This window comes from Nocardia sp. NPDC050630 (assembly GCF_044457245.1).
Lineage (GTDB): Bacteria > Actinomycetota > Actinomycetes > Mycobacteriales > Mycobacteriaceae > Nocardia.
Map to the genome: position 1 here is coordinate 312,967 of NZ_JBITGN010000008.1, position 57,671 is coordinate 370,637.

At 65.8% G+C, this 57,671-nt stretch carries 29 protein-coding genes (2 of these 29 only partly in view); 20 read left to right on the plus strand and 9 right to left on the minus strand.

What is annotated here, in order from left to right; translation table 11 throughout:
- Nucleotides 1-824 carry the 3' portion of a class A beta-lactamase gene (bla, locus tag ACIBG0_RS22535; protein WP_397034960.1) on the plus strand. The gene continues 79 nt to the left of window position 1, outside the view, so only the last 824 of its 903 coding nucleotides appear in the window; its start codon lies beyond the left edge, outside the window; its stop codon occupies nt 822-824.
- A 50-nt stretch (nt 825-874) separates the two neighbouring features.
- On the opposite strand, the gene ACIBG0_RS22540 is transcribed toward bla, so the two are convergent.
- A complete protein-coding gene (locus ACIBG0_RS22540; RefSeq protein ID WP_397034907.1) occupies nt 875-1,594 on the minus strand; it encodes a peptidylprolyl isomerase in 720 nt (239 codons plus the stop codon).
- A gap of 404 nt (nt 1,595-1,998) precedes the next feature.
- On the opposite strand from ACIBG0_RS22540, the gene ACIBG0_RS22545 reads away from it, so the two are divergent.
- Nucleotides 1,999-3,741: a CocE/NonD family hydrolase gene (locus ACIBG0_RS22545; protein WP_397034961.1), complete on the plus strand. Its 1,743-nt coding sequence runs from the start codon at nt 1,999-2,001 to the stop codon at nt 3,739-3,741.
- Here ACIBG0_RS22545 and ACIBG0_RS22550 read toward each other — a convergent pair.
- Nucleotides 3,738-5,189 (minus strand): aminotransferase class I/II-fold pyridoxal phosphate-dependent enzyme, encoded by a 1,452-nt coding sequence (locus ACIBG0_RS22550; protein ID WP_397034908.1) that lies wholly within the window; start codon nt 5,187-5,189, stop codon nt 3,738-3,740. The genes ACIBG0_RS22545 and ACIBG0_RS22550 overlap by 4 nt on opposite strands.
- 122 nt (nt 5,190-5,311) lie before the next feature.
- Here ACIBG0_RS22550 and ACIBG0_RS22555 point away from each other — a divergent pair, with 122 nt between their 5' ends.
- From ACIBG0_RS22555 to ACIBG0_RS22585, 7 genes are all read left to right on the plus strand, one after another.
- Nucleotides 5,312-6,148, plus strand: coding sequence for a nitrilase-related carbon-nitrogen hydrolase (locus ACIBG0_RS22555; protein ID WP_397034909.1), 837 nt, complete (start codon nt 5,312-5,314; stop codon nt 6,146-6,148).
- A 16-nt stretch (nt 6,149-6,164) separates the two neighbouring features.
- Nucleotides 6,165-7,586 (plus strand): dihydropyrimidinase, encoded by a 1,422-nt coding sequence (gene hydA / locus ACIBG0_RS22560; protein WP_397034910.1) that lies wholly within the window; start codon nt 6,165-6,167, stop codon nt 7,584-7,586.
- Between the two features lie 19 nt (nt 7,587-7,605).
- On the plus strand, nt 7,606-8,643 hold the full coding sequence (locus ACIBG0_RS22565) for a TIGR03842 family LLM class F420-dependent oxidoreductase (RefSeq protein WP_397034911.1): 1,038 nt from the start codon (nt 7,606-7,608) through the stop codon (nt 8,641-8,643).
- Nucleotides 8,644-8,734: 91 nt separating this feature from the next.
- Nucleotides 8,735-9,625: an ABC transporter permease gene (locus ACIBG0_RS22570; RefSeq protein WP_397034912.1), complete on the plus strand. Its 891-nt coding sequence runs from the start codon at nt 8,735-8,737 to the stop codon at nt 9,623-9,625.
- Nucleotides 9,622-10,530: an ABC transporter ATP-binding protein gene (locus tag ACIBG0_RS22575; protein ID WP_397034913.1), complete on the plus strand. Its 909-nt coding sequence runs from the start codon at nt 9,622-9,624 to the stop codon at nt 10,528-10,530. The genes ACIBG0_RS22570 and ACIBG0_RS22575 overlap by 4 nt, the downstream gene beginning before the upstream one ends.
- Nucleotides 10,527-11,303: an ABC transporter permease gene (locus ACIBG0_RS22580; RefSeq protein ID WP_397034914.1), complete on the plus strand. Its 777-nt coding sequence runs from the start codon at nt 10,527-10,529 to the stop codon at nt 11,301-11,303. Before ACIBG0_RS22575 ends, ACIBG0_RS22580 begins: the two co-directional genes overlap by 4 nt.
- Nucleotides 11,300-12,442 (plus strand): ABC transporter substrate-binding protein, encoded by a 1,143-nt coding sequence (locus ACIBG0_RS22585; RefSeq protein ID WP_397034915.1) that lies wholly within the window; start codon nt 11,300-11,302, stop codon nt 12,440-12,442. Before ACIBG0_RS22580 ends, ACIBG0_RS22585 begins: the two co-directional genes overlap by 4 nt.
- Nucleotides 12,443-12,585: 143 nt before the next feature.
- Here ACIBG0_RS22585 and ACIBG0_RS22590 read toward each other — a convergent pair whose 3' ends face one another.
- Nucleotides 12,586-12,882 carry a DUF6506 family protein gene (locus ACIBG0_RS22590; protein ID WP_397034916.1) on the minus strand — a complete coding sequence of 99 codons (297 nt, stop codon included), beginning with the start codon at nt 12,880-12,882 and terminating at the stop codon, nt 12,586-12,588.
- The gene (locus ACIBG0_RS22595) at nt 12,839-13,858 is read right to left on the minus strand and encodes a LysR family transcriptional regulator (protein WP_397034917.1); all 1,020 of its coding nucleotides are present in this window, start codon (nt 13,856-13,858) and stop codon (nt 12,839-12,841) included. The genes ACIBG0_RS22590 and ACIBG0_RS22595 overlap by 44 nt, the downstream gene beginning before the upstream one ends.
- A gap of 426 nt (nt 13,859-14,284) precedes the next feature.
- Here ACIBG0_RS22595 and ACIBG0_RS22600 point away from each other — a divergent pair, with 426 nt between their 5' ends.
- From ACIBG0_RS22600 to ACIBG0_RS22610, 3 genes are all read left to right on the plus strand, one after another.
- Nucleotides 14,285-15,598, plus strand: a complete 1,314-nt coding sequence (locus tag ACIBG0_RS22600; RefSeq protein WP_397034918.1) for an aspartate aminotransferase family protein — start codon at nt 14,285-14,287, stop codon at nt 15,596-15,598.
- Nucleotides 15,599-15,771: 173 nt separating this feature from the next.
- Complete coding sequence (locus ACIBG0_RS22605; protein WP_397034919.1) at nt 15,772-16,146, plus strand: arsenate reductase family protein; 375 nt, start codon at nt 15,772-15,774, stop codon at nt 16,144-16,146.
- Nucleotides 16,147-16,173: 27 nt separating this feature from the next.
- Nucleotides 16,174-16,854: a TIGR00266 family protein gene (locus tag ACIBG0_RS22610; protein ID WP_397034920.1), complete on the plus strand. Its 681-nt coding sequence runs from the start codon at nt 16,174-16,176 to the stop codon at nt 16,852-16,854.
- Nucleotides 16,855-17,068: 214 nt separating this feature from the next.
- Here the strand turns inward: ACIBG0_RS22610 and ACIBG0_RS22615 are convergent, their stop codons facing one another.
- Nucleotides 17,069-17,578, minus strand: coding sequence for an NUDIX domain-containing protein (locus ACIBG0_RS22615; protein WP_397034962.1), 510 nt, complete (start codon nt 17,576-17,578; stop codon nt 17,069-17,071).
- A 77-nt stretch (nt 17,579-17,655) separates the two neighbouring features.
- Between ACIBG0_RS22615 and ACIBG0_RS22620 the strand changes: the two genes are divergently transcribed.
- Both ACIBG0_RS22620 and ACIBG0_RS22625 read left to right on the plus strand, forming a co-directional pair.
- A complete protein-coding gene (locus ACIBG0_RS22620; RefSeq protein WP_397034921.1) occupies nt 17,656-18,033 on the plus strand; it encodes a nitroreductase family deazaflavin-dependent oxidoreductase in 378 nt (125 codons plus the stop codon).
- Nucleotides 18,034-18,743: 710 nt separating this feature from the next.
- Nucleotides 18,744-22,016: a protein kinase gene (locus ACIBG0_RS22625; RefSeq protein WP_397034922.1), complete on the plus strand. Its 3,273-nt coding sequence runs from the start codon at nt 18,744-18,746 to the stop codon at nt 22,014-22,016.
- Between the two features lie 42 nt (nt 22,017-22,058).
- On the opposite strand, the gene ACIBG0_RS22630 is transcribed toward ACIBG0_RS22625, so the two are convergent.
- Entirely contained in the window at nt 22,059-23,255 is a 1,197-nt protein-coding gene (locus ACIBG0_RS22630; protein WP_397034923.1) for an epoxide hydrolase family protein, read from the minus strand.
- A gap of 102 nt (nt 23,256-23,357) precedes the next feature.
- On the opposite strand from ACIBG0_RS22630, the gene ACIBG0_RS22635 reads away from it, so the two are divergent.
- From ACIBG0_RS22635 to ACIBG0_RS22660, 6 genes are all read left to right on the plus strand, one after another.
- The gene (locus ACIBG0_RS22635) at nt 23,358-23,933 is read left to right on the plus strand and encodes a CGNR zinc finger domain-containing protein (RefSeq protein WP_397034924.1); all 576 of its coding nucleotides are present in this window, start codon (nt 23,358-23,360) and stop codon (nt 23,931-23,933) included.
- Nucleotides 23,934-24,100: 167 nt separating this feature from the next.
- A complete protein-coding gene (locus ACIBG0_RS22640; protein ID WP_397034925.1) occupies nt 24,101-25,126 on the plus strand; it encodes an NADP-dependent oxidoreductase in 1,026 nt (341 codons plus the stop codon).
- 133 nt (nt 25,127-25,259) lie between these two features.
- Nucleotides 25,260-26,768, plus strand: a complete 1,509-nt coding sequence (locus ACIBG0_RS22645; protein ID WP_397034926.1) for a carboxylesterase/lipase family protein — start codon at nt 25,260-25,262, stop codon at nt 26,766-26,768.
- Between the two features lie 329 nt (nt 26,769-27,097).
- The gene (locus ACIBG0_RS22650; protein ID WP_397034927.1) at nt 27,098-27,544 is read left to right on the plus strand and encodes a MarR family winged helix-turn-helix transcriptional regulator; all 447 of its coding nucleotides are present in this window, start codon (nt 27,098-27,100) and stop codon (nt 27,542-27,544) included.
- A 1,924-nt stretch (nt 27,545-29,468) separates the two neighbouring features.
- Nucleotides 29,469-53,909 carry a non-ribosomal peptide synthase/polyketide synthase gene (locus ACIBG0_RS22655; protein ID WP_397034928.1) on the plus strand — a complete coding sequence of 8,147 codons (24,441 nt, stop codon included), beginning with the start codon at nt 29,469-29,471 and terminating at the stop codon, nt 53,907-53,909.
- The gene (locus tag ACIBG0_RS22660) at nt 53,903-54,691 is read left to right on the plus strand and encodes an FkbM family methyltransferase (RefSeq protein WP_397034929.1); all 789 of its coding nucleotides are present in this window, start codon (nt 53,903-53,905) and stop codon (nt 54,689-54,691) included. The genes ACIBG0_RS22655 and ACIBG0_RS22660 overlap by 7 nt, the downstream gene beginning before the upstream one ends.
- A gap of 310 nt (nt 54,692-55,001) precedes the next feature.
- Here ACIBG0_RS22660 and ACIBG0_RS22665 read toward each other — a convergent pair whose 3' ends face one another.
- The 3 genes from ACIBG0_RS22665 to ACIBG0_RS22675 form a co-directional block, all read right to left on the minus strand.
- Nucleotides 55,002-55,313: a hypothetical protein gene (locus ACIBG0_RS22665; protein ID WP_397034930.1), complete on the minus strand. Its 312-nt coding sequence runs from the start codon at nt 55,311-55,313 to the stop codon at nt 55,002-55,004.
- A 746-nt stretch (nt 55,314-56,059) separates the two neighbouring features.
- Complete coding sequence (locus ACIBG0_RS22670) at nt 56,060-56,881, minus strand: helix-turn-helix domain-containing protein (protein WP_397034931.1); 822 nt, start codon at nt 56,879-56,881, stop codon at nt 56,060-56,062.
- A gap of 126 nt (nt 56,882-57,007) precedes the next feature.
- Nucleotides 57,008-57,671, minus strand: the 3' portion of a protein-coding gene (locus ACIBG0_RS22675) for a PucR family transcriptional regulator (protein ID WP_397034932.1). 509 nt of this gene lie beyond the right edge of the window; only the last 664 of its 1,173 coding nucleotides appear in the window; the start codon falls outside the window, past its right edge; the stop codon is at nt 57,008-57,010.

Here is a 57,671-nt window from a genome sequence, read left to right on the forward strand (position 1 = left end):
AAGGTGCGTCACCTCCCGCTTCCGTCGCACCCACCGAGGATCACCACGTTCATCTGACCGAGTTGGAGCGAAAGTTCGCCGCACGTCTCGGTGTGTACGCGTTGGCCACCGGAACGGGCACGACTATCACCTATCGCGCGGATGAGCGTTTTGCGTTCTGCTCGACCTTCAAGGGGTTGGCCGCTGCAGCGGTTCTACAGCGTAATCCGTTGTCGCACTTGGATGTTACCGTCACCTACACGGAGGCCGATCTGTTGCGGAATGCCCCGATCACCCCGCAACACGTGGCATCGGGCATGACGATCCGCGAGCTGTGCGACGCCGCCGTCCGCTACAGCGACGGCACCGCGGGCAATCTGTTGCTCCGCGATATCGGCGGACCGGGCGAACTCACGGTCTACGCGCGCAGCCTCGGCGACACGATCACCCGAATGGATCGAATCGAACCCGCGATCACCGAAGCCACGCCCGGTGATCCCCGAGACACCACCTCGCCGAGGGCGCTCGGCACGGACTATCAGAAGATCGTGCTCGGCGACGCTCTACCGGACGATAAGCGCGCCTTTCTGCGTGGTCTCCTCGAACGCAATGCCACCGGCGCTGGCGCCAAGCGCATTCGAGCCGGGCTACCACCGGGTTGGACCGTCGCCGACAAGACCGGGACGGGCGACTACGGCACGCTCAACGACATAGCGGTCGTATGGCCGCCGAACGCTGCTCCGCTTGTCATCGCGATCATGTCCAGCAAGTTCACCAGGGACGCCGAGTACAACCAGGCCCTCATCGCCGAGGCCGCCGCGTACGTCGTCGCCACGCTCGGCTGAGCGGTGGTGGCGGTGTCGCCATGGGCGACACCGCCACCAGCTTATGTCGATCAGCCCTGAGCGGTGGTCACCGAATTCAGGACGACAGCGGCGTTCGGGCGACCGTCCTCGCCGTCCGCGGCGCCCGCGTTGGCGACCCGCTGCACAACGTCGAGACCGTCGGTGATCTTGCCGAACGGGGTGTAGTTCGGCGGCAGCTGCGAATCCTTGTAGACCAGGAAGAACTGGCTGCCGTTGGTGTCGGGACCCGCGTTTGCCATGGCGACCGTGCCGGCCGGATAGGTGGCGCCGTCCAGGTTCTCGTTCGGGAACTGGTACCCCGGACCGCCGGTGCCGGTCGCGGTGGGATCACCGCACTGCAGGACGAAGATGCCCGCGGTGGTCAAGCGGTGGCACTGGGTGTGGTCGAAATACTTCTGCCCGGCCAGGAATACGAAGGAGTTCACTGTGCGCGGCGCGCGGGCGGCCTCCAGGGCGATATTGACTGTGCCGCAGGTGGTTTCCAGCTGTGCGGTGTACTTCGCACCCGTATCGATCGCCATCGCGGGCTCGCTGGCCCACTGCTTGCTCTCGGGCTTGGCCGAATCGGGGGCCACACATCCGGCGACCGGGGCGCCTGGATCCGCCGAGACCCCGCCTGGGGCGAAGATCGCGAGGGTGGTGCCGACGGCGAGTGCACCGAGGCCACGTAGCAGGGCAGGCCCGACTCTGCGAGGCTGCCCGATGGGCTGATGGTGGTCGAATTGCCGTGCCTGCACTTCGCTGCTCACCGGTCGAGGTCTCCTTCTGTTGTGTATCGCATCGGGTGATGCTGAGCGGATCATTCCATCTCGACGCTTCCAGCGGGACGAGATGCGCATTGCGACTGTGTGGCAATGGAAATCGCCGATGTGCGGCGAGTGGTCGGTTAGCATGGCTGCGACGGAGGCGCATCTGATCGGCTAACCGGCTCGGCACGCACCGACTCTGTCGGTGACATCGCCTCCATGGGAGGTGTATCAGCTTGTCGCGATACGTATTTCGCTGGTGTACCGCGGTGGTGTGTGTCGGCGCACTAGTGGCCGGATGTACGGCCAGCGCCGTGACGAAATCGAACTCACAAACCGGTGCCTGGCCACCCAACGATGACCGTGGCACATGCGCGGTCGACAAGCAGGCCGACGTCCCGGCGACGATGCGCGACGGCACGGTGCTACGCGCCGATGTGTACCGCCCGCAGACCACCGACCCGGTGCCGGTGATCCTGATGCGCACCCAGTACGGCAAGGCCGCCGCGCAGATCCAGCCTTCGCGCTATCGCACACCCGACTGGTTCGCCTCGCACTGCTTCCTCGTGGTCATCCAGGACATTCGCGGAATCGGCAGCTCCGACGGCACATTCAGCGAATTCGGCAATGACACCGGCGATGGCTACGACACCGTGGAATGGGCCGCGCAACTGCCCGGTTCGAACGGCAAAGTCGGCATGTACGGCTCGTCATATGTGGGTGCCACACAATGGCTGGCCGCCATCGAGACGCCGCCGCACCTGACCACGATCGTGCCCGCGAATACCGCCTCCGACTATTACGACGGCTGGACCTACGAGGGCGGCGCGTTCCGGCTCGGTTTCGTCGAACCCTGGGCCATGGGCACCATCGGCGCCGAATCCGCCGAACGACGCGACGATAAGGCCACCGCCAACCAACTGCGCACAGATCTGCAGAACATCACATCGTGGCTGAATTACCGCCCCTACAAAGATTTTCCACCACTGCAGCCGAATAATCCGGTCGTCGCGTCATGGTACTTCGACTGGATCCGCCACTCGACACGCGATGACTACTGGAAGCAGTGGAGCATCCGCGACCGCTATCCGAATGTGCGGGTGCCGGTCCTCGATATCGAGGGCTGGTACGACGCGTTCCTCGCGGGCGGCATCGAGAACTTCACCGGAATGGTCGAGCGTGGCGCCGCACCGGCACGGCAGAATCAGCGATTGGTCATCGGCCCATGGGACCACCTGGGCTGGGGACGGCCGACCTCGATGATCGCGCCCCGGCTCGAGCAACTCGGCACGGTCGGCGACAGCCCGATCAACGAGTTGATGCTGGCTTGGTTCGAGCACTTCCTCAAGGGCACGGATAACGGCGTGGCGGGTAATCCACGTGTCGACTACTTCCTCATGGGTGCCAATCGGTGGAAGTCGGCAACGAATTGGCCCCTGCCGCAAACACAATGGAAGGAATATTTTTTCGCCGATAGCGGCGCCAACGGTGTTGCCGGTCGGGTCGGCAAACTCGTCGATCACGCACCCGGCGGGCCAGCGGCGGTCGACCGATATGTCTACGATCCGGCCGCACCCGCGCCGAGTACCGGCGGACATTCGTGCTGTTCGGTCGGATCGGGCCCGCAGGGACCATTCGACCAGACCGCGGTCGAGCAGCGTTCGGATGTGCTCACCTACACCACCGATCCGCTCGACACCGATACCGAGGTGACCGGCCCGATTACCGTGAAGCTGTGGGCGTCGTCCACCGCGCCGGATACCGACTTCGTCGCGCGGCTCGAGGTCGTCGCACCCGATGGATCCGCCGTCAACCTCAACAATGGCATTATCCGCGCCGCGTTCCGGGATTCGTTATCGGATCCGTCCCTTTTGGTGCCGGGCCAGCCCTATCAGTTCACGATCAAGATCTGGCCGACCAGCTACCAGTTCAAGGCGGGCGATCGAATCCGAGTAGCGATCAGCAGTAGTGACTATCCGCAGTACGCGCCGAACCCGAATACCGGCGAACCCTTCGGTGACAGTGCCCGCACGCAGCCGGCGACACAGATGATCTTCAAGGATTCCGAGCATCCGTCCTCGGTGATCGTGCCCATTATCCCGGCCGGTGACGACGGCGCTACCAGATTCGATATCGAGCCTGGATCCTAAGCACGACGAACGCGACGGTACGTGGGCGCCGCGGTGGTCGCGGTGGCGAGCTCGGTGGCGACCCAGTCCAGCTCGCCGTGGGCTATCGCGGCGACGGTGATGCGCAGGTGGTCGCCGAGCGGGTGGTCCTCGACTTCGAAGGGACGGCCGGGTGCGGCCTTGATGCCGGCGGCTGCCAGCGAGATCATGGCCGCGTTTTCGTCGGCGACCGGGAGCCACAGGTTGATGCCGTCACCACGGGCTACGGCGACACCTCTGCGAACCAGTGCGCGGCGGAGTTCGGTTGAACGCCTGCGGTATTCGGTGCGTGCGGCGGCGACGGTGCGCACGGCCTCGTCGCTGTCGAGCATGGTGAGCAGCAGGCGCTGCAGCAGTCGGCTGGTCCAGCCGGGGCCGAGCATGCGCCGTTCGATCATCGGATCGAGCACCTCGGCGGGGCCGCCGACCACCGCGAGGCGCAGGTCCGCGCCGTGGGATTTGGAGTAGGAGCGGATATGTACCGTTCGGCTCGGCAGTCGTGAGCCGAGGGATCGCAGCGTGGTGGCGGCGATGCCAGCGGAGTGGTCGTCCTCGATGACGAGAGTGTCTGTGCCGGTGAGGATCTCGGTCAGTTCGCGGATGCGTGCAGCGGTCAGCGAGACGCCCGTCGGATTCTGTGCGCGCGGTTGCAGGATCAGCGCTGCGACACCACGCGCCCGCTCGAGATCGTCCGGCAGTAAACCGGATTCATCCATACGGACCGGAATAGGCCGAGCACCGATCCGGGCGAGCAAGTCGAGAAATGGTGGGAAGCATGGATCTTCGACGGCCACCGCATCGCCGAGCCGCACGTGCGCGGCGAGCAGTCGATCGATGGCGTCCAGCGCCCCGTCGACGACCGCGATCCGTTCGGCGCGAAAGGGCCAATCGGTGCGCACCTTGGCGGCCAGTTCCGGCAGCACGGCCTCGCCGAGATAGTCCGCCGCGAGATCATTGCCGCGTCCCTGCTCGGTGACCGTGCGCAAGACGGCGACCAGATCCGGTAGGAGCCGCGGATCGGGGGTACCCCGGGATAGGTCGATGCGGAAGGCGCTGTCCGACGGTGGGTGCAGGCGCTGGTAGCGGCCGGTCGGCGCGGTGGCGCGGACGGTGGTGTGCTTGCCGACGAAGGTTCCGGCGCGTCCCCGCGCCACGATCGCGCCGGTGGCAGCCAGCGCGCGCCAAGCCTGGTTGACGGTAGCGGGGGACACGCGCAACTCGCGGGCGACTTCACGCACGGTCGGCAGCCGTGATCCGGGTTCGATTGCTCCGGAACGAATCCGCCGACTCACCGCGGCCGCGATTCCGGCCGGAGTTCGATCTTCGAGATCCGCGTTGAACAGCCCGGACCGGGCCGCGGCGGGTGCGGGCGCGGGGTCTCGCGGGTCGTCCGCGGGCACCTGCGGCGCGGTCGTCGGATCGAAGTTCACAGCGTCATTCTGCGTCGGGCGCAGCGCCGGAACGAGGACCGGCCCCAAGGTTTACGGCTACGAAACTGTTTCCGCAATCTTGTAACACAACCGAATTGGCTCTCGGTGAAGTATAACAAAGCATGGGAATCGTTCGAGCGGCGCTCGTCCAAACGAACTGGACGGGTGATAAAGAGTCCATGATCAAAGCACACGAGGACTACGCACACCAGGCCGCCGCACAGGGCGCCAAGGTGATCTGCTTCCAGGAGTTGTTCTACGGCCCATACTTCTGCCAGTTGCAGGATACGAAGTTCTACGACTACGCGGAATCGGTGCCGGGTCCGACGACGGAGCGATTCGGGGCGCTGGCAAAGGAATTGGGTTTGGTGATGATCTTGCCGGTATACGAGCAGGAACAGCCCGGTCTGCTCTACAACACCGCGGCGGTCATCGACGCGGACGGCAGCTATCTCGGCAAATACCGCAAACACCATATTCCGCATGTCAACGGATTCTGGGAGAAGTTCTACTTCCGGCCCGGAAATGTGGGCTGGCCGGTCTTCGATACCGCGGTGGGCAAGGTCGGCGTCTACATCTGTTACGACCGGCATTTCCCGGAGGGCTGGCGCGCCCTCGGCCTGGCGGGCGCGGAAATCGTCTTCAACCCCTCCGCGACATCACGCGGCCTATCCGGCTACCTGTGGAAACTGGAGCAACCCGCCTCCGCGGTCGCCAACGAATACTACATCGGTGCTATCAACCGGGTCGGCATCGAAGAATACGGCGATGACGATTTCTACGGAACCAGCTATTTCGTGGATCCGGAAGGTAAATTCGTCGGAGACGTCGCCTCGGACACCGATCCCGAACTGGTGATCCGTGACCTCGATATGGATCTGATCAAGGTGGTGCGCGACCGCTGGGCGTTCTATCGCGATCGCCGCCCCGACGCCTACGGACCAATGGTGGCTCCCTGAGGCTGGTGATATCGATATGACGAAGACATTCATTCACGGCGGCACGGTGGTCTCGGCCACCGGATCGCAACTGCTCGATGTGCTCGTCGACGGCGAGACCATTGTCGCCGTTCTGCAACCCGGCGCCACCGCATTGGGTGTGGATCTCGCCGAGTCCGCCGATGTGGTCATCAACGCGTCCGGCAAATATGTGATTCCCGGCGGCGTGGACGGCCACACTCATATGCAGCTGCCCTTCGGCGGCACCGAGGCATCGGATACCTTCGAGACCGGCACCCGCGCGGCCGCCTGGGGCGGCACTACGACCATTGTCGATTTCGCGGTGCAGAAGCCGGGGGAGCGAGTTCAGGACACCCTCGCTCTGTGGCACGAGAAGGCCGCGGGCAACTGCGCGATCGACTACGGCTTCCACCAGATCATCGGTGAGGTGAACGACGAATCCCTCAAGGGGATGAGCGAATTGGTGGCCGAGGGTGTCACCAGTTTCAAGTTGTTCATGGCCTATCCGGGTGTCTTCTACTCCGACGACGGTCAGATTCTGCGGGCCATGCAATCGGCGGGCGATTTGGGTGCGCTGCTGATGATGCACGCGGAGAACGGCATCGCCATCGATGTGCTGGTCGAGCAGGCGCTGGCGCGCGGTGAGACCTCACCGTACTACCACGGTGTCACCCGGCCGTGGCAGATGGAGGAGGAGGCCACTCATCGCGCGATCATGTTGGCCCAGTTGACGAATGCGCCGCTGTATATCGTGCACGTCTCGGCCAAACAGGCAATGGAGCAAATCGCCGCCGCGCGGGGCAATGGGCAGAACGTCTTCGGTGAAACCTGTCCGCAGTATCTGTACCTGTCGCTCGAAGAGCATTTGGGCGCATCGGGTTTCGAGGGCGCGAAGTGGGTGTGCTCGACGCCGCTGCGGGCGAAGGCGCAGGGGCATCAGGACGAGCTGTGGCGTTATATCCGCACCGGTGATGTCACCTCGGTCAGTACCGACCACTGCCCGTTCTGCATGAAAGATCAGAAAGAGTTGGGGCTCGGCGATTTCAGCAAGATTCCCAATGGGATCGGCGGTGTCGAACATCGGATGGATCTGATGTTCCAGGGCGTCAAGAACGGGCTGATATCACTCGAGCGCTGGGTCGAGGTCTGTTGCACCACCCCGGCCCGCATGTTCGGCATGTATCCGCGCAAGGGCGTGATCAGTCCGGGCGCCGACGCCGACCTCGTCATCTATGACCCGAGCGGGCATACCAGCATCGGTTTCGGCAAGACGCACCACATGAATATGGATCACTCGGCCTGGGAGGGCTTCGAGATCGACGGACACGTCGACACGGTGCTCTCGCGCGGCCGCGTGATCGTCGACGACGGTGCGTATCTGGGCAGTGCCGGTCACGGTCGGTTCATCGCCCGCGAACTGTCGCAGAACCTGATCTGACCTGATTGGAGAGTGCCGCATGGATATCGGTGTGGTGCTGCAATGCACACCTCCCGCATCGCGGGTGGTCGAACTGGCCAGACAGGCGGAGACACATGGCTTTTCGCATGTATGGACCTTCGACTCACACCTGCTGTGGCAGGAGCCCTACGTCATCCACAGCCAGATTCTGGCCGCCACCCGCAAGGTGATCGTCGGCCCGATGGTCACCAATCCGGCCACCAGGGACTGGACGGTGACCGCGTCCACCTTCGCGACGCTCAACGATATGTTCGGCAATCGCACGGTCTGTGGGATCGGCCGCGGTGACTCTGCGGTGCGCACCCTGGGCGCCAAGCCGACGACCTTGGCGATATTGCGCGAATCCATCGAGGTGATCAGGGAGCTCGGCAATGGTCGCAGCGCCCGCATCGGCGACACCGTGGTGCGCTTTCCGTGGGCGAGCGCCTCGCGGCTCGAGGTATGGGTGGCCGGGTACGGACCGCGTGCACTCGATCTGACCGGTGAGGTCGCCGACGGATTCATTCTGCAACTCGCCGACCCGGATATCGCGGCGTGGACGATCGCCCGGGTGCGGGCGGCCGCCGAGAAGGCGGGACGCGCGCCTGGATCGGTGAAAATCTGTGTAGCGGCACCGGCCTACGTCACCGACGGGTCCGATGGCGCGACCGCGCATGCCCGCGAGCAGTGCCGCTGGTTCGGCGGCATGGTCGGCAATCACGTCGCCGATATCGTCGCGAAATACGGTAGCGACGGCGACATTCCGGCCGCTCTCACCGATTACATCGCGGGCCGCCAGGGCTACGACTACAACGAGCACGGACGCGCGGGCAATACGCATGCCGAATTCGTGCCGGACGGCATCGTGGACCGCTTCTGTGTGATCGGCACGCCGGATGAGCAGTTGGCTCGGTTGCACGAGCTGGAGAAGTTGGGCGTCGACCAGTTCGCGGTCTATCTCCAGCATGACGCCAAGACCGCCACATTGGACGCGTACGGGGAGTCGGTGCTGCCCAGGTTGGCGCATCCGGTCACAGCGACGGCGGGAGCGCAGTGATCGCCTCGGCGGCGTTCGAGCTCGGGGCGATCTGTTCGGAGCTGGGTAAGCGGCAGCTCGCGGAGCCGGTTCGGGTGTCAGCGGGTCATCAATGAGAGCGGGCGCGTTGCGCGCGCGGCAGGTCGGCTATGCGATCGGTGTAATGGCGCTGGTGGTCGCGGTGTGGGAGCTGGTGAAGTATTTCGTGCCCGAGCGTGGGGTGAGTATCGGCGATACCCGGGTCCTCCCGCGCACGAGTGACGCTGCGCTGCCCCATGTCTGGTCGGTCATTACCGTGCTCGGCGATAAGGACGGCCCGGGCACGGTTGGTGGAACACTGTTGCGCACAGCGGGATTCACCTTCGGGCTCGCACTATTGGCCTTGACGATCGGCACCGTGGTCGGCGTCGTACTCGCGGTGATGATGCAGCGGTTCGCATTCATCGAGCGCGGTTTGCTGCCCTATATCATTGTCTCGCAGACAGTTCCACTGATCGCACTGGCACCCCTGGTAGCCGGTTGGGGCGGCAAGATCGTCATTGCCGGTGAACCGTGGCGGCCGTGGATGAGTATCGCGGTCATCGCATCGTATCTGGCCTTCTTCCCGATCGCGGTCGGGATGTTGCGCGGACTGCAGGCGCCGTCCAAGGCGTCGGTGGAATTACTGCACAGCTACTCCGCGAATTGGTGGGAGACATTGGTGCACTTGCGGTTTCCGGCCGCAATGCCGCACTTTCTGCCCGCCCTGCGTTTGGCAGCCGCGGCATCGGTGATCGGCGCGGTGGTCGCGGAGATCTCGACCGGCACCGCGGGCGGCATCGGCCGTCAAATAATCGTCTTCTCTCAACAGGCCACCGGCGATGCGGCCCGGCTTTACGCGGCCGTTCTCGCCGCAGCACTGCTCGGCGTCGCGGTTACGTCCATCGTCGGCCTGATCGAAGTGGCACTACGTCGTTACAGCCGTCCCGCCGGGGCACGCGGTTCTTCAGGAGGTACCCGTTGACCGGGAAAGTGGAAGCAGCCACCACGGGCAGCGATGCGGCCGACGAGCAGATTCAGGCACCTGATCCGAGTCCCGTCGCGGCGAAGGCCGAAGACGTTGCGGCGGTCGAACTCACCGATGTCGGCAAGATTTTCGACGCCGGTTCGGTGACCGCCCTCACTGGTGTCTCATTGAAAGTCCTTGCGGGGGAGTTCGTCTCGCTGATCGGTCCGTCGGGCTGCGGCAAATCCACCCTGCTGCGCATTATCGCGGATCTGGAACGGCCGAGCAACGGCACCGTGACCGTGCACGGCAAGTCCGCCCGGCAGGCCAGAATCGATCAGAACTACGGCATCGCCTTCCAGCAAGCGGGACTCCTGGACTGGCGCACCGTACGGGCCAATGTCGAATTGCCGCTGGAGTTGCACAAGGTTGCGAGGGCCGAAAGACGCGCTCGCAGTGCGGAACTTCTGCGGATGGCCGGACTCACCGAATTCGCCGACCGCTATCCGGCGGAACTATCCGGCGGCATGCAGCAGCGGGTAGCCATCGCCAGGGCACTGGCTCGCAAGCCCTCGCTGCTGCTCATGGACGAACCGTTCGGCGCGCTGGACGAGATGACCCGCGAACGTATGCAGGGCGAACTGCTGCGCATTGCCGCGGAGACCGGTGCCGCAGTGGTTTTCGTGACGCACTCGATTCCGGAGGCGGTATTCCTGTCCGACCGCGTCGTGGTCATGTCGCCGCGGCCCGGCCGCATCACCGAGATCGTGCCGACCGGAGGCTGGGGCCGCGAGGCGGGCGTCAGTGGCGACGATATCCGTTCCAGCGAGGCGTTTTTCGAAGCCGTCGCCGCCGTCCGCACCGCACTGCGCGGCGGTCACGAGACCGTCGACATCATCGTGGCCGGACAGGACATGCGATGAAGACGTGGCTGCCACCGGTGGTATTCGGCGTCGTCGGACTGGCGCTGTGGCAGGTGCTGACCGTCGCCGCGGGCGTGCCGTCGTTCCTGCTTCCGGCGCCGACCGCGATCGCGAAACAGTTCACCGAGAACTTCGACCGCATTGTCGATGCCGCCACCGCGACCGGTACGAATGCCCTCATCGGCCTGCTGGCCGGTGCGGTCCTCGGCATTGTGGCGGCCATGGTCGCGGTGCGGTTCCGGCTGGTCGAGGGACTGTTGACACCGCTGGCCGCCGCGGCCGCCGCCGTGCCGATCGTCGCGCTCGCCCCGCTGCTGAATTCGATGTATTCGACCACCACCGAGACTCCGCGCCGCATGGTCGTGGCCATTGTGGTGTTCTTCCCGATGTTCGTCAGCACCGCCCGTGGCCTGCGGCAAGTGCCACAGGTGCACGCCGATCTGATGACCTCGTACGCGGCCGGGGGTTGGCAGGTCACCCGCGCGGTGCGGCTGCCCGCGGCACTGCCCTACCTGTTCACCGGACTGCGCATCGCGGCGCCGGGCGCGGTGATCGCGGCCATTATCGCCGAATACTTCGGCGGTCTGCAGAACGGCCTCGGCAGCCGAATCACCTCCGCCGCGGCGAATACCGCCTATCCACGCGCCTGGGCGTATGTGGTCGGCGCCATGATGGTCGGTCTGCTCTTCCTCGCCGTCGTCATGATCCTCGAACAACTGACCCGCCGACCTCGGACCATCCTGCTCCGCGACATTTTTGGGAGATCGAAATGAGAACTGCCACAGGGCGTTTACGCGCTTGTCTCGCGCTGGCGGCGTTGGCGGCGGCCGCGCTGACCGGCTGCAGCACTACCGACAACGGTTCCGCAACCACCGCCGATGGCCTGACCAAGGTCCGTCTGCAGTTGCAGTGGTTCAAGCAGGGGCAGTTCGCGGGTTATCTGGCCGCCGTGGATCAGGGCTTCTATAAGGAGCAGGGACTTTCCGTCGAAATCCTCGATGGTGGAACGGATATCGTGCCGCAGACGGTACTTGCGCAGGGGCAGGCCGATTACGCGATCGCCTGGGTGCCCAAGGCGCTGGCATCCCGGGAGGCCGGGGCGGGTATCACCGATGTGGCACAGGTATTGCAGCGCTCGGGTACCAAGCAGGTGTCGTTCAAGTCCGACAACATTACCGGACCGGCCGCACTGCGCGGTAAGACTGTCGGAAACTGGGGCTACGGCAATGAATTCGAGCTGTTCGCGGGTATGACCAAGGCGGGCATCGATCCGTCCAAGGATGTCAAGCTGGTCCAGCAGCAGTTCGATATGAACGCCTTCCTCGCCAAGGACATCACCGCCGCCCAGGCCATGTCCTACAACGAATACGCCCAGCTGCTGGAGACGAAGAACCCCGCCACCGGAAAGCTCTACAGCGCGGACGATTTCGCCACCATCGACTGGAACGATGAGGGCGTGGCCATGCTGCAGGACGCGATCTGGGCGAATTCGGCGAAGCTGACGGATGCGAAATACCAGGAACAGACCGTCAAATTCATCGCGGCGTCGCTGAAGGGCTGGGCATTCTGCCGCGACAATGTCGACAAATGCCGCGATATCACCGTCGCTGCTGGCAGCACACTCGGTGCCAGCCACCAGCAGTGGCAGATCAACGAGGTGAACAAGCTGATCTGGCCCTCGCCCAACGGGATCGGCATGATCGACAAGTCCGCATGGGACCGCACCGTGAAGATCGCCGAGGAGACCAAGAACCAGGAGGGCGTCACGGTGCTGAAGCAAGATCCCGATGCGGGCGCGTTCACGAATGAATACGTCACCAAGGCGCTGGATCTACTGAAATCCGGTGGAATCGATGTAACCGGAACAGGATTCGTTCCGCAACAGGTGACGCTGACCGAAGGCGGTAAGTAGGTGGTCTATCCCTTCTACTGACCCCCGATCGAGGTGGACTCGCCTCGAGTGCGTGTTCATGGGATCAGCGGGTACATCCACTGGCGCCGCTCGGGCAATTGGGTGCGCAACTTGCGTGCCAGCGGATGGGGGTCCGCGCAACGCTAGGCGAAGATCGCGTGCACTTGGTCGATGGCTTCCGCGCCGTAGGCCACCGCACCCACCGGAACAGCCCCGCCGATCGCCTCGATCACCCGGGCTGTCCAAAGCGGGCCGAAACCGCCACACAGTTCGATCAACTGCACCCCGGAGCCCACCAACCGGCGGGCCACATCGGGCGCCTGTTCCGGTTGGTCCACACCCACGAAAACCGTTCGGCAACTCGCTGTGTCCATGACGGTCTCGCGGCTCGGATCACTACCGGGCGCGGTATATACGAAGCCCCATGCGGTAAGTGCCATGTGCGTCTCCTGTTCTGTGCGGCGGCGCCTCATCTCGACGCGGCCCGTCCGGCATCCAGCACAGCGGACGCGGCGGCCCGCTGTCCACGAGGCAACGCCGGACGCGTCTGCGGGACAGCCGCACACGCCAGGTCAGCGGCCCATTCCCGGAATTGTGCGGCCTGAGAATCACCGGCGTTCCAGGCCAGCGCGTGCCGGATTCGCGGTGCACCCTCCGCGAACGGCAACCAAACCAGCCCCGCCCCGCCCCGCCGGGCACGTCCCATGCCGGCCGCAGCCCGATCACGTCACCTCCGTGCCGTAGTTCGGCCTCGAATAGCGCACGCCGGGGCGCGCCTTCCCGCACCGCTGCCGGACGCCAGCCGGCGCGGGTCCACACGTCGCGAACCGCGTCGTAATAGCCCGGCGCCGACGCGCGCGCGAACCACAGCAGCGCACTGTCCTCCAGATCCGGCCATCGCACCGAATCCTGTCCGGCCAGACGATGACCGACGGCTGCCACCACACCGAGTTCGGCATCCGCGACCGTTACGCACTTGAGGTCGGGCGAGTCGACCGGCAACAACAGCAACCCCACGTCCAGCACGCCTCCGCGAAGCCCCCGCACCTGCTCCGCCGTCTGCATATCAGCGATATCGGGCGTGTGCGGCCGGGCCAACCGCCACAGCATCGCCACGACATCCGGCGATATCCCAGGCGTCACTGCCAGGCGCAGCAGCCGCCCGCTACGCACCGACTCCTCCGCCCGCCGAGCCTCCGCGACGACCACGCGCGCCCGATCGAACAGCCGTTCACCGGCGGGGGTCGGCGTCATTCCCGCCGATGTCCGCACGAACAGCCGCGCATCGAGATGGCGCTCCAGGGCGATGATCTGCTGGCTCAACGAGGTCGGCCGGATACCCAGCGTCTCCGCGGCGCGCGTCAGATTCCGCTCCTCGGCGACCGCCAGGAAGTACCGCAGCTGACGCAACTCCATTCCCCGACGTTAGCGCGGCCCCCCGACGTGTCACCCGGTGCCGGAGTTCGGTGCGGCCAAGCCGTTCCGGTAGGCCAGGACGACGAGTTGGGCCCGGTCTCGGGCGTCGAGTTTGGCCATCTGTGTGTCGTCGTGCGATCGACGGCACTTGGCTACTGAATTCGAACCCATTCCGCACCACGACGCTCATGCGGCAGCAGTAGCGGCCGCGCGGCGGAACAGATGCTGATGTAATCGTCAACTGCCGCCTCGTCGGCGCCGATCCCGCCGCTGATATGCCAGCCGAGGCGATCACGCGGCTTCCAGGACCGTGATCCGCCGATGCGTATCGACCGGACGCAATGAGTACCTGGCCGCGCAGGCGCCGCAATCGGGCTATGGTGCCAAGGTGCTGTCCTATCCAGGTTCGAAGGGGGAATTCGCCGCATGAGCGGGTCAGATCACGTCTTCTATCCCTGGAGTGCCCAGGCGACGCTGAACCCGGTGCCGATCGTCGGCGCCTCGGGATCGTGGTTCTGGGAGGAGAGCGGCAAACGCTATCTCGACTTCTCCTCCCAACTGGTGAATGTCAATATCGGACACCAACATCCGGATATCGTCGCGGCCATTATCGATCAGGTACAGAAGCTCGCGACCATCTCGCCGACCGTCGGCAACGAGGAGCGCAGCGAACTGGCCCGGTTGATCGTGGAACGCGCACCGGGGGAGCTGAATCGGATTCTGTTCACCACCGGCGGCGCGGAGGCCGTCGAACATGCGGTGCGGCTGGCTCGCAGCTACACCGGCCGCACCAAAATGCTCGCTGCTTACCGCTCCTATCACGGCGGCACCGGCGTCGCGATCGGGCTGACCGGTGAGCCGCGACGCTGGGGCGCGGAACCGACCAATGTCGACGTCGTCCGCTTCTTCGGGCCGTATCCCTACCGATCCCCATGGGGCTCGAGCACTCCAGCGGAAGAGACAACCGCGGCGTTGCGACACCTGCGCCAAGTGATCGAATTGGAAGGGCCGCAACACATCGCGGGTCTGATTCTGGAGACGGTGGTCGGCACCAACGGTGTGCTCGTGCCGCCGCCGGGCTACCTCGCCGGTGTCCGCGAACTGTGCGACGAATTCGGCATCGTTTATATCGCCGACGAAGTGATGGTCGGATTCGGTCGGGTCGGTGCGTGGTTCGCGGTCCAGGCCTTCGATGTCGCACCCGATATCATCACCTTCGCCAAGGGTGTCAACTCCGGTTATGTTCCGCTCGGCGGTGTGCTGATGGCGGAACGGATCGCGCAGCGCTATGACAATACGGTGTATCCCGGCGGACTCACCTATGCCGGACACCCCCTCGCCTGTGCCGCGGGCATCGCCTCGATCAACGTTTTCGAACGCGACGGCATACTCGACCACGTGCGCACAGTCGGCGCGGATGTCCTCGGAAAAGGCTTGGCGGAGTTGGCATCTCGACATCCGAGTGTCGGCGAGGCGCGCGGCATGGGCTTCTTCTGGGCACTGGAGTTGGTGCGCGATCCAGACGCCCGCGAGCCGCTGATCCCGTTCGCGGCCGCCGGTCCCGCCGCCGAACCGATGAACCGGGTGACCGCCGCCGCAAAGGAACGTGGGCTGTGGCCGTTCAATGCGGGTAACCGCTTCCAGATCGCACCGCCGCTGACCACCTCGGCCGACGAACTGCGCACGGGACTGGAGATCGTCGACGAGGTGTTGGAGGTCGCCGACGAATACGTGGGGTGAAGCACCGGCTGGCTGGCGGGCGAGCACTGGGAATTCGACCATATCGAACCAGTTGCCAAGGTGGACAGCCGAATCGGCTACCCGGCACGTCACCGTGTGGAAACGCACCGGCTTGCGCCACCTCTGGTCCCACGTGTGCCCGACCCGGATGCACCTGTCGGTACGCTGCGACCATGACATCTGGGCAAACCGAGATCTGGCACAACCCGCAGTGCAGCAAGAGCCGCAATGCCACCACGCACCTGGACGAGGTGGGCGTCGAGTACACGGTCCGGCGCTACCTCGACAATCCGCCGACCGCGGCGGAATTGCGGGCCGTGTTGAAGCGGCTCGGCGCCGAGCCCTGGGATATCACCCGCACCGGTGAACAGGTCGCCAAGGACCTGGGCATATCCGGCTGGGGACGCACCGAGGCCGACCGGGAGCGCTGGATCGAAGCATTGGCGGCGAATCCGAAGCTGATTCAGCGACCGATCGTGCTCACACCCGACGGTGGTGCGGTTGTCGCGCGGGATGCGAAGACCCTGGAATCGCTGAACCCGTCGTAGCCGAAATAGCCGGTAGGGTCGGCATTTATGAAGGTACAACTGCGTCATAGTCCGGCCTCCGCGGTCGCACGGTGCTTCCTGGCCGGCGGCGAGCCGATGCGGGTCGAGAGCGGCGCTATGGTCGCGCATTCGGCGGGAGTTTCGTTGCAGGCCAAGGCCGAAGGGGGCATTCTCGCCGGGCTGAAGCGTTCGGTGTTGGCGGGCGAATCATTCTTCGTCTCGACCTTCACCGCTCCACCGCAAGGCGGGTGGGTGGATGTGGCGCCCGCACTTCCCGGCGACATGCTGAATCTGCAGATCACTCCTGATCGGCCGTTCTTCATCAGCCGCGGCGGTTGGATCGCGAACTCGCATGGCGTGCAGGTCGAGGGCAAATGGGGCGGTTTGGCGAACCTGTTCGGTGGCGAGGGCGGCTTCGGGCTGCGCGCACACGGCGAGGGTGAGGTCGTCGTCGGTGTCTTCGGCGCGATCGATGTGATCGATCTGCAGCCGGGCGAGCCGATCACCATCGATACCGGCCATGTAGTGGCCTACGACTTGGCCATGAACTTCACTATTCGGCGCGCGGTATCCGGGCGCTCCATCCAGTCGCTGAAGTCGGGCGAGGGCTTTGTATTCGACTTCACGGGGCCTGGCCGGGTGCTGCTGCAGACCCGAAATCCGGGCGCTTTCGCGGCCTGGGCTGGCTCGGTGGCGTCCTCGGGTTAGTCGCCCGTTTTCACGGCCCTCTTACCTGCTGGACACCTAACTCGTGCAGAATGCAAATTTCATATCGGGTCCAGCAAGGGAATGTACATGGAGCTCCTCGAAGTCGTCGCGAACCTCTTCACCCAGGTCATGGGTGCTATGAGCGGTAGCGCCGCCTGACAGAACGCAGGCTCGTCGGCCCATCAGGTCCCCGACCTGATGGGTCGATGGCGTTTCAGGCCAGCAGTTGGTCGGTGAGGATGCGGGTATCGGGGACGAACGGCCAGGACGGGTCGGCCAGATGTGCGCGCAGTTCGGCATCGGTCCACCACCAGCCGTCCACGATCTCCTCGGGTTGGTGCCGGATGGGTCCGTCGTAGCGGAGTTCGTAGGCGAACATATGACAGCGCATCGGTGCGCCCTGCCATATGCCGTCCCAGGACGTGCGGGCCCGCAGGGGGAGCGGTGCCGCGTCGGCGGGCAGGACGATGCCAAGTTCCTCGGCGAGTTCGCGGACGGCCGTCTGTGCGGGGGTTTCGCCGGGATCGACGACACCACCGGCCAGGCAGTCGTGCATACCGGCGAAGACCATCTTGGTATCGGTGCGACGGTGCACATAGACGCGTTCGCCGTCGCCGGAGCGGACGAGTACCCCCGCACTGGCATGCCAGATGCCGTCGCGATAGACGGTGGCACGGTCGGCCGCGCCGATTTCGCGGCCCGCCTTGTCATAGACCGCGATCATCTCCGACTGAGGGTGCACGAACACCGCTCGAGAGTAACCTGATCTCCGCACGCCACCCTGAGAGAGGACCGCCCCAGATGGTGCTTCCGCGCACACTGGCGAAATTGAACCGGCACGTGACGAACCCGATCCTCGGCCGATTGGCCGGCAAAGTGCCCCCGATGAGCATGGTCGTCCACAAGGGCCGAAAATCCGGGCGGCCGTACAGAACTCCGGTGTGGGCGTTCGAAAACGACGGTGTCTACCGGATCGCGCTGACGTATGGCCGCGATACGGACTGGGTCAAGAACGTCTCGGCCGCAGGCGGTTTCGAACTCGAGACCAAGGGGACGGTCGTGCTGCTCGTCGATCCGCTGGTGGTGCACGACGGTTCGGCTGGGTGGGCGCCACTCGGTGTGCGCCAGGCGCTGAAGGTCATGTCTGCGACGGACTATCTGCAGGCGCGTCCGGCTTGACAACCTTCCGAAGCCGAAACCTTTTGTCCGAGTAGGCAAGAGGTTTCGGCAATCGCCACGAGTCAACCCGGGTGTAACCGGATCAGGCAGTCTTGAACCGCCATGTCGGGAACTTCCCGATCCAGGACCCCGGATCGTCGACATGCCGCTTCGATGTGGGCCCGGACGATCAGCGAATCCAATTCCGTGTCACTACCGGTGGTGGCTGCCACCTGCCCGACCTCAATGACTTGTTCTCGGGATCGGCGCCTTCGCTGTCACGACCGGCGACCGCCAGCAGATCCATGTCGATCGCGAGCGGGCTGCGGCGGCTCACTCGGCGCGATCATTCCGGTACGACAGAACTTCTCGACGTGTAGGTGCTGGGCGAGAACTCGGCCCAGGTGGTGTTCCGCACCACCGTGGAGATCGAGTGGAGTAAGCGGCCCGCGTGAGTGCCCGAGACGGTCATTCGCCAGTACTCGGTTCGGCACCCTGCACCGTCAGGGGATCGGTTTGCGTCGTCGGCGCAGGGAATTGTCTGGCGCGCCGCCGCGGGCCGACGGCAAGGCGGGTAGCCGTCTCCGCTGGTGGCGGTCGGTGTCTCGCTCAACGCGCCGCCAGTCCGATATTCCTCCGTCGATGTTCTCCGGCGATACGCTGGCATTGGCGAAAGGTGAGTGAATGTTGCCTGGTGTCCGGAGAGATGCTGGTCGGATCCCACCCGGCCGATGACCGATGACGATCCGCTGCGGACGCGCCGTGAGGCGATGAAGCCTGTCACGGCGGAGTTGGCTGCTGCGGGTTTGGAGGACGCCGTGGAGATCGGGCGCGGGGGTTTCGGTGTGGTGTATCGCTGCACGCAGGCATCGCTGGACCGGACGGTCGCGGTAAAGGTTCTGACCTCGGAATTGGACGAAGACAATCAGGCGCGGTTTGTCCGGGAGCAGCGCGCGATGGGCCGGTTGACCGGGCATCCCAATATCGTCACCGTGCTGGAAACCGGTACCACCGCCAGCGGGCAGCCATATCTGGTGATGCCGTACCACCCGCTGGATTCGCTGGATGCGTGGATCCGCGAGCACGGTCCGCTTCCTTTGGAGAAGGTGCTGCAGATCGGGGTGAAGATCGCTGGTGCGCTGGAGAGCGCACATCGTCTCGGTATCGTGCATCGGGACGTGAAGCCGGGAAACATTCTGCTCACCGAGTACGGTGAACCAGCGTTGACAGATTTCGGTATCGCGCACATCACCGGTGGGTTCCAGACGACTGCGAGCGTGGTGACCGGATCGCCGGCGTTCACCGCGCCGGAGGTGCTCGAGGGAGGCGAGCCGACCCCGGCCGCGGATGTCTATGGGCTCGGCGCCACCCTGTTCTGTGCATTGACCGGGCATGCCGCGTTCGAGCGTCGTAGCGGTGAGAAGATGGTCGCGCAGTTTATCCGGATCACCACCCAGCCGGTGCCCGACTTGCGGGAGGACGGCCTCCCCGAGGACGTGTCGGCGGTGGTGGCGACGGCGATGAGCCGCGACCGTGGGGAGCGGCCGTCGGCGGCGGCGCTGGGGCAGACACTTCGGCAACTGCAGCAGCGCCACGGGTTCGCGGTGGGCGAGATGGCGGTGGGGGGCGAACAGAGTCTCGCCGATTCCGACCAGAAGCCACCGATGCGGGTAGCGCGCAAGCCGACGGCGGCTACTCGGGACTACAGTGGCAATCTGCCGCTCGAGTTGACCAGTTTCATCGACCGGCGCACCGAGGTATCGGCGCTGAAGAATCTGCTGTCGAACGCGCGGCTGGTGACGTTGACCGGGACCGGGGGTGTCGGCAAGACGCGACTGGCGCTGCGGGCCGCGGCCAGTGCGCGACGGGGTTTCGCCGACGGTGTGTGGTTGATCGAGTTGGCCGAAGTGTCCGACCCCGCGCTGCTGGTCGACGTGGTGGCGGCCACCCTCGGTGTGCGCAACGAGTCGGCCAGCCCGTTGCTCGAGGTTCTGATCGGCTTCCTGAGTTCGCGAGAAACACTGCTCGTGGTGGACAACTGCGAGCAGATCGTGGATGCGGTGGCCAAGCTGACCGAGACGTTGCTGCGGACCTGTCCAGAGTTGCGGATCCTCGCCACTAGCCGCGAACCACTGAACATCGCTGGGGAAGCATTGCTGCGGGTGCCACCACTGTCGGTCCCCGACCCCGACCGGGAACCGACCCTGGCCGGGCTGCCCGGTTTCGATGCGGTGACGTTGTTCGTAGACCGCGCCGCGGCAGCGGTGCCGGGCTTCGAACTAGATGAGGGCAACAAGGCCGCCGTCACCGGGATCTGCGCCCACCTGGACGGGTTGCCGCTGGCGATCGAGCTGGCCGCGGCCCGGATGCGCACGATGTCACCGCAGCAGATCCTGGCCCGGCTTACCGATCGGTACGCGCTGCTCACCCGCGGCAGTCGCACAGCCCCGACACGACAACAGACGCTGCGATGGAGTATCGACTGGAGCTACGAGTTGTGCACTGGGACCGAACAGCGGCTGTGGGCCCGGATGTCGGTGTTCGCCGGCAGCTTCGAACTCGACGCCGTCGAGCAGATATGCGGCATAGACCTAGCACCGGATACGCCGCTGGATGTGGTTTCCTCCCTGGTCGACAAGTCCATCCTGATCCGGGAGGAATCCGATACCGCCGTGCGTTTCCGGATGCTCGAGACAGTTCGCGGCTACGGCCGGGAAAAACTACGAGAGTCCGGCGAAGACACTGAGCTGCGCCGACGCCACCGCGACTGGTATCGGCAGTTGGCGTTGGACGCGGAAGCCGGGTGGATCAGCGACCGGCAGCTCGACTGGATCATCCGCCTCGAACACGAACTACCCAACCTGCGCGAAGCGCTCGAATCCTGCCTGTCCGAGAACACGCAGGAAGCCGCTGAAGCAGGGCTGCGCACCACAGCGGCACTCTACGATTTCTGGAGCTTATCCGGTCAGTATGGGGAAGGCCGATCGTGGATCGACCGCGTTCTCGCCCACCCTGCCGCGCAACCGGTACTCGACCGCATCAAGGCGTTCTGCGTCGGCTGCCAACTGGCCGCGCCGCAGGGTGATGTCCAGTCTGCGGCCGCCCTGCTGGAGCAGGCACGAGTGCTCGCGGAACAGGCCCCCGCCCCCGCGAGCCAGGCGCAGATCGCCTATGCGACCGCCGTTCTCGCACTCGCTAGCGGCGAAACGGTCAACGTAGCGTCCTCCCTCGAACATGACATCGAGACACTCAGCTGGGAAAGGACGGGCGCTCTCTACATCGGTACCCTGACCATCCTCGGCTGGGCGTATGAGCTACGCGGCGACATGACTCGAGCAACCGAGCATTACCGCCGGGTATTTTCCATTAGCGAAGCGCAGGGCGAACTGCTCTATCGTTCGGCTGCGCTACGCGGATTGGGTGTGGCCGCATGGCAGCAAGGCTTGCGGGACAAAGCCCGACAGCTGCTCGAGGAAGCGCTGCGAGTCAACCGTCGGCCGAGTAGCCCGGTGCTTACCGCGTTCAGTCTCGAGGCGCTGGCCTGGACTGTCGCCGACCAGGGCGACGCCGAGCGCGCGGCCGTGCTGCTGGGAGCCGCGCAAGGAAGCTGGCTCGTGGGTAGCAGTGTTGGAGCTGTCTTCCCGGACATGGCGCGCTTTCACGAAAACTGTGAGCAGACAACGCGTCGCACCCTCGGCACCCGCGCATTCGACGCGGCCTTCCGCCACGGTCAGGCGATGGGGATCGGCGCCGCTGTGGCGTACGCGCTCGGGGAACAGCCCGCCGATACCGCGCGCGCATCCACGAAATTGACCAAGCGTGAGCTGCAGGTCGCCGACCTCATCGCTCAGGGACTCAGCAACAAGCAGATCGCCGCCAAACTCGTGATCTCGCAACGCACCGCCGAAGGCCACGTCGAACACATCCTGACCAAACTCGGCTTCACCTCACGCTCTCAGATCGCGGCCTGGATCGTGAAGGAAACCAAACAAGAGAGTCCGTGACCCCGATTATGTGTTGTGAAGCTCGTATTACTCGCTGCCGCTTCACCGATTAGCGGCCAGCACTGCCGCGAGGCCTTCTTGCAGGTCCTTGACGAAATACTCGGGAACCTCCAGCGACGGGAAATGTCCCCCGGTTTCGGGCGAGCGCCATCGGACGATCTGTCGATACCGCTCCTGCGCCCAGGGGCGCGGACACTTCTCGACGTCGCGGGGATACATGCTGATTGCTGTCGGGACGTCGACCCGAAGTTCGGGGTCGAGCGAGTTGTGGCTTTCGTAGTAGATGCGGGCTGAGGATGCGCCGGTCCGCGTCAGCCAGTACAGGGTGATGTTGTCCAGAATGCTGTCTCTGGAAATCGTCTCGAACGGGCTATCTTCGGTATCTGTCCACTCAGCGAACTTATCGAGAATCCAGGCAAGAAGCCCGACCGGTGAGTCGACGAGCGAGTAACCGATGGTCTGCGGTCGGGTCGCCTGCTGCTTCGCGTACGCCGCGCGGTGGCACCAGAAATCGCGGGTTTCCTCGGTCCACTTGCGCTCGGCCGCCGTCAGCCCGTCCGTTGTCAACCCGGGCGGTCCCTCCGCGAACGTTGTGTGGATGCCGAGAACGTGCGCCGGGAACCTGCCGCCGAGAACCGTGGTGATATTGCCTCCCCAGTCGCCGCCGTGGGCCGCGAACTCGCGATAGCCGAGCCTTCCCATCAGTTCCACCCATGCGGCCGCGATCTTTTCGGTTCCCCACCCGGTGGTGGCCGGCTTGTCGCTGTAACCAAAGCCCGGTAGCGACGGGACAACGACGTGGAACGCTGGCGCGTCTGCATCTTTCGGATCTGCCAGCTCGTCTACTACATCGATGAACCGAGCGATGCTGTCTGGCCAGCCATGCGTCAAGATCAGCGGAGTGGCATCTGCGCGCGCGGATCGACGGTGCAGGAAGTGGATTCCCAGATCATCAATGGTCGTGCGGAACTGGCCGATACGGTTGAGGCGCTCTTCGAATGACCGCCAGTTGTACCCGGTGCGCCAGTAGTTCACGACATCGACGAGGTCGGCGAGCGGAACGCCCTGTTCCCATCGGCGAGGGTCGGGCGCGGCGCGATAGACCGTCTCGACCTCCGGTAGCCGCGCCGCGGCTAATCGCGCGCGCAGCTCGTCGAGGTCAGCGTCACTTGCGCGGGCTTCAAATGCTTGCACGTCGCTGGGGTCGGGCGTGAAAACCGGATTGAGGAGTGCGGGCATGGGACCTCCTGGTCATCGCGGAACCGGCTACGACCTTTCATGAACCGGCTAAGACGGTTCTAACACGCCTCTGCGTCAGCCGCAACCAGCTAAGGTGGTTCCATGCCTGCTGGGTTCCCTGACTTTCGCCTCGGCACCGTGCTAGCGACCAGCTTCACGGGGACGCTGTCGGAGCGTCATGGCGATCCTGTGGAGCGCATTCCCACGCCGCAGCGACTCGTCGACTGGCTGGCAGTGAACGGCCTGGCCGTGGAGTCCTGCACCCCCGCTCAGCTCGAACTCGCTCGGGGACTGAGGGAAGCAATTCACGCCGCCGCGACAGCGGCCGCGATCCAAGACGCTCTCCCTGCGTCTGCTGTCCAGATCATCAATGACTGCAGCATTCAGGGTCGGGCCGCGGCTATCCTGACGCCCGAGGGCAATCGTCAATGGCGACTCAGCTCGGCTTCCTGCGTAGAAGATGCCCTAGGCGTGATCGCCGCCGACGCGATCAGCATCATCGCAGGCGAACGAGACGGAAAATTGGCCTTGTGCGCATCGCCAACCTGCCGAGCCGCCTTCTTCGACACCAGCCAAAGTCGCACCCGCAAATGGTGTGACATGAACACGTGCGGGAATCGTGAGAAGAAGGCGCGCTTCAATGCCAACCAGCGCAAAAGTCCCAGATCAGCGAAGTGATCGATGCACCCAGGTGGGTCCGGCCGCAACGTCCGCACCACAGATCGGTTGGGAAGTGCACTCTGGCGCGGATCGCGCGCCGGTAGCAGTGTCCGCAGGCTGAGTCCCCGGTTCGAGTCCAGGAAATTCGGATGACAGTGATCGGATAGGCCGGCTAGCTTCGCTGGGTGAATCGCCAGTGGATTCTTGTCAAACGACCGGCGGGCATGGTCGACGACAGCAGCTTCGAGCTCAGGAACGGCTCGGTCCCCACCCCCGGCCCGGGTGAGGCTCTCGTCAGGGTGGTCTGGCTGGCTTTCGATCCGACTCAGCGGGGCTGGCTCAATGACGGCCCGAACTACATGGATCCGGTGCCACTCGGTGCGGTGATGCGTGCCGGTGGTGTCGGGCAGGTCGTGGTCTCCCACAACGCCGACTACGCAGTGGGAGACTGGGTTTGCGGGATGGTCGGATGGCAGGACTACACGATCGCCTCGGGCCAGGGGCTGCTGGGACTGAATGTCGTTCCGCCAGGCGTTGATCCCAAGGCGATGCTCGGCATCTTCGGCGCGACCGGGCTAACCGCCTACTTCGGTATGATGGATATCGGTAGGCCCTCGGCCGGGGATACCGTGCTGGTGTCCGGAGCCGCCGGCGCGACAGGATCCATCGCGGGCCAGATCGCGAAAGCGTTGGGATGCAGGGTGATCGGGGTCGCGGGCGGTGCCGCCAAGTGCACCTGGGTCACCGAGATCGCCCGGTTCGATGCGTGCATCGACTACAAAGCCGACGACGTTGAGGCGAGGTTGCGCGAACTGGCTCCCGAAGGTATCCACGTGTTCTTCGACAACGTCGGTGGCGCCATCCTTGACGCCGGACTGGCGAATATCGCCGATCGAGCCCGAATCGTGGTCTGCGGCAGCATCTCTTCCGGCTACGAGGCGGGCGAACCGCCTCCTGGACCGCGCAACTACATGCAGCTCGGACTAAAGCGGGCACGGATGGAGGGATTCATCTTTCTGGACTACCTCGACCGATTCCCGGAGGCATTCGGCCGACTGAACGAATGGATGACCCAAGGCCACATCGTGTACGCCGAAGATATCCAGGACGGCCTCGAACTCGCGCCAGCCATGCTGCGCGGCCTCTTCGAAGGGCGCAACCTCGGCAAGCAACTGCTCCGCATCGCCCACGACCCACGATCGAAGCCCTGACCTTGCTTTTGATCTTGGCTGCTCGCCGACACGACATCCAAAACCATAGGGCCGGCGATGATCTCATCGGCCTGAAGCACAGCATCGGCTACCGAGCGCATCACCATCTGATACGCAGGAATGCGAGCATCGCGTGGACATCGAACATGAAATCCGCACCGCTGCGGGAGTCGTGCGTGGCAGGTGGGAAAGCCCTGTCGCGGTCTTCCGGGGCATCCGCTACGCGGAGCCGCCGGTTGGCGCACGACGGTTCGCAGCCCCAGTTCGCGCACTGCGGTGGGATGGCGTTCGCGACGCACGGGAATTCGGTCCGCGGGTTCCCCAAGCGAGCAATGCTGGGTCGGTGATGTCGTCGGTGTCCGGCAGCACCGACGATGGCTCTGAGGACTGTTTGACCCTCAACGTTTGGTCACCCGACCTCGGTGCCGCGAAACTGCCGGTGATGGTGTGGATCCAGGGCGGCACGTACCTGGAGAACAACACCGCCAACCCGCACTGCGATGGTGCGACACTCGCTGGGGCGGGTGTGGTGGTGGTCAGCATGAACTATCGCGTCGGCGTCGACGGGTTCGCCCACATCACCGGTGCCCCGGACAACCGCGGCATCCTCGACCAGATCGCCGCCCTGCACTGGGTCCAGGACAACATCGCCGCATTCGGCGGCGACCCGGCCAACGTCACCGTTTTCGGCCAATCCGCCGGCGGCGCAGCCATCGCGGCACTGCTCGTCATGCCGAGGGCGGCCGGACTGTTTCGACGGGCGATCAGCCAGAGCATGCCCGGCACGTACTTCACCCCACAGCTCGCCGCCGCGATCTCGACCACGATCGCCGCCCAGCTCGGCGTCCGGGCCACGATCTCCGACCTTGTCCGTCTCCCACCGCGCGCCCTGACCGACGCGACTACTGCGGTTATCACGAAAATGCCGGAGTTCGTAGATGTCTGGGGCCCGATGGCGCTCACACCCACCCCGTTCTCGCCTGTCGTCGACGGCGACGTGCTTCCGTGCGCACCGTGGAGTGCGGTCGCTGGCGGTGCCGCGCGTAAGGTGGATCTGCTCGTCGGTCACACCCGTGACGAGTTCCGGCTCTACACCTCACGGCCCGGCAGCGAACCGAGCCCGGCTCGCATGACTGCGGCATTCGACCACCTCGGACCAGGCGCGGACGGCGACAGGCTCTATCGCACCGCCTACCCGGATGCCACACGCAGCCAACGATTCGAACTTCTCAACACCGACTGGCTGTTCCGGATGCCGAGCCTGCACCTGGCCGACGCCGCGCACGCCGGCGGTGGACCCGTGTGGCTCTACGAACTGGCCTGGAGCTTCAACTCCGAACAGGGCGCCTCACACTGCCTGGACTTCCTGCTCCTGTTCGGTACTCTCAGCCCCGACGAGGTACGCGCCCACCGCTCCGCCCACCCGAACGCCGCGAACGAAATCACCCGCGTAGCCCAGCACATGCGCACCGACTGGGTGAACTTCGCGACCACCGGCAACCCCGGGTGGGCTCCCTACGATCCGCAGACACGAACCACCCGCGTTTACCAGGCTGAACCGATCATCCAGCCCTACCCCGAAGAGATCTCACGACGCATCTGGTCCGCCCACCAATTCGGCACCCTGGACCTCGCGCGCTGAACCAGCGAGCTGAGACAACCAGCAAAACAACGGTTTCCTGCTTTCAGACGGCCGGCTCGGCTCGCTGAACGATCGTTGAAGTGCCGTCGCGGCTGTGGCGGCGGCCCGTCAATCGAGGGATTCGCCGGTGACACCGCAGCCGCGGCGCGTTGCGCTCTTTCTGTCATGCGGGTCTGAAATGCGAATTCGCCTACCGTTCGTCCGCGTCGGTGAGCCGTCTTACCTGGCTGCTTCAGGGTCCGTATGATATGTAAGCCGTATAAATGTGGGCGAGGTGGGAAAAGGTGGGTTCAGTAGCGGGGCGGGCTTCGACGCGGAGCCGGCGGAGATTGACCGCAGACGTGCGGGAAGCCTTGCGTGACTTGAATATTCAGTTGTCGCTGCTCAATCGGAGGTTTGGTGGCCGGGTTGAGCTCAAGGATGTCGATTGGACGTGCCTGGATCTGATAAACCGAGATGGCCCGCTGTCACCCACGACGCTGGCACGTCGTGCCGGGTTGCATCCTGCGACGATGACGGGGATCTTGGATCGCTTGGAGAAGGGCGGATGGATCGTGCGCGAGCGTGATCCAGAATCCTCGGACCGTCGTGCGGTCACGTTGCGTAGTGTGCGCGAACGGAATTCCGAACTGTTCGAGTTGTTCGCTGGGATGAACAACCGGATGGATAGCTTGTGTACTCGTTATTCTGTTGCCGAGCTCGAAGTGATCGCCGACTTTCTGCAGCGAACCGGCGTAGCGGGTCGCGAGGCGGCGGAGGAGTTGGCAGAAGGCTGAGACGTCCTCACGGCTGCACCAGGCCCGGCGTTCGAGCACGTTCTTCTGCAGGAGCGCGGGGAAGCTTCCTTGCGGCGTTGTCACCAGCCACGCCGACGCGGCCCATCAAACCGGTCATGTTGTGGTGGTTCCCTGCGTGTCAGGCTGAGTTGAGTCGATTGGGGCACAGCAGATCAGACTGACGCATCCGTATTAGCAGCTTTTCTCGACGCTGAAACCTCGTTCGCGTGTACAAGAGGTTATTCATGCGCGCTCGCGTGGGCCGTGCACCGCCGGAGCGCGCACCGAGGCTTGCATTCTTTGGGATAGTCGCAGATGGCGACGACAGATTTACATCCCAATCTTGCGAGCGAATTTTCATCTGAGGGTCAAAGTCTTGTTCAGGCGAACTTGATTTTATGCGTTCTCCTCCGGTCAATACCGGTGAATTGTCTCGGGCGCGCCACCGTCGAGGACGAGGCGCTGCATCGTAGCTTTATCCGAGCTGACTCCATCCAAGTCGATAATTCTTGACGAAGCCGATGTTCCGGCGCCGCCCAGCGGACCGCCCACCCGCGCGGCCCATGCCGGTCGTGTGGCTCTCTTCCTCACGGCGACCAGGAGGGCGGCGCCGATTGCGACCGGCCATCTTCGACGCTCGGACCAGAAGTTCTTCGCTGCCTCGAATTGGGACTGGTTTTCACGCGAACGTCAAATTCATCGCGGAAAGAAAACCCGTGCCACCGCCGATGACTTCAAGTAGCGGGCCGAGGCATAGCGATTCTCGACCTAGATCCCCGTACTTCATACGTAGTGCGGGTCAACGAGTCGGGCGTGCGATCAGTTTAATTTCTTGTAGTGATTGTCGTCGTTCCCCAAATGCACTGCTTTTGCGTATCACACGTATATAGTTGACGGGCTCGTCCGCTTTCTGTGATGGCTAGTGATCCCCGAGCGTTGGGCTGCTGAAGTTTACTTCTCCAAGTCCCTTGTGCAGCAATACTACGCACGACTTCTCCGCGATGATGATCGAACGACTCGCTACCGAACGGCCTCTGCTGGCGAGGGTGCAGGCCCAGGCTCGCTAGCTCGACACCGAAGCCGTAATAGCGCCGGGACCTGGGCACTTCGACACTGGACGTGGTGTCGAGATCGCTGACGGGCAGTTGGACGGTGCTCACAGGGTGCCCGGAGGGAGCTACCCGCGGAGCCGCACTGGACCGCCGTCTCACTGTAAGCGACAGTCGAATTACATCCTCGCGATTTCACCGGTTTCGCGCTCGATCGCAGTGGCTCGGCGGGCATTCGTCGGGCTGATCGATTCGCGTCGAGTGCAAGACATGAAAGCCGGTATTCAGTAGCATTAAATGGGTACGGTGCAGCGGGTTTCCATATACCGCGGCCGCAGCAGTCTCCTGCGTCGGTACCGGCTGGGGGATGTTGTGAGCATGTTGTCTTTTCGACCGAACGAAGGGGCAGAGTAATGTTCGAAGCGGCAGTCGCCCGGGCCCGGGGTCGACTTTGGGGTGACGTCCTGAACCGAAGTGGGGTACGGGAATCGGCCGATCCGACCAGACAAATCTCGGGCGAATCCGGACATAACGTACGTGGTTTGACACGTGCGGTCGAGTGTGCAATGACCCGCTAGTGCATGGGTTTCCGGACCGAAACACACTGCAGCGGCGTATTGCCGCGCCGCTGTCACGGCAAAATTGCTGTTCGATAGGGTTGGGGGACAGGGGGTCGAAGTACCTTTTGATGGGCACCGATGCAAGGCCGTATCCATCGGGGAGCGGCCGGGTTTTTGTGCTGCCCTACGCAACGTAGGTGAGGTGCATATGTAGGTGCATCCGTAAGTCACAATGCACGTTCGGGAAATGCCGGGCACGGGCAGGATTTTTGTTGGTGCTGTTCTCGTGTCCGGAATTCGAGGAGGGGTAAGACGATGAGTTCGAATTCAGCCACAAATGCCGACCGAGATCCGGATCTGATTCCGCTTACGAGGGCGCAGTACGGAATGTGGCTCGCGAACAACCTGCCGGGCGGCCCGAACGTCAATATCGCGCACTACGTCGAGATCCAGGGACCGATCGACTACGCCGTATTCACCACGGCGGTCAACGTTGCCGGCCACGAGACCGAATCGCTCGTGGTCCGTGTGGTCGAATCCGGCGGTCATCCTTACCAGTTCGTCGATCGCAGCATCGTCTACGAAGAACCGTTGTTGGATCTCAGCGCCGAAGACGATCCGTATGCGGCGGCGATGGAATGGATGCGCCGGGACTACAACACCAAGGCCATCGATCTGGCACGCGACCGGCTCGCCGCGACGAAACTGATCCGGCTCGGCGAGGAACGGTATCTATGGTACGCACGCGCCCATCACCTGGTGATCGATGGTTATGGCGCGTTCAATGCCTTGAAGCGGGTGGCCGAGCACTACAACGCGCTGCTGGAAGACAGGCCGCCCGCCCGGCTGGTGGCTGCCCGGCTGGCCGACATCATCACGGTGGAGCAGGAGTATCGCGCCGGTCCCCGATTCGGCAAGGATCGGGCGTACTGGCTCGGCAAGGTCGCCGATCTGCCGCCGATGACGAGTCTGTCCGGTCGCACGGCGAAATGGAGCGACGACGACCGCTTCGCCGGTCGGCGGCTGCCGTCGGAACTGACCGCCGAGCTCGACCATTTCGCCGAGGATCTGGACGCCTCGCCCGCCCAGGTACTCGGGGGCGCCTTCGCCGCGTTCCTCGCCCGCATGACCGACACCGACGACGTCGTCTTGTCGCTGCCGGTGACCGGACGGGTGACGATGCGTCTGCGCAACGCCGCCGCGATGTTGGCGAACATGGTGCCGATCCGATTCGCCGTGGACGCGACGACCACCGTGGAAGGTCTGATTCGCGCGTCGGTGTCCGAGCTCGTCCTGGCGATGCGGCATCAGCTCTACCGGTTCGAGGATCTGCGCCGCGATTCCGAGGCGTTGGACCCGGCCGCGACCTCATTCGGTCCGATCGTCAACATCCTGTTCTTCGATTCCGAGATTCGCCTCGGTTCGGCGGTGGGCCGCTACCGCGCCTTGACCTCTGGAGCCCTGGACGATCTGCAGCTGAACCTGTACCGCTCCGGGGTCGACGCGCCGCTGCTCATCGAACTGCACGGCAATGCCAATCTTTACAGTCAGGACGAACTCGACCTGCACACCAGTCGATTCGTCGACTTCCTGCAGCGCATGATCACCGCGCCCGTCGATACCCGCGTGGTCGACATCCCGCTCGGCGACCCCGCGGAGCAGCAGCGCATCCTCGGTGAACTCGCTGGCCGCGACGGCGTGGCGACCGCCGCCACGCTCGTCGATATGCTGACCCGGCAGGCCGCGGCCACGCCGTCCGCGATCGCCGTTACCGCGGGCACGACCGCCCTGACCTACCGCGAGCTGGACGAGCGTTCGAACCGGTTCGCCCGCACGCTCATCGCCCGGGGCGCCGGGCCGGAATCGCTGGTGGCCATCGCGATGCCGCGTGCTGCCGACCTGATCGTCGTGGCGCTGGCCGTGTTGAAGTCGGGTGCCGGATATCTGCCGCTGGATCTGGCGCATCCGGTCGATCGACTCGGCTATGTGCTGCACGACGCGGATCCGGTCGCGGTCGTGACAATACGAGATCTGCTCGATCGGGTGCCCGCCGATCCGGGGCGAGTGGTGGTGTTCGACGACGAACGGGAAGCCGAGACCGCGCCCGCGATCACCGATGCCGATCGCATCCGCCCGCTGCGCCCCGACAACATCGCCTACGTTATCTACACCTCCGGATCGACGGGACGGCCGAAAGGCGTGCCGATTACCCACCGCGCGGTGGCCACCTACCTGACGAACGCCTGTGCCGACATCGGAATCCGCACCGACGACGTCTGGACGTTGTTCCATTCGTTCGCGTTCGACTATTCGGTATGGGAGATCTTCGGCGCGCTGGTTACCGGCGGTCGCGTGGTCGTGGTGGACGGCCCGACCACGCGTTCGCCCGACGACGTGGTGCGGCTGGTGGCGCGCGAGGGGGTGAGTGTCTTCAGCCAAACACCCTCGGCTTTCGAGCAATTCGTGACCGCGCGTGCGCGATATGCGGATGCGGGCGAGCCCGACGGTGAGCTTGGGCTGCGGCTGGTCGTTCTCTCCGGCGAAGCGCTCGATCCAGCTGGTTTGGCGGCCTGGTACCGGCACAATCCGAATCTGCCCGTGCTGGCCAACAGCTACGGCATCACCGAGACAACCGTCTTCGTCACCTATCTGGAGCTGACGCCGGACATCGCCGCGCCGGGGGCGCCGAGCACGATCGGGCGGCCGCTGCCGGGGTTGCGGGTCTACATCCTCGATGAGCACTTGCGCCCGGTGCCGCTGGGGGCATGGGGCCAGATCTACGTCGCGGGTGGCCAACTCGCCCGCGGCTACCTCGACCGTCCAGGATTGACCGCGGGACGCTTCGTCGCCGATCCGTTCGGCCACGCGGGCGAGCGGCTGTATCGCAGCGGCGATGTCGCTCGCCGAAACACCAAGGGCGAGTTGGAGTATCGCGGTCGCGCCGACCAGCAGGTACAGCTGCGCGGCTTCCGGATCGAGCTGGACGAGATCCGCAGCGCGCTGCTGAGCCACGGCGCGGTCGCGGCGGCGGCGGTCATCGTGCACCTGGCGGGGACGCAAGCGGCCCGGCTGGTCGCGTACGTCGTGCCCGCCGACGACGCGGTCTGCGTACCCGAGGCGCTGCGCGCGCACGTCGGGTCGCTGTTGCCGGAGTATATGGTCCCGGCGCATATCGTCGTTTTGCCGGCGTTGCCATTGACCGTCAACGGCAAAGTGGATTATCGGGCGCTGCCCGAGCCGGTCATCGATTCGGTTACGGCGTATGTCGCGCCGAGCACCGTGGTCGAGGAGACCGTCGCCGACGTCTTCGCCGAGGTTCTCGGTGTCGAGCGGATCGGTGTGCTGGACGACTTCTTCGAACTGGGCGGTAATTCCCTCACCGCGACCAGCGCCGCGGTGCGGATCACCGAGCTGACCCGCTGCGAGGTGTCGGTGCGCGACCTGTTCGGCAAGCCGACCGTCGCCCGACTCGCCGCCCATATCGCCGCCGGGCAGCACTACAGCCGCGCCGCTCTGCAGGCACAGCCACGCGTCGAGCCCATCCCGCTGGCACCGGCACAGAACCGGATCTGGCTGATCAATCAGGTGGATCCGACCTCGGCGGCCTACAACATTCCGCTGGTGCTGCAGCTGACCGGACAGCTCGACGTCACAGCGCTGCGTTCGGCGCTGACCGACCTGCTCCAACGACACGAATCCTTGCGCACCGTGTACCCGGCCGTGAATGGTCAAGGGACCCAGGTGATCCTGCCCGCCGAGCAGGTCGCCGCCGATCTCGACACGACCCCGCGACCCGCTGATCCCGACGAGCTCGAGCATCGAATCCGCGAGTTGGCCTCGACCGGCACCGATGTGCGCCGACGTCCGCCGATCCGGGTCGCGCTGTTCTCGTCCGCCGACCATCTACGACACACCTTGGTTGTCGTCCTGCATCACATCTGCTGCGACGGATCGTCACTGCCACCGCTTGCGGCCGATTTCGCCGCGGCCTACCGAGCCAGGTCGCAGGGACGTGTGCCGGACTGGCAACCACTGAGCGTGCAGTACGCCGACTACAGCATCTGGCATCGCAACCTGCTCGGCGACGACAATGCTCCCGACTCGCTCGCGGCACGCCAATTGCGATATTGGACAAAACAATTGGCGGGAATGGCACGACCACTCGAACTGCCCGCCGACCGTCGGCGCCCGGTTCGCCGATCCATGCTCGCCGACGTCGTCCACACCGTGATCCCGGCCGAGACACGCGCCGGGATCGAGCGGCTGGCGCGCGCGGCGAATGTCACCAACTTCATGGTTGTGCACGCTGCGGTGGCCACCCTGCTCGCCCGGCTGTCGGGCTCGCCCGACATTACTATCGGGACGCCGGTCGCAGGCCGTGGCGAGCGCGCGCTGGAACCGCTGATCGGCATGTTCGTCAACACGGTGCCGTTGCGTACCCAGGTGCGCGGCGACGAATCGTTCGCCGAGTTTCTGACCCGGGTCAAAGACATCGATATCGATGCCTTCGCCCACAGTGACCTGCCATACGAACGTGTCGTGGAGGCGGTCGATGCGATGCCGTCGGCGGCGCACGACCCGCTGTGCCCGGTGTACCTCGCCTTCGAGAACATGGACCCCCCGAGCCTGGCGCTGTCCGAGCTCACCGTGGAGGTCCTGGAACCGGGGCCGCAACCGGCGAAGGTCGATCTCATCGTCACTGTCGCCGAGAACACCAGCGCCGCAGGCGATCTCGGCCTTCGGATCAACTACGCCACGGACCTGTTCGATCGGACGACGGTCGAGGATTTCGCCGGGCGGCTGAATCGGATCCTCGCGTCGGTCGTGTTGAATCCGCACGAGCGCCTGGGTGTGGTCGATGTGCTGTCGGCGCGTGAGCGAGCCGCGTTGGTGCCCGCGTCAGGTGGCGCTGCCGAGCAGCCGCGAGTGCTGGCGGAGTTGCTGACGGTCGAGAATCCGGACGCCGTAGCGATCGTGTCCGCGGAACGCACGATGACGTTCGGGGAGTTGGATGTCCGGTCGAATCAGCTCGCTCGGTTGTTGATCGAGTGGGAAATAGGTCCGGACGACCAGGTCGCGCTGCTGCTGGGGCGGTCCGTGGAACTCGTGGTCGGGATGTGGGCGACGGCGAAGGCGGGCGCGGCCTTCGTCCCGGTGGATCCGCGCAATCCCGCCGATCGGGTCGCGCTCATGGTCGCGCAGGCGCAGGTGGTGCTGACGGCCGAAGCCGCCCAAGACCTGCTGCCGCCTTCGGTACCGCGGTTGCTGCTGGACGATCCGGGCAGTGAGATCTGCATCGCCGCACGATCCCCGGCCGCGGTGACCGATGCCGATCGAATCCGGCCCTGCCGGTTCTCGAACGCGGCGTATGTGGTGTACACCTCGGGGTCGACGGGTGAGCCGAAGGGCGTCACTGTGACGCACGCGGGCTTGGCGAATTTCGCCGCCGAACAACGAGAACGCTATCGGATCGACAGTTCCGCGCGGGTGTTACAGGTGGCGGCCCCTGGCTTCGACGCACTGGTCCTGGAACTGCTCATGGCACATCCCAACGGTGCCGCGCTTGTGGTGTCGCCACCGGATGTCTTCGCCGGGGACAGGTTGGCGGAATTGATTCGTACGCAACGGGCTACGCATGCATTCATCACGCCCAGCGTGCTCGCGACCATGTCGCCCGATGGTGCGGACTCCTTGCAGGATCTGGTAGCCGGCGGCGAGGCGGTTTCGGCGCAAACGGCCGCGGTGTGGAGCGCGGGCCGTCGGTTGTTCAATGGATACGGGCCGACCGAGACCACGATCATGGTCGCGATCAGCGACTCGCTGCGCGCCGATGCCCGCGTCACGATCGGTGGCCCGATCCGCGGTGTCACCGCCCTGGTATTGGACGAGAATCTGCAGCCGGTGCCGGTCGGGGTCACGGGACAGCTGTACATCTGCGGCATTCACCTCGCTCGCGGCTACCTCGCTCGGCCCGCAGAGACCGCGGCGGCGTTCGTGGCCGATCCGTTCGGCAAGCCGGGTGCCCGAATGTACCGTACCGGCGACCTCGCCCGCTGGACGCCCGAGCACACGTTGGAATACCTCGGGCGCACCGACTTCCAGGTGAAGATTCGCGGCCAGCGCATCGAACTCGGTGAAATCGAAGCCGTTCTCGCCGGGCATCCGACCGTGGCGGCGGCGGTGGCGGTCAGTGTGGCCACGGAGAGCGGGCCGAGATTGGCCGCCTACGTCACGCCGGCGATCGATGCCGTCGACGCCGCGGAGCTGCGGGTCCACGCCGCGCAACACCTGCCGTCGCATATGGTTCCGGACGCGGTGACAGTGCTCGACGCGCTGCCGCTGACCTCGGTGGGCAAGGTCGACCGCGCGGCATTGCCCGCGCCGGTGTTCACCACCGAGACCGAATTCGTCGCGCCACGCGACGCGGCCGAGCAGATCGTCGCCGATGTGTGCGCCGCTGTGCTCGGCCTCGATCGCGTCGGTGTCATGGACAACTTCTTCGACCTCGGCGGCAACTCCCTGTCGGCCACGAGGCTGGCGGCGCGGCTGAGCGCCGTATTCGGCGTCGATGTTCCGCTGCACACCGTCTTCGATGCGCCGACCCTCGCGGCATTCGCGCAGACTCTGAATGCGATCGAGGCGCCCGCGCGGGAACCGCTGGTTGCGCAGGAGCGCCCGGCACGGATTCCGCTCTCGCCCGCCCAGGCCCGGATGTGGTTCCTCAATCAGTTCGACACGAGTTCGGCGCTGTACAACATCGCACTGGTCGTGGGCATGTCGGGACCACTCGACGTGGCCGCGCTGCGCGCGACGATCGCCGATGTGCTCGACCGCCACGAAGCGCTGCGCACCGTCTATCTGGACAGCGACAGTGGACCACATCAGGTGATCGTGCCGGTGCGGGAGGGGATGCCCACGCTGGAGCCGATCGAGGTTGGGGTCGATGACGTCGAGGCCCACATCGCCGCGGCTGCCGCGGCCGGATTCGACGTCACCCGCGAGATCCCGTCGCGAATCACGTTGCTGCGCAGCGCCCGCGAGCAGCACACTCTGGTCCTCATTGTCCATCACATCAGCTTCGACGGGTCCTCGCTCGCACCGCTGGCCGCGGACCTGGTGACCGCCTACAACGCCCGCGTGCGGCGGCAGGCGCCGCAGTGGCCGCCGCTACCCGTGCAGTACGTCGATTACGCGCTGTGGCAACGGAAATGGCTCGGCGCCGAGAACGAGCAGAATTCTCCGGCCGCCACCCAGATCGAGTATTGGCGGACGGCACTGGCAGATCTGCCCGAAGTGCTCGACCTGCCCACCGATCGGCCGCGCCCGGCCCGACAGTCGTTCCGCGGTGCGACGGTGTCGGCGATGCTGCCCGCCGACCTCGGCCGCGACATCGTCGCGCTGGCCCGCCGCCACGACGTGACAGTCTTCATGGTGCTGCACACCGCGTATGCCGCACTGCTGGCCCGGCTTTCTGGAACCGGCGACATCGCCGTCGGCACACCGATCGCCGGACGCGGCGAACCGGGACTCGAGCGCCTGATCGGCATGTTCGTCAACACGTTGGTGCTGCGCACCCGCATCGAGCCCGGCGCGTCCTTCCTACAGATCCTGGAGCAGGTGCGGGCGAGGGATCTGGCCGCCTTCGACCACGCCGACATTCCGTTCGAGCGGATCGTCGAGGTGCTGAATCCACCCCGCACGACGGCACACGCGCCGTTGACACAGGTCGGATTCTCGTTCCACAACATCGAGATTCCCACCGTGGAATTCGAGGGCCTGACGGTGTCGGCGCGAGCCGCCGATCCGAGCGTGGCCAAATACGATCTGCATCTCAACCTCGTCGACACCGCGGGGCGTGATGGTGAATCGGGCGAAATGGCCGTCGAATTCGGTTATGCGACCGATCTTTTCGACGAGGCAACGATTACCTCCATGTTCGAACGATTCGTGCTGCTGCTGCGGGCAATGGTCGCCGATCCTGCCCGACCGGTAGGCGATGTCGATCTGCTGACCGCGCAGGAAGCACGCGAGCTGATCGTGCGAGAGACCGGGGGGACGACCCCACTGCCGTCGACGACCGTCGCGGACCTGTTCGCCGTCCAGGCCGCGGCGACGCCGGATCGCACCGCCGTACTCGACGCCGAAGACGGCGCGCGGCTCAGTTACCGGGAATTCGCGGCACGGGTCAACGCGCTGGCCCGCGCGTTGATCGCACGGGGTGTTGGCCCGGAAATCGTTGTGGCCGTGGCAATGCGGCGCTCGGTCGACCTGCTGATCACGCTGTATGCCATCCACGCGGCCGGCGCGGCGTATCTGCCCCTGGACCAGGACCATCCACGCGATCGCGTGCGCGCCGTGCTGACCGCCGCGCGGCCGAGGGTGGTGCTCACCCGTCCCGGCGACGACGCGAATCTGCCCGACCACGTTCCGGTATGGACGCTCGCGGATCTCGATGCCGAACACGAGGATCCAGCGCCGGTGACCGACGCCGATCGGCTACGGCCGGTGCATCCGGAGAATCTGGCCTATGTCATCTATACCTCCGGTTCGACCGGGGTGCCGAAGGGAGTGGCGATATCGCATGCCGCAGTGGTCAATCAGCTGCGCTGGCTGCGTGAGCACTACCAACTCGGCGACGATGTCATGCTCTTGCGCACGCCGGTCACGTTCGATCTTTCGGTCTGGGAGTTGTTCTGCCCCTTGGTATCCGGGGCGAAGTTGGTTGTCGCGGGTACCAACGGGAGCGGTGATCCGGATGCGGTCGCTCGACTGATCGCCGAACATCGCGTGACCACAGTCGATTTCGTGCCGTCACTGCTGTCGGTGTTCCAGGAGACGGCCATCGGCCGCGAATTCCCGGATCTGCGGCGGGTGCTGTGCATCGGCGAAACACTGCCGGCCGAAACCGTCAGGCGATTGCGGGATGTCAGCAACGCGGGCATCGACAACCTGTACGGGCCTACCGAGGCCGCGGTCAGCGTCACCGCGTACCGCGTCGACGGGGTGGACGGGGTGGACGGCGGCGCCGTGCCGATCGGCGTTCCCGTGCCGAATGTGATTGTGCATGTGCTGGATTCGCGACTGCATCCGGTTCCGACGGGAGTGACCGGTGAGCTGTATCTTGGCGGCGTGCAGCTGGCCCGCGGGTACCACCACCGGCCGGGTCTGACGGCGGCGACGTTCGTCGCGGACCCGTTCGACCGCGCGCACGCAACCCGCCTATACCGCACCGGCGATCTGGTTCACTGGGGCAAGGACGGGAGCCTGCGTTATGTCGGCCGCGCCGACGACCAGGTGAAGATTCGCGGACTGCGCATCGAACTGGGCGATATCGAGGCCGCCCTGCTCGCGCACACCCAGGTGAGCGCGGCCGTCGCCCGAGTGCACCCCGGCCGTGACGAGCAACGCCTGGTCGCCTATGTGGTCACCAAGGAAGCCTTGGACACCAAACAGATTCGACGTTTTCTGCTGGAGCGACTGCCCGCTTACATGGTGCCGTCGGCGATCGTCCGGATCGACGCCGTGCCACTGACGGCCAACGGCAAGGTCGACTATCGGGCCCTGCCCGAACCGGAGCCGAGCGACCACGAGGCCGGTTACCGGGCACCGCGCTCGCTGGTGGAGCAGGCCGTGGCCGGGGTCTTCGCCGAGCTGCTCGGCCTGCCCGCGGTCGGCGCGGACGACGACTTCTTCGACCTGGGCGGGAATTCGCTGGTGGCCACACGCGCGCTGAGCCGGATCGGGGCTGTCGTCGATGCGACCGTGCCGGTGCGGATGATTTTCGAGGCCCCCACCGTCGCCGAGTTGGCCGAACGCATCGCGCAGCTACGTGGGGTGCCCGCGCTGCCCGCCCCGACGTCGCAGCCGAGGCCGCGGCACCTGCCCTTGTCGACAGCGCAGGCCCGGATGTGGTTCATCAACCAATTCGATTTCCAGGCACCGGGTTACGTTGTGCCGCTGGCGATTCGGCTCGATGGCCGGCTCGACATCGAAGCGCTCGCAGTGGCCGTCGGAGACGTCGTCGCCCGGCACGAGAGCTTGCGGACCATGTATCCGGCCGTCGACGGCACGCCCACACAGGTGGTGTTGGACGCGGCCGATGTCGTCGCGGGCGTGGATCTCACTCCGCAGCGGATCGAGGAGCGTGAGTTGGCCCCCCGGCTGGCGGCGTTGTCGAACACCGGATTCGATGTTTCGAAGGGCGTGCCGCTGCGGGTAGCGCTGTATCAGCTATCGGATACGGTCTGGGTGGTCGCGGTGGCCGTGCACCACATCAGTTGCGACGGCTATTCGGTGGCACCGCTCGCCGCCGATATCGTGACCGCCTATCGGGCACGGACCAGTGGAAACCTTCCGGATTGGGCGCCGCTCACCGTCCAATTCGCCGATTACGCTCTGTGGCAGCGCGAGGTACTCGGCTCGCCCGCCGACCCCGACTCGCCCGTGTCCCGCGATATCGCCTACTGGCGAACCCGACTGGCAGGAATCCCCGAACTGCTCGAGCTGCCGACCGATCGGCCGCGTCCGGTCGAGCAGACCCACCACGGCGCGGTGCTGCAGGTCGAGATTTCGGCCGAGCTGCAGGGCCGGGTGGAGGCATTGGCCCAGCGAGCCAGGGCCACGACATTCATGGTCGTGCACACCGCACTCGCGGTGCTGCTGTCGCGGCTTTCCGGCGGCGACGACATCACGATCGGCGTGCCGCACGCTGGTCGCGGACACCGGGCGCTCGACCACCTCGTCGGTATGTTCGTCAACACCTTGGTACTGCGCACCCGTATCACGCTCGAACAGACCTGCGCCGACCTGCTGGATGCGGTGCGCCACAACGACATCGAGGCCTTCGACCATGCCACCGTGCCGTTCGAGCAGTTGGTGGAGGCGCTGAATCCGGCACGGTCGACGGCACACGCGCCGTTGTTCCAGGTGATGCTCGCCTACCAGAACATGATGCGGGCGCATGTGGAACTGCCTGGGCTCACCATCGAGACCATCGACCCGGGTGACAGTGCCGCGATCTACGACCTGCTGCTCATGATGACCGAGGAGCATGGGCCCGACAACGAGCCGACCGGCATGACACTGCGCCTGACCTACGCCACCGACCTGTTCGATGCCGACAGCGCGCGGCGTTTCGCCGATCGGTTCGTGCGCCTGCTCGACGGTCTCACCACCAACGCCGATTCGCCGATCGGCGACATCGATGTACTCGATGACGGCGAGCGGCAGCTGGTGCTCGACCGCTGGAACGATACCGGCGGCCCCGTATCGGCGGGTCGCACGCTGGCGGACGCCTTTGCCGACCAGGTCGAACGCACCCCGGATGCCCCGGCGATTCGGGTCCCGGACGGCGAGGCGCTGACCTACCGGGAGTTCGCCGCACGTGTCCACCGATTGGCCAGGTGGCTCATCTCCCGCGGCGCACGACCGGAAACCATTGTGGCGGTCAGTATTCGGCGCTCGATCGAGCTCGTCACCGCACTGTACGCGGTGGTCGAGGCGGGTGCTACCTTCCTGCCGATCGACCCGGACCAACCGAGTGCGCGCATCGCCGGCGTGCTCGGCGCGGCACGTCCGCTGCTGGTGCTCACCACCTCGGTGGACGACGATGGCCTGCCCGCGGGATTCGACCGCGTTCGCCTCGATCGACTGGAGATGGCCGAACTGTCCGGTGCCCCGATCACCGATGCGGAACGGTGCGCGCCGCTGCGCCCGGAGAACCTGGCCTATGTGCTGTTCACCTCCGGCTCCACCGGCGTTCCCAAAGGCGTGTCCCTGACGCACGCCGCGACCATGAGTCAATTGGCGTGGGCGCAGCAGCAGTGGCCGCACACCGTCTCCGATACGGTGCTGCACAAAACGCCGATCACCTTCGACATCGCCGTGTGGGAGTTGTTCTGGCCGTTGCAGGTCGGCGCGCAAATCGTGGTGGCCGGACCCGGCGGGCACCGGGACCCGGCCTACCTCGCCGGTCTGATCGCGAACCACAACGTCAGCACGGCGCACTTCGTGCCGTCGATGCTCGACGTCCTGCTCGAAGCCGAAGACGATACCGAATTACCTTCCATCCGAAGAATTTTCGTCGCAGGAGAGGCGCTGGCGCAGCACACCGTCGATGCCGCGGTACACGTGTTCCCCGAAGCCGAGGTGCTGAACTGGTACGGCCCGGCGGAGGCGGAGGTGGTCACGGCCGCGCGTTGCCTGCCGGGTGCGCGGACCCCGGCGACGGTCCCGATCGGCGCGCCCGTGGCGGGCATGCGGGTCTATGTGCTCGACAAACGGCTGCGACCGGCGCCCGTCGGTGTCGTCGGCGATCTGTACGTCTCGGGGGTGCAGGTGGCGCGCGGGTATCACGCTCGGGCCGACCTCACCTGCTCCGCCTTCCTCGCGCACCCGTTCGGGGCGCACGGGGAGCGCATGTATCGCACGGGTGACCTGGTGCGCTGGACGCACCATGGTGAGCTGGAATACCTGGGCCGCAGCGATTTCCAGGTGAAGGTGCGCGGTCAGCGGGTGGAGCCGGGCGATGTCGAAGCGGCGGCGTGCGCGCTGCCGGAGGTGGCTCGTGCAGTCGCCGTCGCGACTTCCGAACGGATCATCGCCTATGTGACGCTGGTGCCCGCAGCGATGACCGATGGGCCCACGATCCGCGAGCAGCTTTCGCATGCGCTGCCGTCGTATCTGGTGCCGGCTCACGTCGAGGTGCTCGATGCCATGCCGCTCAGCTCGAACGGCAAACTCGACCGCGCCGCCTTGCCGGCGCCGACATTCGACGACGCAGCGGAATTCGTCCCGGCCCGCACCGAACGCGAAGCCGCACTGGCCGATATCGTCGCCGCGGTCACCGGTAGCGAGCGAGTGAGCGTGCGGGCGAATCTTTTCGAAATCGGTGTGGATTCCCTGTCGGCCGTTCGGATCGCCGCACGGGCCGAGACGGCGCTCGGTGTCGAAGTCGGCATCCGCGATATTTTCGAGGAACCGACCGTCATCGGTTTGGCGGCACGGCTGGCGCAGCGGACGCGGACGGCGCTGATCCCGCTCGCGCCGCGGCCGCGCCCGGCGACGATCCCACTGGCTATGGCGCAACGCCGGTTGTGGTTCATCAACCAGTTCGACACCGCCTCAGCGGCCTACAACATCAGTTTCACGGCCCGGTTGACCGGCGCGCTGGACATCGAGGCGCTGCGGGCGGCATTCGGCGACGTGGTCGCTCGGCACGAGCCGTTGCGGACGGTGTATCCAATAGTCGGCGGCGAGCCGTGTCAGGTCGTGCGGGATGTGGCGAACGTGGTCGACGGCTCGGCTCTGGATCCCGAGCCGGTCGCCGACGAGACCGTGCTGGCCGAGCGGATACGGCAGACCGTCGAGACCGGCTTCGATGTCGCGCGCACCGTGCCCCTGCGAGTACGGCTGTATCGCACCGGTCCCGACACGCATGTGCTGGCACTGGTCGTCCATCACATCGCCGCCGATGGCGCATCGATGGCGCCGTTGACGCGCGACATATTCGCCGCGTACCGCGCGCGAGTGAAAGGTGCAGCGCCGCAATGGAAACCGCTGCGCGTTCAGTACGCCGACTATGCGATGTGGCAGCGGGAGGTCCTCGGCGCCGAGGACGATCCGTCGTCGATGATCGCGCGGCAGATCCCCTATTGGACCGACGCTCTCGCCGACGCCCCGGAGCTGCTCGACCTGCCGACCGACCACCCTCGGCCCGCGACCATGTCGATGGTCGGCGGCACCGTTCGCTTCGACATCCCGCAGCGGCTGCACGACGAGGTCGTGCGGCTGGCCCGTCGCGAGGGTGTCACTGTGTTCGTGGTGCTGCACGCCGCGCTCGCGATCGTGCTGGCGCGCACCACACATACCGACGACGTGTCGGTCGGTACGCCGGTCGCGGGCCGGGGCAGCCCCGCGCTGGAGGATCTCGTCGGCATGTTCGTCAACACGGTGGTGCTGCGCACGCCGGTCCGCGACGATCGGTCGTTCCGGCAACTCGTGGCCGAGGTCCGCGGCATCGACCTCGAGGCGCTCGCACATGCGGATCTACCCTACGAACGATTGGTCGACGTGCTCGACCGACCCCGGTCGACAGCGTATACGCCGCTGTATCAGGTGCTGTTCGGATTGCAGAACAGCGCCGCTGCCCCGTTCGAGCTGTCCAACGTCGATGTCGAACTGCTCGATCCTGGTGCCGCCCAAGCCAAGACAGACCTCATGGTATTGCTTACCGAACATCTCGACGGTGCTCGGACCGCCGGGATCGAGGGCGAAATTATCTATGCGACAGATCTTTTCGTGGAATCGTCGGCGGCGGGGCTGGCCGAGCGGTTCCTCCGGGTGCTCGATGCGGTTGTGGCCGATCCGACCCAGCCGATAGGTGATATCTCACTGATCGGTGTGGCGGAGGGCGAACGGCTGCTTCCGGCGCGCGGCGGCGACGCCCCCGCGCCGCGTCTGCTGCCCGATCTGCTGAGCTCGGCCGTGGCAACGACCCCCGAGGCGATCGCCCTCATCGACGGCACCCGCACCCTCAGCTACCGCGAGCTCGACCGCCGCGCCAATCAGCTTGCCGCGCAGCTGCTTTCCTGGGGCGCGGGGCCGGGGATGTGCGCCGCGCTGGTCGTGCCGCGCTCGGCCGACTATCACCTCGCCATGTGGGCGATCATGAAGACCGGGGCCACGTTCGTGCCGGTGGACCTGCGTTATCCGCCGGAGCGGATCGCATATCTGCTGGACGATTCCGGTGCCGAAATCGGCGTCACGGTCGCGGCCGCGCGGCCGTCCGTCTCGGACGGCGTCCGCTGGCTGGTGCTCGACGACCCGGACACAGTCACCCAGATCGCCGCGCGTCCCAGCCACTCCGTGTCGGACGCGAATCGTCCGCGCGCCCTTCGGATTCGGGATGCGGCATATGTGATCTACACGTCGGGTTCGACCGGCACGCCGAAGGGCGTGGTGGTCACCCACGAAGGGCTGGCGGCGTTCGCGGCCGAGCAGCGTGAGCGTTATCGGGTTGAACCCACCTCGCGCGTGCTGCAAGCCGCGGCACCCGCATTCGACGCGGTACTGCTCGAAGCCTTGATGGCGCATGCGGCCGGTGCGGCATTGGTGGTGTCGCCACCGGAGGTGCTCGGCGGCGCGGCCATGACCGAACTGATCCGGACCCATCGGGTGACACATGCGTTCCTGACACCGAGTGTGCTGGCGACGATGTCGCCCGGCGAGTTGGATTCGGTGCGGACGCTGGCGGTCGGCGGCGAAAAGGTGGCGCAGGATCTGATCGCCGCCTGGGCGGTCGGGCGGCGGCTGCACCACGTCTACGGGCCAACCGAGACGACGATCGTGATCACGATCAGTGATCCCGTGCAGCCGGGGCAGGTGCTCACCATCGGCGGACCGATTCGCGGTGCCGAGGCGGTGGTACTGGACGCGCGGTTGCGGCCGGTGCCGATCGGAGTGCCCGGGGAACTGTACTTCGCCGGGGCCGCACTGGCCCGCGGTTATCTGAATCGTCCTGGAACAACGGCACGTTCGTTCGTGGCCAACCCATACGGTGCGCCGGGTTCGCGGATGTACCGAACCGGCGATATCGTCCGCTGGACCGCCCAGGGCACGCTGCAGTACGTCGGCCGCCTCGATTTCCAGATCAAGATTCGCGGCCAGCGCGTCGAATTGGGCGAGATCGACGCCGCGCTGCTGACCCATCCGGCGGTCGCCACCGCGGTAACCGTGAGTCGCCGAGGCCCCAGCGGTCACCCGGTGCTCGCCGCGTACATCACGGCCGAACCCACAACGGTCGTCGAACCGAGCGCGGTGCTCGATCACGTGGCTACCGCCCTGCCCGCGCACATGGTACCGGCGACGATCACCGTACTCGATCACCTGCCGCTCACCTCGTCCGGCAAGGTGGATCGGGAAGCATTGCCCGAGCCGGTTTTCGAGACCACCGAAGACGCCGCGGTCGCTGCGTCGACCGACCTGGAACGCTCCATCGCCGCTGCCTTCGCCGACGTCCTTGGCGTCACCACGGTGGGCGCGACGACCTCCTTCTTCGCGCTTGGCGGCGACTCCATCATGTCGATCCAGCTGGCCGCGCGCCTGAAGTCGGCGGGGATCACCGTGACGGCCCGCGACATCTTCGAGCACAAGACGGTTCGCGGGCTCGCGCAGGTCGCTCGGGCCACCGAACGGGCGACTCTGGTCGAGCTGCCCGGCGGTGGTGTGGGCGATATTCCGTGGACGCCGATCATGTCCTGGTTCGTCGAGCGACTAGGGGCGCCGGCTCGGTTCGCGCAGTCGATGCTGGTGCGTCTGCCGCGTGACGCACGCGTCGAGGACGTGGTCTCGACCGTGCGGGCGATCATCGAACACCATGATGTGCTGCGGTCGCGACTCGACGGGCAACGCTGGGAGGTGTTGCCACCGAGCGCCGCCGACGCCACCGGTTCGGTCTCTGTGCGGAGTTTCGGCGCCGACGAGGCTCCGGGCAGCGCCGGTTTCATCGCCTTGGTGGAAGCGGCGTCCGCCGCGGCGTACGACCGGCTCGATCCGGCTACGGACAGGCTGGTGCACGTCGTGTGCCTACTGCCCGAATCCGGTGTGGAGGCCGAGGGCCGGGCACTGATCGTGATCCATCACGTGGCCGTCGATGCGGTGTCGTGGCGAATCCTGCTGCCGGACTTCGTGACTGCCTGGCAGCAGATCACCCGGGGCCGGCCGGTCGAGCTTCCCGCACCGGGCACCTCCATGCGTCGGTGGGCGCACGCCTTGATCACCGCGGCGGCCGAGCGCGCCGGGGAAGTCGAGTTTTGGCAGCGGATCGGCTCGGCACCGGATCCGCTGCTCGGGCGTGCGGAGCTGGATCCCGCGCGGGACACCCAGGCGACTGTGCGCGAGCTGACCGTGTCGCTCCCGGTGGAGGTGACCTCGGCATTGCTCGACGCGGTGCCCCACGCCATGCGTGGCAGCTTCGATGATGTGCTGCTGGCCGGGCTCGCCGTCGCGCTGACTCGCTGGCGCAGGCGTCGCGGCGACACGCACGCGAGCATGAAGGTCCTGCTGGAAGGGCACGGCCGCGAGGAGCAGATCGCCGCAGGCGCCGACCTCTCGCGCACCGTCGGCTGGTTCACCACCCGCTATCCGGCTGTGCTCGAGCTGAGCGGCATCGATCCAGCGGATCTGCGCGCGGCGGTGAAATCGGTCAAGGATCAGCTGCGCGCCATTCCGGACAAGGGCATCGGCTACGGCCTGCTGCGCTATCTGAACCCCACCACGGCCGACCGGCTCGCCGCGCTGCCCGAACCGCAGATCAGTGTCAACTATCTCGGCCGGGCGGGAGTCGACCTCGCGACACTGTCGGATCTGCCGTGGGCACCCACCGACGAACGCTTCGACCGCCGGGCCGCCTTCGATCCGGACATGCCCGCGGCCGCGGTGCTCACGATCGACGTGAACATCGTCGATGCCGCGGCCGGACCGCGGCTATCGGCCTATGTCGGCTACGCCTCGCGGCTGCTCGATCACGACGACATTGCCGAACTCACCGACGAATGGGTCGATGCCCTGACCGCGATCGCGGCCCGCACGACCGATGATTGGGGACTGTCGCGGGCCGACGTTCCGCTCGTCGACCTCACCCAGCGAGATCTGGACGAATTCGCCGACCGGTACGCGCCGCTGAGCGAAGTGTGGCCATTGGCACCGCTGCAGGCGGGTCTACTGTTCCACGCCGAGATCGCCGCGGGCGGGCTCGACGTCTACCTCGCGCAATCGGCGCTCACCCTGACCGGCACGATCGACGAGAACCGGCTCGAGCGCGCCGCACAAGCCCTGCTCGCCCGCCACCCCAACCTGCGGGCCGCCTTCACTCGCACTGCCGAAGGCGTTGCAGTACAAGTGATTCCAACCGATACCCCGGTGCCGTGGCGCAGCATCACGCTGTCCGGTGACACACCGGATCTGAACGAGGTGATCGACGCGGAGCGGGCGACCGGATTCGATCCGGCCCATCCACCACTGCTGCGGTTCCTGCTGATCACGGTGCGCCCGCACGAGTTCCGGCTGCTGGTGACCGCGCATCACCTGCTGCTCGACGGCTGGTCGTTGCCGCTGCTGTGGCGTGAGCTCATCGCGTTGTACGCCGCGGACGCACAGCCGCAGTTGCTGCCCGCAGCCGCGTCCTACCGCGACTATCTGGAATGGCTCGCGCGGCGTGACCGCACCGCAAGCGTCGAGGTGTGGCGAGACGCGCTACGCCAGGTCAGCGAGCCGACACTGATCGCCGGTGCGCACACCGAGACATCCGCGACCATCCCTATCGATCTGACGATCGATCTCGATCGCGATACGACAGCGGAGTTGGCGGACTTCGCCCGCACTCACTCGGTCACGATGGCGACGATCGTGCAGTTCGCCTGGGCGGTGGTGCTGAGCAATCTGCTCGGCACCGACACCGTGGTGTTCGGCAGCACGGTATCCGGCCGTCCCGCCGACGTGCCCGGGGTCGAGTCGATGATCGGTCTGTTCATCAACACGATTCCGGTCGCCGCCGACGTGCGCCGGGACCGGACCATCGCGGAAACGCTGACGCGACTGCAGGCCGACAACACCCGGCTGCTGGACCACCACTACCTCGAACTGCCGCAGATCCTGGCGGCCGTGGACGCCGTCGCCCTGTTCGACACCCTCGTCGTCTTCGAGTCCTACCCCGTCGACAGCAGCGGATTGGCCGACGCCGACATCGACGGGATGCGGGTGATCGCGGCGGACGGCCGCGATGCCGCGCACTACCCGATCACCGTGCAGGCCCACCACACCGACACGCTGCACGTGCGCCTGCGCTATCAGCCGGATTACATCGACGACGAGACCGCATCCGGTCTCGCCACCCGACTCGACACCGTGCTGCGCGCGATCACGCCCGATCCGCACGCGCGGCTGGATTCGGTGGATCTGTTGTCGGCGACCGAGCGACGGGAGTTGGTGCCCGCAACGGGCGGCAGTCCCGGCACGCCACGGCTCGCGGCCGAGTTGTTCGCTGCGGGCGTGGAGGTGAATCCGGATGCGGCAGCGCTGCTTTCGGGTCGGCGCACGATGTCCTACGCCGAGTTGGACGCCCGGTCGAACCAGGTGGCGCGGCAGTTGATCGAGTGGGGTGTCGGCCCTGGTGATCAGGTCGCGCTGGCGCTGGGGCGGTCGGAAGGGTTCGTGGTAGGCCTGTGGGCGGTGACCAAAACGGGTGCGGCGTTCCTGCCGATCGATCCGCGCAATCCGGCAGAGCGCGTGGCACATATGGTCGCCGACGCCCGCGTGCGGGTCGCGCTCACCGTCACGGCGTTCCGGGATCTGCTTCCCGACGCGGTGCGCCCGCTGGTCCTCGACGATTCGGACACCGAGGCGGCCATCGCCGCGAAGTCCGCAGCGGCAGTCACCGATACCGAGCGCTTGCGGACGCCACGGATCCAAGACGCGGCATATGTGATCTATACCTCGGGGTCCACCGGGCTTCCGAAGGGCGTCGAGGTCACCCACGCCGGGCTGGCGAATTTCGCTGCGGTCGTGCGTGACCACTTCGGGGTGGACACCCGGTCGCGTGTGCTGCACGCCGCAGGTACCGGTTTCGATGTGATGTTCCTGGAAGTTCTGCTTGCGCACACCAGCGGCGCATTGCTGGTAGTCGCGGATCCGGATGCGTTCGCCGGGGACGAGTTGGCGGAACTTATTCGCACGCAACAGGTTTCGCATGCATTCCTGACCCCCAGTGTGCTGGCCACCATGGTGCCGGCAGGGATGGATTCGTTGCGCGTGCTGGTGGCCGGCGGCGAGGCGGTGACACCGGAATTGGTCACGGTGTGGGCGCCGGGCAGGCGGTTGTTGAACGGATACGGACCGACCGAAACCACGATTCTGGCCGGGATCAGCGATGCGTTGCTTCCCGGCGATGTGGTGACGATCGGTGGACCGATTCGCGGTGTCGAGGCCGTCGTCCTCGATCGGTGGCTGCGGCCGGTGCCGGTCGGGGTGGTGGGCGAGTTGTACCTCGCGGGCATCCAGCTGGCCCGCGGGTATCTGAACCGGCCCGGTGTCACCGCCGGGTCCTTCGTGGCGAATCCGTTCGGCGCGCCGGGCGCGCGCATGTACCGCACCGGCGATCTGGCCCGTTGGCACACCGACCACACCGTGGAGTATCTCGGCCGCCGCGATTTCCAGGTCAAGATCCGCGGTCAACGCATCGAACTCGGCGAAATCGAAGCCGTACTGTCCGAATTTCCCGGCGTCGACCACGCGGTGGTCGTGCCGCGCACCGATGTGAGCGGCGCCGACCGGCTCGTCGGCTATCTGGTCGGCGACGGCCGCATCAATCCGAGCGCAGTCAAGGCCGCGGCCCGGCGGCACCTGCCCGCGCACATGGTGCCCGACCTGCTCGTGCCGCTGACCGAACTCCCGCTCACCGGGACCGGCAAGCTCGATCGGGCGGCACTGCCCGCGCCGCAATTCCCAGACGAACGGGAACGGATCGCCCCCCGCACCGAGACCGAACAGCGCATCGCGGATGTTTTCGGCGAAGTCCTGGGTATCGGCGCGGTGGGCGCGACGGACAGCTTCTTCGACCTCGGTGGCAATTCGCTATCGGCGACGCGGGCGATCGCGCGATTGCGCACGGCACTCGGGGTGATCGTCGGTATCAGAGACCTGTTCGACGCACCGACCGTCGCCGACCTGGCCGTGCATCTCAGCACGGCCGAGCGCCAGGTCACGGTGCCGCTGACACCGCGCCCCCGCCCGGCGCAGGTGCCGCTGTCCCCGGCCCAACAGCGGATGTGGTTCCTCAACCAGTTCGACACCTCGGTCGGCGGCTACAACATTCCGCTGGTGATCCGGCTGCGCGGCGAACTCGACATCGATGCGCTACGGCAGGCGTGCGCGCTGGTCATCGACCGGCACGAGTCGCTGCGCACCATGTTCCCGATGATCAACGGAATGCCCGGCCAGGTCATCGTCGACGTCGCTGAGGTGGCGCCGGCGCTGACCCCGATCCGGGTCGATGAACAGCAGGTGCTCGAGCGGGCGGCGGCGGTGGTTTCCGCGGGGTTCGATGTGACCCAGGCACCGCCGGTACGAGCCGAATTGCTCGCCCTCGACGAACGCGATCACGTGCTGGTGATCTGCGTGCACCACATCTGCGCCGACGGGCAGTCGATGGTGCCGCTCGCACGGGATGTGGCGGTGGCTTACGAGGCGAGTCAGCAAGGGAGGCAACCGAACTGGCCACCGTTGCCGATCCAGTACGCCGACTATGCGTTGTGGCAGCGCGAGGTGCTCGGTGACGAGCACGATCCGGATTCGCTGCTCTCTCGGCAGCTGGGATTCTGGACCGACACCCTCGCCGGGCTGCCCGAACTGCTCGAGCTGCCGACCGATCTGCCGCGGCCGCCGGTGGCGTCCATGCGCGCCCGCACGGTCGATTTCGAGCTGTCCGCCGAGTTGCATACCCGCATCGACGCACTCGCCCGCACGGTCAACGCCACGGTGTTCATGGTTCTGCATACCGCGTTGAACGTACTGCTGGCACGGCTGGCCGGTGTGGACGATGTGGCGGTCGGTACCCCGATGGCCGGTCGTGGCGATCGCGAACTCGACGATCTGATCGGCATGTTCGTCAACACGCTGGTGTTGCGATCGCGGGTGTCGTCTCGGCAGCCGTTCGACGAGTTGCTCGCCGCCACCCGCGAGACGGATCTGGCCGCGTTCGCGCACGCCGATGTGCCGTTCGAGCAGGTTGTGGAGGTGGTGAACCCGCGCCGGTCGACCGCGCATATGCCGCTGTATCAGGTGACCCTCGACGTCCAGGATCTCGGCGCGGCCGCGCTGGAGCTGGCGGGGCTCACCGTCGAGCCGATCGAAGCAGGCTTCGACCAGGCCCGCGCGGATCTGAACGTGAAACTCGTCGAACAGTTCGATGTCGGCGGCGCACCGAGCGGCATGGCCGGGCGCTTGACCTTCGCCGCCGATCTGTTCGTCGAGCAGACGATGTCTCGTTTCGCGCGCGCGTTCAGCCGAATCCTGGAGCAGGCGACGGCGAATCCGGCTGTCGCCGTTGGAGATATCGATATCCTGGACCCCCACCAGTGGCAGGCGGTGCTGGCAGCCGCCGGAACCGACGGCGGCGCCGTCGCGGAAGTCACTCTGGCCGAGCTGTTCGCCGCCCGGGTCTCGGCCCAGCCCGATGCGATCGCGGCCACAGACGGCGTGTCGCAGCTGAGTTATGCGGAATTGGATCGGCGCGCCACCCGGCTGGCCGTTCGGCTCGCCGAGCACGGTGTTGGCCCGGAAACGCTGGTGGCGGTGGCGTTGCCGCGTTCGGTCGATCTGGTCGTGGGGCTGCTCGCGGTGGTTCGCGCGGGCGCGGGATATCTGCCGCTGGATATGGCCAACCCTGCGCAGCGTTTGCGGTTCATCCTCGACGACGCGGGTCCGGCCGCGGTGTTGACTTCGGCCGAATTGGCAACGGACGTACCGGAGTACGCGGCACCGAAGGTCCTGATCGAACAGGCCCCAGACGTGGTCTCGGACCGCGCGCTACCCGTGGCCGCACGGCCGGACAACCTCGCCTACGTGATCTACACCTCGGGGTCGACCGGTACGCCGAAGGGCGTGGCCATCAGCCACCGCGAAGCCGTCACCTTGTTCACCCACGCCACCGAGCGATTCGATCTGCGCCCCGATGACGTGTGGACGCTGTTCCATTCCTACGCCTTCGATTTCGCGGTGTGGGAGATGTGGGGCGCGCTGCTGAGCGGCGGCCGGGTGGTCGTCGTCGACTACACCACCTCCCGGTCGCCGGAGGCGTTGGTGGAACTGGTGGCGCGCGAACGGGTCACGGTGTTGAGCCAAACGCCTTCGGCGTTTTATGGGTTCGTGGACGCCGAGCGTCGATACCGCGAATCCGGGTGCGGCTGCGGTGATCTCGTGCTGCGATATGTCGTTTTCGGTGGCGAGGCATTGGATGCGACGCGGTTGACCGGCTGGTTCGCCGCGCACCAGCCCGGATCGCCGCGATTGATCAACATGTACGGGATCACCGAGACGACCGTGCACGTGACCTTCGCCGAGGTCGACGGCGCGGACGCGTCCGGGATCGGCGCCGCGCTGCCGGGACTACGGGTATATGTGCTCGACGACCGGCTGCGGCCCGTGCCGATCGGTGTTCGTGGCGAAATCTATGTCGCTGGAGGGCAACTCGCGCGCGGCTACCTGCGAGCGCCCGCGTTGACGGCGAGCCGTTTCGTGGCGAACCCATTCGATCCGCACGGCGGCCGATTGTATCGCACCGGTGACGTCGGGCGCTGGCTCGAGATCGCCGATGGGCGGCTCGAATTGACCTACCTCGGCCGGGCCGATGCGCAGGTGCAGCTGCGTGGGTACCGAATCGAACTGGGCGAGGTGGAGGCGGCGCTGCTGCGGCATCCGGCGGTGTCGCGGGCCGCCGTGGCGGTGCACCGTCACGAGCGCGAGGTGGATCAGCTGATCGGCTACGTTGTGTGCGGCGACGGGCAGCGGATCGATCCGGGCCAGGTCCGCGCGGTCGCCGCCGAAGTGCTGACCAGTTATATGGTGCCGTCGGTAGTCATGCTCCTGCCCGATCTGCCGCTGACGGTCAACGGCAAGCTGGATCGAAAAGCGTTGCCCGCGCCCGATTTCGAAGGATCGGTCCAGCGGTTCGTCGCGCCGCGCACGCACACCGAGAAGGTAATCACCGACGTGTACGCGCAGGTCCTGGGAGCGTCGCGGGTCGGGGTAACCGATGGGTTCTTTGATTTGGGCGGCAATTCGCTGCTGGCCACCATGGCGGTGACCGAGTTGAGCGCTCGCGGTGTGACGATCGAATTGCCCTGGATGTTCGAGGATGCGACGCCGGAAGCCCTGGCGCGCCGGGCCGACGACGCGGACGGCGACTCGGGGCTGAAGGTGCTGCTGGCACTGCGTGGGAGTGGATCAGGACCGGCGGTTTTCGCCGTGCACCCGGCGGGCGGTCTGGCGTGGTTCTACGGCGGCCTCGTCGAACATCTGCATCCGGATCGCCCGGTGTTCGGGTTGCAGGATCCGCACGTCGTGTCCGGCGAACCGGATGCGCGGTCGGTCGATGAACTGGCCGACCGCTATGTGGCCGAGATTCGCCGCGTACAACCCACGGGTCCGTATCACCTGCTCGGCTGGTCGTTGGGCGGGCAGATCGCGCACGCCATGGCGGTCCGGCTGCAACGCGACGGCCACCAGGTCGGCATGCTGGCTCTGCTCGACTGCGCCGCCGAGGCACCGCCGCAATCGGCGCCGAACGACCAGCCCGCACCGGGACAGCTGATGGCCGATCTGCTCGGCGGCTGGCGGGAGCTGTTCGGCATCGACGACGAGCTGCGGGCGAGTAGCCATGAACAGGCCTGGAACATCATCCGGGACCAAGTGGTCGCGACCGGCCTGTTCAGTGCCGAGCAGACCGAGCGGGTGATGGAGAGCTTCCGGACCGCGAGCGATATCTCCGCCGCGCACCGGCCACGGCTGTTCGACGGCGACCTAGTGTTCTTCACCGCTGGAAAAGACCACGCGGACCACGACGGGCTGGTCCACACGTGGCGGCCCTACGTCAGCGGCGATGTGCACAACGTCGTTGTCGACGCCCGACACCTCGAGCTGAGTCATCCGCATGCGCTGGCCACCATCGGCCCTGTCCTGGAAAGGTTCATGGAACAATGCTGACCACTTTGCAGCAACTGTATCTCGATGACGGCAGAACGGTGACTTGCACCAGCCCGGCCGAGGCCCGCATGTTGTGGGGCGAGACGACCTCGAGACGAGGATTCTACCGACGCGCCGCCGAACGTCTTCGACCCGGCGATATCGCCCTGGACATCGGCGCGAACATCGGCCTGACCGCGATGATGTTCGCCGACGCCTGCCCCGGCATCCAGGTCATCGCCGTCGAGCCTGTGCCGATGACCTTTCGCTGCTTGGACCGCAACATCGCCGCGCATGTCCCGGGCGGGATTTCCCTGCAGATCGCGGTCAGCGCGACGCCCGGCGTCCGGCCGTTCACCTGGTACCCCCGCGCAACGGCGAACTCGGGTTTCTTCGCCGACCGCGAGGCGGACGACCAAGCCACCCGGACCTATCTGCGCAATTGTGGCTTGGACGACAAGGCCATCGCGCTCATCACGAATGGGCTGCATGATGGCGAGCCCTTGGAGGTCGAGGTCACCACCGTCTCGGCGATACTCGACGAATACTGCCGCGACAGGGAGATCGGCCTGCTCAAAGTCGATGTCGAGCGGGCTGAGCTGGATGTCTTGCACGGCATCACCGATGCGGACTGGCGACGTATGCACGCTGTCGTCGCCGAGGTCCATGACCTCGACGGCCGCTTGCAAGAAGTCCGTGAACTATTCGATCAGCACGGTATGTCGGTGCAAACCCAGCAGGATCCACGTTTGATCGGAACCGAAATACACGAGGTGTTCGCGACCAGGCCTCGTGCCGACTGAGGTAGTCACATACGGCCGCGTTTCGAACTCTCCCGGAAATTTTCGTGCCGTACGGCGAGTTCTCCGAACGGCACGAAAACCGGTGTTCAATGCAGCCCCCGGACGCGCAGCGCGGAGAGCTATCTCATTGGCAGGCAACCGGAATCGTGCGAGTTCATCAGCCGTGGCTACTCGATACGGCGAATGAACAGTCTATTATGGCAAATTCACTGCAATAGCCCGTAATGGTCGGTGTGCGGCGTAGCGGCACAAAAGAAATCCGACCATCGAGAGGCGGCACGGACGAAGCGGTGATCTACCGAGACCCGAATCAGGAGGCGGGCTTGGGCTGGGTAAGGTCCCGGACGCCAGTGATCGAATCGATGATGTTGAGGATGGCGGAGGTGCCGCCGTCGAGGGCCGAGCTGCCGGAGTCGAGCATGGCGGAACCGGAGGACGAGCCGGCCGAACCGGTGGATGAGCCGGCCGAGCCCGAGGCCGAGCCGCTGTCAGCCGAGCCCGAGGCCGCACCCGAGGAGCCGCCGGGGGCGGCGGGGACGGCAGAGGCCACCGCGACCGGGCCGAAGAACAGGGCGGCGGCGGAGACGGTGGTGGCGGCGACAAGGGCCTTGCGAGAGAACATCTACGGTGCTTCCTTTCCCAGACGGATAACGACGCCATCACGGCGCGCACCACAAATGTTATGAAGAAGAGATCTGCAAATCCAGTTTTCCGAATGTGCGAATTGTCACGGTTAATAATTGGCAAACAGAACATTTTGCCGAGGTGACGCAATTTGATCTATAATTTGATCTTCATTTCGGCCGTGAATTACATGATCAATTCGGTTGATTTCTTCGTGGGTGCCGCGTAATAAATTGCGGTGGACCCGATCTCGCAGTGGAGCTTCGATCCGACAAGACGCGACTCTGCGCCGAGGACGCGGTCGCCGGGCACGCTGGTATCACGGCGTTAGGGCATTACCGGGCGAGGTTTCAGGTCCCCGCGGTGCCAGGCGTCGACGACGCCGCTCTGCGCCGCAGGTACCATACGTTCGGCTCACGTGGCCGAAGCCGGCGGTGGCGTTGGAGAACCGCGGGCACCCGAACTGAGTCGCCGTTCGCGAGTTCCTGTCTGTCAGGCGCGTTTCGCGTGGGTCGAGCACCACCTGTGTGCCCGGGGTGGTCGCGACCTGCATGGTGCGTAGCCGCAGCAGTGCCGGGTGTTCCTCGAGCGGTCGGGCGGAATTGGCCAACGACCGTAGCGCGGCGCCTTCCATGCGGGCCCGTTCGAGTTGAGGCCGTAGCAGCGTTCGACGCTGTGGTGCACCGCGTGGAAGCGCCACAGGAGTCGGCAGTGCTCGCAATGACTTGAACGATTCGGCTGGAACTACGGGGCGTCGCCGAGATCCCAATCGACGCGGCGGCTCAAGGCCGACGGCGGCAGTCCGAAGGTGCGACGGCAGGTGCGGGTCAGATGGGAGCTATCGGCGAAACCGGCGGCGTGCGCGGCGGCGGTGAGATCGTCGCCGGAGCGGACGCGGGTGATCGCCACATGTAGTCGGAGCCAGAGGATGTAGGGCCGCAAGGGAATTCCGACCTGTCCGGTGAACAGGTGGGTGAGGCGGGTCGCGGAAATGCCGACCCGGCGCGCGACATCAGCGCCGCGGATCGGTCCGTCACCGATGATGGACGGCAGCAATCGCAGCACCTCGCTGACCGCGTCGTGGCGCTCGTCCTCGATGCTCTGTGAATTGTCGCGTTCGAGATCATCGACGACCTCGGCAACCAATTCGGCGAGTGGTTCCCGCTTCGGATCGATGGGCAGGGAATGTTCGCAGTCGGCCCACCCATAGGTATGGGCTCTGCGGTCGGCGGCAGCGCCCGCGACGGATTCCGGGTCGAGATAGATCGCGGTGCCACGCTCTGCGCCGGTGGTAATGCGATGGGGTGCGTCGGCGGGCACGATGACATGGGTGCCGCGATGCCGAGTCCCGCTCGCGTCCACCACGACCACCGGCGTGCACGCGGCGACCACTTGGACGGCGTGATGGGCGTGCAATGCGGTGGGGCCGATACTGCCACCGAAGGCGAGTACGCCTGCGCGCAGCAATGCGGTGCCTTCCCAACGCGATTCACCGGGAGACCCGGAGACATAGTGCACGGATCGGGGCGAGGTGGATGCCCCGCCGGTAACCAGAGCCTTCATCATCGGATGCTCCCGGGTGACTACGAATCCCGAATCGGATCCCTCACGGAGACTATCCCGGCCGCACGGCCGTTGTCAGGGTAACGGCGACGCGATGTGGTGTTTGCCAGAGTGCCCGAGTCCGATCGATTACGGGGCGAAGGCGGCGGATTCGAGGCGGCGGGCCAGTCTGGCGGCGGACAGGGTCATGGCGTCGGCGGGCCGATGCGGGTCGAGGCCGGTGAGTTCGTGCACGCGGGACAGGCGATAGGTCACCGTATTTCGATGCACGTTGAGCTGACGCGCCGTCGCCAGCTGGTTGAATCCGCTGTCGACGAACACCTCGAGAGTTTCCGCCAGCATCGGCTGTGTATCGAGTGCCGCGAGCACCGACGCCAGCCCCGGCCGGGCCGCATCGCTGACCGCCACCGTGTATTCGAACTGCAAATCTGTTCTACGGCACAGTACTTCGCGACGATTCAGGCACCGTCCCAGTTCGGCCAGTACCCGCGTCTCGGCGAAGATCGTCGGGATCTGCGCCTTGTTTGCCGATGTACCGACCCCGACCCAGTAGGGCGGTGCCTGATCGGGCTGATGTGCCGGTAGTCGCGCCATGAGACCGGTGATCGCGGCCGTACCGTCATCGCCGGGTTGCAGCGGGATCAGTGCGGTCCACCCGCCCGCGTCCAGCCGCAGGAAGACGCCCGGAATCGCCTCGACCCGGTGCCGCAGCGCCGAGGTGTGCCCGCCGCGGGTGCCGCACAGCCGGAATACCGCGACGAGGAAGGCGTCGGCGACCGGAATAACCGGATCG

Bases quoted from the DNA above. Each gene is read 5' to 3' on its own strand.
- ACIBG0_RS22585 (WP_397034915.1), top strand. From the start codon at position 11,300: ATGAGAACTGCCACAGGGCGTTTACGCGCTTGTCTCGCGCTGGCGGCG.
- ACIBG0_RS22620 (WP_397034921.1), top strand. From the start codon at position 17,656: ATGGTGCTTCCGCGCACACTGGCGAAATTGAACCGGCACGTGACGAAC.
- ACIBG0_RS22630 (WP_397034923.1), bottom strand. From the start codon at position 23,255: ATGCCCGCACTCCTCAATCCGGTTTTCACGCCCGACCCCAGCGACGTG.
- ACIBG0_RS22565 (WP_397034911.1), top strand. From the start codon at position 7,606: ATGGATATCGGTGTGGTGCTGCAATGCACACCTCCCGCATCGCGGGTG.
- ACIBG0_RS22625 (WP_397034922.1), top strand. From the start codon at position 18,744: ATGACCGATGACGATCCGCTGCGGACGCGCCGTGAGGCGATGAAGCCT.
- ACIBG0_RS22545 (WP_397034961.1), top strand. From the start codon at position 1,999: ATGCGCGACGGCACGGTGCTACGCGCCGATGTGTACCGCCCGCAGACC.
- ACIBG0_RS22605 (WP_397034919.1), top strand. From the start codon at position 15,772: ATGACATCTGGGCAAACCGAGATCTGGCACAACCCGCAGTGCAGCAAG.
- ACIBG0_RS22635 (WP_397034924.1), top strand. From the start codon at position 23,358: ATGCCTGCTGGGTTCCCTGACTTTCGCCTCGGCACCGTGCTAGCGACC.
- hydA (WP_397034910.1), top strand. From the start codon at position 6,165: ATGACGAAGACATTCATTCACGGCGGCACGGTGGTCTCGGCCACCGGA.
- ACIBG0_RS22665 (WP_397034930.1), bottom strand. From the start codon at position 55,313: ATGTTCTCTCGCAAGGCCCTTGTCGCCGCCACCACCGTCTCCGCCGCC.
- ACIBG0_RS22580 (WP_397034914.1), top strand. From the start codon at position 10,527: ATGAAGACGTGGCTGCCACCGGTGGTATTCGGCGTCGTCGGACTGGCG.
- ACIBG0_RS22670 (WP_397034931.1), bottom strand. From the start codon at position 56,881: ATGATGAAGGCTCTGGTTACCGGCGGGGCATCCACCTCGCCCCGATCC.
- ACIBG0_RS22655 (WP_397034928.1), top strand. From the start codon at position 29,469: ATGAGTTCGAATTCAGCCACAAATGCCGACCGAGATCCGGATCTGATT.
- ACIBG0_RS22600 (WP_397034918.1), top strand. From the start codon at position 14,285: ATGAGCGGGTCAGATCACGTCTTCTATCCCTGGAGTGCCCAGGCGACG.
- ACIBG0_RS22615 (WP_397034962.1), bottom strand. From the start codon at position 17,578: ATGATCGCGGTCTATGACAAGGCGGGCCGCGAAATCGGCGCGGCCGAC.
- ACIBG0_RS22660 (WP_397034929.1), top strand. From the start codon at position 53,903: ATGCTGACCACTTTGCAGCAACTGTATCTCGATGACGGCAGAACGGTG.
- ACIBG0_RS22570 (WP_397034912.1), top strand. From the start codon at position 8,735: ATGAGAGCGGGCGCGTTGCGCGCGCGGCAGGTCGGCTATGCGATCGGT.
- ACIBG0_RS22590 (WP_397034916.1), bottom strand. From the start codon at position 12,882: ATGGCACTTACCGCATGGGGCTTCGTATATACCGCGCCCGGTAGTGAT.
- ACIBG0_RS22595 (WP_397034917.1), bottom strand. From the start codon at position 13,858: ATGGAGTTGCGTCAGCTGCGGTACTTCCTGGCGGTCGCCGAGGAGCGG.
- ACIBG0_RS22610 (WP_397034920.1), top strand. From the start codon at position 16,174: ATGAAGGTACAACTGCGTCATAGTCCGGCCTCCGCGGTCGCACGGTGC.
- ACIBG0_RS22555 (WP_397034909.1), top strand. From the start codon at position 5,312: ATGGGAATCGTTCGAGCGGCGCTCGTCCAAACGAACTGGACGGGTGAT.